Source organism: Parasphingorhabdus sp., from assembly GCF_048267785.1.
Classification (GTDB): Bacteria; Pseudomonadota; Alphaproteobacteria; order Sphingomonadales; family Sphingomonadaceae; genus Parasphingorhabdus.
In genome coordinates, this window is sequence record NZ_JBLWWU010000012.1 from 1 (window position 1) to 57671 (window position 57671).

Here is a 57671-nt window from a genome sequence, read left to right on the forward strand (position 1 = left end):
AGCAACGCGAGCTCTCCAGAGCCATCAAACGCGCCCGCCATCTCGGCCTCCTGCCTTATCTCGTGAAATAGGAGCGAAACAATGGATATTATTTTGCTTGAACGCGTAGAGAAACTGGGAAGCATTGGCGATATCGTCACCGTCAAAAACGGCTATGCTCGCAATTTCCTGTTGCCCAACAAGAAGGCCCTTCGCGCCAATGAGGCGAACAAGAAGGTCTTCGAAGCCAATCGCCAGCAGATCGAAGCGGACAATGAAGCGAAACGCAAGGAAGCCGAAGCGGCTTCGGGCAGCATCGAAGGCAAGCAGATCGTCCTGATCCGTGCCTCGTCTGCCAGCGGCCAGCTTTATGGTTCAGTTTCTGTACGCGATATCGTTGAAGCCCTGAGCGCTGACGGGGCCCATGTTGAAAAGAGCATGGTCATCCTCGAAAAGCCGATCAAGACACTCGGTGTATTCGACGTCCGCATTCGCCTTCATCCTGAAGTCAATGTAACGATTCAGGCCAATGTGGCCCGTTCCGACGACGAAGCTGACATGCAGAAAGACGGCGTCGACGTCATCGCGCAGATGTTCGAAGAAGAACAAGCCGAACTTGCTGCCGCAGCACTTTCACCCGAAAGCGAAGACGAAGGCGAAGATACCGACGGCACAGCTGATGAAGCTGATGCAGAAGTTTCTGAAACAACAGAACAGGACGATAGCGAAACCAAGGAATAGTCCTATTCTGATTATGATATTGAAAGCCCGGGTCCGGAACGTCGCAAGACGATTCACCAGACCCGGGCTTTTTCTTTGGAGGCTGGATTGAACAACGACTGGCAGTCCCTCTTTGCAAAAGATGCGTCTCTTTTTCCGCATCTCGCCGATCTGGCAAAGGATCAGGTCCTGCTATCGACAATGAGCGAGACGCTCTTTCACCAGGCCAGCTTCCTCGATCAGCGCATATTTACTCCCGATCTTCCCCGGCAAATTGTGGCTTGGGCAGATATTGACTCCATCTCTTTGCCAGATTCCCCCAAACCCCAGTATATTTTCCATATCGGCCACGTGGGTTCGACCCTGATTTCCCGGCTGCTGGGAGAACTGGATAATATATTCGCCCTGCGTGAACCGGCGATATTGCGACAGCTGGCCGACGTTCATGTGAACCAACCCGCCGAAGTCGGCTGGGCATCCGATGAGCAAGCCGAACGACTCGTACAGGTCGAGAAATGGTTGTCCCGCGTATTTCATGCCGGGCAGCGGACGATGATCAAGGCGAGCAGTTTTGTAAGCCCGCTTGCCCACCCCTTGTTGGCCGAAAATGGTACTGCGCTTTTTCTGTTCGCCTCCCTTGATCGTTACCTTCAAACCATATTGGCGGGCGATGCATCAAAGCAGGAAGCATCGGCTCTGGCGGATCTCAGGCTTCGCCGCTTGGCCCGGCATTGCGGCCAGGCACTGGGTAAAAAAGAGGATCTATCACTCGCCCAAACCGCCGCACTGGGCTGGCTGTGCGAGATGGCAACGCTTTGCGATGCCAAGTCCCAATGCACGGATGCTGCCATTAAATGGATGGATTTTGATGATTTCTTGCGAGAACCCACCTCTCAATTACAGGTTGCAGCGGATCATTTTGGCCAGAATTTATCGCCAGACCATGCTCAAAGCCTGATTTCAGGCCCGATCATGTCCAGCTATTCCAAGGCCCCCGAATTTGATTATAGTCCATCGCTCCGGGAGCAACTGTTGGCAGAAGCGGCGCAAATTCATGCTGACGATATAAAACAGACACTGCTATGGGTGGATCAATTGGCGCGGCGCTTTCCAATAATCGCCGCCGCGATAGCAACAGCGGAAACGAGACGATAATGTTCAAGCAACTTAGCGTACTGGATCAGTCACAGGTCAACGAACTCAAAAAAATTGCCGACAGCGCCCAATTCGTCGATGGCAAAATCAGCAATCCGTACAGCAAGGTGAAGAATAATCTGCAACTGCATGATGTCGAAGGCTACAAGAAGTCGTCGAAAATTTTGCTAGATGCGTTGATGGCCAATCGCGAATTTGTCGATTTTGCATTTCCCGAGAAAGTCGCGCCGCCGCTGATCACGCGATACAAACCGGGCATGAATTATGGATTGCATGCAGATAGTGCGATTATTCCCCTGCCCGACGGACCAATCCGGTCGGACATCAGCTGCACGATTTTTTTAAGCGACGTGAATGACTGCAAGGGCGGAGCCCTGCACGTTACACAGGGCGAAGCCGGTATGCGGTTCAAGGGGATACCGGGATCCGCCATTGTCTATCCGTCATCCACATTGCACGAAGTCGAGCCGGTTACCCAGGGCGAGCGCATGGTGGCCATCACCTTCATCCAGAGCAAGCTGCCCGACGTGACACAGCGCAATCTGCTTTACGAACTGAACGAAGTCGCCGCGCTGGAAGGCCTCAATATGGCGCACGAAAATTATACCCGCCTGCAGGCGGTGCAATATAATCTGATGCGGCGATGGATGCGCTGACCAGCGCTTTCGCTCAATAGCCCATCAGGCTCATGACTTCCTCGCGGCTGCGGGCATCATCCAGAAAACATCCGAGCAGACGGCTGGTCGTCATCTTGACACCGGGCGTCCGTACGCCACGCGCGGTCATGCAACTGTGGCTGGCCTCGATCACAACCGCAACGCCCTGCGGTTTGAGATATTCCCATATGCATTCCGCAACTTCGGCGGTCAGGCGTTCCTGCACCTGCAACCGGCGCGCAAAGCCATGGAGAACCCGGGCGAGCTTGGATATGCCAACGACCCTGTCGGTCGGCATATAGGCGATGCTCGCCTTGCCGATAATCGGCGCCATATGATGTTCGCAATGGGAATGGAACGGAATGTCTTTGAGCAGCACCAGCTCGTCATAGCCACCGACTTCCTCAAAGGTACGCGCGAGGTGCATGGCCGGATTTTCGGTATAGCCTTCGCAATATTCCTTCCACGCCCGTGCCACACGCTTGGGCGTGTCGATCAGCCCTTCCCGCTCCGGATCATCACCAGCCCAGCGCAAAAGGGTCCGCACCGCATCCTGCACCTCTTCGGGTACAGGGATTTTCCGGTCTTCGCGCTCTGCAAGCGCGTCTTCAATAGAAAGGGAATGGTCAGCCAAAACAGGTCCTTCGGTTCATCAGATGCAATGCCGACGAACTACGCCAGCAACGTGTCGCGCGCAAGTGCACCTTGGGCCATCATATGGCGAAAAAGGAAGGTGGTGCGCCCAGGAAGATTCGAACTCCCGACCCCTTGATTCGTAGTCAAGTACTCTATCCAGCTGAGCTATGGGCGCTAACCAGACGGTGCAGATAGGGGGTGAATCCCCTGCTGGCAAGCCATAAATGCTATTTTTCCGATAGTGCCGCCTGTGCCGCTGCCAGACGCGCGATTGGCACCCGATATGGCGACGCGCTGACATAGTCGAGACCGGTTTTCTCGCAGAAGGCAATCGAAGACGGATCACCGCCATGTTCGCCGCAAATCCCCAGCTTGATGCCGGGCCGAGTCGCCCTGCCCCGCTGTGCCGCGATCTCGATAAGCTGACCGACTCCTTCGACATCGAGGCTGACAAACGGATCGCGCGGAAAAATACCCTTGTCTACATATTGGGTCAGGAAACGACCGGCATCGTCACGAGAGACGCCCAAAGTGGTCTGGGTGAGATCATTGGTGCCAAAGCTGAAAAACTCGCCATGTTCGGCAATCGCGCCGGCCATCAGCGCAGCACGTGGCAGTTCGATCATCGTGCCGACGAGATATTCAATCTCCCGACCTTTCTCGGCGAACACTTCCTTCGCCATCCGGTTGACCACATCCTTCATCAATTCGAGCTCCCGCGCGGTGGCGACAAGCGGGATCATGACTTCGGGGATAGGGGCCTCGCCGCTGGCTTCAGCGACTTCACAGGCCGCTTCAAAAATCGCCCGTGCCTGCATTTCGTAGATTTCGGGATAGGTGACGCCAAGACGGCAGCCGCGATGGCCGAGCATCGGATTGAATTCGTGCAGTTCATTGGCCCGTTGTTTCAGCACTTCCACCCCGACATTGGCGGCTTTTGCGACTTCCTCAAATTCCGACTGCTGATGCGGCAAAAATTCGTGAAGCGGCGGATCGAGCAAACGAATGGTTACCGGCAGCCCGACCATGACTTCAAATATCTGCCGAAAGTCATCGCGCTGTTCGGGCAGAAGCTTCGCCAGAGCCTCGCGCCTGCCGGCTTCGTCGGACGCCAATATCATCTGGCGAACCGCGGTAATCCGGTTGGCGTCAAAAAACATATGCTCGGTCCGGCACAGGCCGATGCCCTCGGCACCGAAATCACGCGCAACCTGACAATCGAGCGGGGTTTCCGCATTTGTGCGCACGCCCAACCGGCGGACCTTGTCGGCCCAGGTCATCAGGACGCCGAAATCGCCAACCAGTTCGGGCTGGATCGTGGCCACACGCCCGGCCATCACCTGGCCATTGCTGCCATCGATGGTCAGCATATCGCCTTCCTTGAGATCACGATCGCCGACCTTCATTACCTTCGTTTCATTGTTGATCGAAATCGTGCCCGCCCCGGAAACACAGGGTCTTCCCATGCCTCTGGCGACGACAGCGGCGTGTGACGTCATGCCGCCACGCGCCGTCAAGATGCCCTTGGCGGCATGCATGCCGTGAATATCCTCTGGCGAGGTTTCGACCCGGACGAGGATGACGTCATCACCCATTTCGGTGCGGCGTTCGGCGGTGTCGCTGTCAAAGACGATGAAACCGCTGGCGGCACCGGGCGATGCCGGCAGACCGGTCGTCAGCACGTCGCGCTCGGCTTCGGGATCGAGAGTCGGGTGGAGCAGCTGGTCAAGCGCCATCGGATCGACCCGCGACACCGCCTCTTCCTCGGAAATCAGGCCGTCATGGGCCATGTCGACCGCGATTTTCAGCGCCGCCTTGGCGGTCCGCTTGCCCGAGCGGGTCTGCAGCATCCAGAGTTTGCCGCGCTCTACGGTAAATTCAATATCCTGCATATCGCGATAATGCCGTTCGAGCAGATCGAACACGTCGGTCAACTCCTTGTAGGTCTCCGGCATGGCCTCTTCCATCGACAAAGGCTTGGCATTGGCCAGTTCGCGCGCCACTTTGCTGAGATATTGCGGCGTCCGGATACCGGCGACGACATCCTCGCCCTGCGCGTTGATCAGCCATTCGCCATAATAGGCGCTTTCACCGGTCGCAGGGTTGCGGGTGAAGGCAACGCCGGTGGCGCTGGTTTCGCCCATATTGCCAAAAACCATCGCCTGGACATTGACGGCCGTGCCCCATTCCGAGGGAATATTGTTGAGCCGGCGGTAAACCTTGGCGCGGTCGGCCTGCCAGCTACCAAATACGGCGCTTACCGCGCCCCACAGCTGATCATTGACGTCTTGCGGAAACGGCTTGCCCCATTGTTCCTCGACCAGCGACTTATACTCGCCAACCAGCGCTTTCCAATGTTTAGACTCCATCTCGGTATCGGTGAAAAAGCCGTTGTCTTCTTTAAGAATTTCTAGCGCTTCTTCAAAAGCACCATGATCCAGTTCGAGCACCACGTCAGAGTACATCTGGATGAACCGGCGATAGCTGTCCCAGGCGAACCGTTCATCACCGGAGGCTTTCGCCAGACCTTCGACCGTCGCGTCGTTGAGGCCAAGATTGAGCACCGTGTCCATCATCCCCGGCATCGAGGCGCGGGCGCCGGAACGCACGGAAACCAGCAGCGGATCGACGGCATCGCCGAATTTCTTGCCGGTAACGGATTCGATATGGGCGACACCCTGCGCGACCTCGGCGGTCAGGCTGTCGGGATAAACACCACCATCGGCATAATATTTGGTGCACATTTCGGTGGAGATCGTAAAACCCGGAGGGACCGGCAATCCAATATTCGCCATTTCCGCGAGATTGGCACCTTTGCCACCTAGCAGGTTGCGGGCCTCTGTGGAGTCACCGGGCGCGCCGTCTGCGTCCATTCCGCCACCGAAACGATATACATATTGGGTCATTCTACTGCCTTATCACTATCAAACCCCCTCCTGTTCAAAGGAGGAGAAGCTGTGGTTTGTGCGGCAGCCGGCGCCGTGCCGGCTTCCACATTTACGGGTGGGGACTGGCTCCACCCGGCCCTCCCCTAGAGGAGACGGGCCTATCGATCAATTCGGGCTGCCGCAAAATCCGCGGGCAAACTTTACACACTTTACACTGTTATGAATTGATTATCCGCTAGCCTTCAATCTTCGAGAAATCGGCCACCTGATGCACCGCGTCACGGAAGCGGCCAAGCAGGGAAAGCCGGGCTTCACGCTTGCTCTGGTCTTCATCGTTCACGGTCACATCCTCAAAAAACTGGTCAATCGGTCCGCGCAAGGCCGCCAGCGCGGTCATTGCCTTTTCAAACTCTTCCGCCGCGATCGCAGCGGTCACGTCCGGCTGTGCCGCGTCGAGCGCGTCGATCAGCGCCTTTTCCGCTTTTTCCGGCGTGTAGGAAAGGGGTTTTGCATCCCCCTCTCCGTTCGTCTCGAGCGAAGTCGAGAGACCCTGCGCACTATCATCCGTGTCTCGACTACGCTCGACACGAACGGCACCAGCGCCTTCCTTCTTCAAAATATTCGAAGCCCGCTTGTACCCGGCGAGCAGGTTCACGCCATCCGTAGTTTCCACAAATGCCTGCAAGGCCTTCACCCGGGCGAGCAGGCGCACCAGATCGTCTTCACCGCCCAGCGCGAACACTGCATCGATCAGGTCATGACGAACGCCTGCTTCGCGTTGCTGGACTTTGAGACGGTCAGTTATAAAATCTCGAATATCGTGCATGAAAACACGTGACCATTGTTGCTTTAATTCTCCTCGGGTTGTCTCAACAGGTGGCGGCTCCGTGCGCTCGTCCTCGATCTCTTGCTCATGGTACAAATGCCTAGCCTCCGCCAACCATTCCGGCAGCTTTCCTCGTAAGCCATTTTGAGTAACCAAAGAGAGAACACCCAAAGCTGCTCTGCGAAGAGCAAAAGGGTCTTTCGACCCGGATGGCTTCAGATCTTTCATGAAAAAACCGGCTATGCTATCCAGCTTATCCGCCAAGCTCACATACACAGTCACCGGATCGGTGGGCACATCGTCGCCCTGCCCGACCGGCTTGTAATGATCTCTGATTGCGTGTGAGACTTCTACCGGAAGCCCTTCTTTCTCTGCATAATAGCCACCCATCAAGCCTTGCAGCTCGGGGAACTCGCCGACCATTTCGGTGACGAGATCGGCTTTGCAGAGACGTGCGGCCTGCTTGGTCTGTTCCGGGTTGGCATGGAGTAACCCGGTCCCTTCTAAAGACGCCAACCACTCAGCCAGCTTGGCCACACGCTCTACCTTGTCGGCAACCGTCCCCAGTTTCTCGTGGAACACAATGTTGCTCAATTTCTTTGCATGATCCTCCAACCTGATCTTCTGGTCAAGTTCCCAGAAGAATTTGGCGTCGGAGAGCCGTGCAGCGAGGACTTTTTCATTCCCCGCGACAATTGCCTTGCCGCCATCGCTGGCGTCGATATTGGCCGTGCAGACAAAATTCGGGGCCAAGGCGCCCTTTTTGTCGCGGCAAATGAAATATTTCTGGTTCACCCGGGCGGTTAGCTGGATTACCTCTTCGGGGACATCGAGGAACGCGGGATCAAAACGGCCGAGCAATGGCACCGGCCATTCGGTCAGGCCGGCGTTCTCGATTACCAGGCCTTCGTCTTCGACCAGATCCAGTCCGGCGTCCGATGCCGCCTTGGCGGCCCCATCGCGGATGATATCCTGGCGCTCTTCATGATCGACGACCACATGGCAGGCGCGCAATTTGTCAACATAATCACCGGCGTTTCCGATGGTGATGCGCCCGGGCTCCGTTCGTGTCGAGCGTAGTCGAGACATGTTGGGATCGTTCTCTGCCGCCGGTCTCTCGACTTCGCTCGAGACGAACGGAGCTTTTGCATGATGGAATCTATGTCCGACAGTATCATAGCCTGACGTCATGCCATCAATTTCGCATGGCACAAGGTCGTCGCCGAATATCGCCACAATGCCGCTTAGCGGGCGCACCCAGCGCAGGCTCTCGGTCGACAGGCTGGCTTCGCCCCAGCGCATCGATTTGGGCCACGGAAAGGCCTTGATCATCGCGGGAATCGCTTCCGCCAGCACATCTTTGGTGTCGCGGCCCGGCTTGTTGATTACCGCAAAAAAGGTCGGGCGGCCCTTGACGTCACGCACTTCCAACTGGTCCCGGGTGACGTCATTTTTGCGGCAGAAACCGTCAACCGCCTGATCGGGCGCGCTTTCAGGCGGGCCCTTGGCTTCCTCGCTGACCGCTTGGGTTTGCGCAGGCAGGTCCGTTGCGATCAGCGCGAGACGCCGTGGCGTCGAATAGACAGTGACGCCACCAGCGTTCAGGCCGGCTTCGGTCATCTGTTCGGTGAACAGCCGCTGCAGATCGGTGCGGGCTTTCGCCTGCATGCGGGCAGGAATTTCTTCTGACAGGAGTTCCAGGAGAAAGTCGGTCATCTACTTCCTCCCCGAAACTCGTCATCCTGAACTTGTTTCAGGATCCCTAGAGATGGCGCGCGTGCCGCACGAGGTCCTGCAACAGGTTCAGGATGACGATATTGATGGATCATCACGCCGCCCACCCGTTTTTTTCCATATGCGCTTCGCAGCTGCCCTTCGCGAGATCACGGACCCGGCCCATGTAGCTGGCGCGTTCCTGGACGCTGATGACGCCACGCGCCTGCAGCAGGTTGAATACGTGACTCGCCTTGATCGCCTGCTCATAAGCCGGAATCGGGAGCTTTGCCTCGAGGCAGTTCTCGCATTCGCCGACCGCCTTGTTGAACAGGTCGAACAGGGTCTCGGTATTGGCGATTTCGAAATTCCATTCCGACATCTGCTTCTCATTATCCAGGAAGATATCGCCGTAACTCACTCCATTACCGTTGAAATCCAGGTCATAGACGCTGTCGACATTTTGGATATACATGGCCAGCCGTTCAAGACCATAGGTCAGCTCGCCGGCGACCGGCTTGCAGTCAAAGCCGCCCATTTGCTGGAAATAGGTGAACTGGGTGACTTCCATACCGTCGCACCAGACTTCCCAGCCGAGTCCCCAGGCGCCGAGCGTCGGGCTTTCCCAGTCATCCTCGACGAAGCGGATATCGTGCAGCATCGGATCGATACCGATCGCGACCAGACTGTCGAGATAGAGCTGCTGGATGTCCGGCGGCGATGGTTTGAGCACCACCTGATATTGATAATAATGCTGGAGCCGGTTCGGGTTGTCGCCATAGCGGCCATCGGTCGGGCGACGGCAGGCCTGAACAAAGGCGGCGTTCCACGGATCAGGCCCCAAAGCCCGCAGGGTGGTCGCGGGATGGAAGGTTCCGGCACCCATTTCCATGTCATAGGGCTGCAATATCACGCAGCCTTTGTCACTCCAGTAATTGTGGAGCTTCAGGATAATCTGCTGGAAGCTGAGAGGCTTCGTATCGGACAATTTCAGAGCTTTCTTCGCGAATGCAATATTTACGCGCTGCTTTGGCGAAGGCGGGCAGCAGGGTCAAGGGAGGAATGGCCGCACTGCAACCTTATTCGTCATGCCGAACTTGTTTCAGCACCCCGTTACATGTTTTTGCCCGGCCCGGAGGCCTGAAACAAGTTCAGGATGACGGGGTCATTCCGCCGCCACCAATTCTTCTGCTGCCTCTACCGTAACCGACACCGCATTCAGCACCGCATTGCCCGAAAGAGGATCAAAACTCTCCGTATCGGTCAGATCGTTGATGGAAACCCCCGGCTTTTCGCCCGCCACCGACAGCCCGACGCCCTTGCGTCCGTGACCGAAGCCATGGGGGATCGATACCACTCCGGGCATGACGTCATCGCTCACTTCGACCGAAATATCGACGCTGTTCACCCGGCTGGTCACTGTCGCCATGGCACCATCGGAGAGGCCGCGCGCTGCTGCATCATCGGGATGGATCATCAAGGTGCAACGATCCGGCCCCTTGAACAGGCGCTTGCTATTGTGCAGCCAGCTGTTGTTCTGGCGCACGTGACGGCGGCCGATCAGGCGCAGACTGTCCGGTTGCTCATTATCGAGAGAAACCGCGAAGCGCTGCAGTTCGGCGAGAAAATCGGGATGGGCGCAAAGGATCATCTTGTCCCCGGTGCGGAGCCTTTCCGCCATGCACGGCCGCAGCGGTCCGAGATCAATGCCATTGGGCGCTGCCTCCACTTCCGCCAGCGTCAGTCCGGCGGGGGAGCTTTGTAACATGCCGTCGAGCACATCGCGCGGTTCGCGGATATTGGGGACATCCTGACCGTCCTGCGCCAGGATTTCCCGCGTCAGTTCCGCGATAATCTCCCAGTCGGTCTTCTCGCCATCCTGCAGCTCGATAATCGCCGGCGAGTAGCTGGCATAGTTGCGGATCGCCAGCGGCCCGAAGAAGAACGGATAGTGATCCTTCTCCAGCGGTCCGCAGGGCGGCAGTATATAGTCGGCATGGCGGCTGGTCGCGGTGACATACATGTCGAACGAGACCATCAGGTCGAGTCTCTCCAGCGCCCGGTCCAGTTTGGCGCCGTCGGGAGCCGACAGCACCGGATTGCCGGTCACCACGAACAAAGAGCGAATGCGCTCGTCATCATCGCGGAGCATTTCATCGGCAAAGGTCACCATCGGTAGTTCGCTCATCACCGACGCCATGGTGCCGCGCACGGTCTCGGCGGTCCGCACCGATCCCCTGCCCACCAGATTGATCGTGTCGAGCGCCGGTTCCGGCACCATCGTTCCGCCGACCCGGTCGAGATTGCCGGAGGCGATATTGATCACCTGGATCAGCCACTGGTTGAGCGTGCCAAATTCACAGACCGAGACACCCATTCGGCCATAGATGGCAGCGGGCTGGTCCGCGGCAAGTTGAGCGGCCATATCCTGCATGTCCTCCACAGAAATGCCGCAATGGGCCGCAAGCTGGTCCATGTCGAAGCCCGCAATGGCCGGCTCGATGGCGCTCCAACTGTGATCGAGAATATCATCCATCCTGGAAATATCGACCAGCCCGACATCAAAAATGCTTTTCAATATCCCGATCAGGAGCGCGGTGTCGGTCCCCGGCTTCACGAAATGATGCGCGTCCGTCAGCTTGGCGGTCTCGGTCCGGCGCGGGTCAACGACGACCAGCTTGCCGTCGCGGGCCTGCATTTCCTTCACGCGCTTTTTGAAGTCCGGCACGGTCCAGATGCTGCCATTGGACGCCGCCGGATTGCCGCCGATGATCAGCAGATACTGGCTGCGGTCGATATCCGGCACCGCGGCGAGGCTGACATGGCCATACATATGATATTGCACGACATGATGCGGGATCTGGTCGAGCGTCGAGGCGGAGTAGATATTCTTCAGCCCGATCGCCTTGCGCAGGGTGCTGATCTGGGTCGCGATACCATAGTCATGGGCGGCGGGATTGCCCATATACATGGCGGGCTTGGCGCCCTGCCCCTTGAGCGCCGTCAGCTTGGCAGCAATTTCGGAAAAAGCCTGATCCCAGCCGATTTCCTGCCACTCGCCGTCGACTTTTTTCACCGGCTGGTGCAGGCGGTCGGGATCATCCTGCAAATCGGCGATCGCCGTCGCCTTCGGACAGATATGCCCCCGGCTCAGCACATGATCCGGATTGCCCCTGATCGAGACTATCTTGCGCCCCTCAACTTCGACCAATAGGCCGCAATTGGCTTCGCAGATATGACAGGTACGGGCGTGGATCGTGCTCATCGGAACCTCCTTGATTTAATCATTCGGTTAACAGATTGCTCCGCCGTTAGCCAGCGCATGCGGACCGCCGCTCAAATTTTGCTGGGCATTTGCGGCCAATTGTTCAATGAAGCCGGTTTCCACCTATTGTCGGAGCAAATATCCATGACGCGTCGCTGGCTTAATTACGCTTTTCTCCTTCCCCTCTGCCTGTCCTTTACCGCTTGCCAGACGCCGAACAGCGAACCCACCCGTGCCGGCGGCGACGCCGTTGCCAATGTTGCCGAAACGGTCGCCACACCGGCGGTGATGCCCGATGATCCCGATCCCGCGCTGTGGGTGATCAAGGATGAAGATACGACCATCTATCTATTTGGAACCATCCATATCCTGCAGCCTGGACTGACATGGTTCGATGAGGCGGTGAAGGAAAGTTTCGACGCGTCCGACGAACTGGTTGTCGAAATGATCAAGCCGGATCCTGCGGCCATGGCAAAAATCGTTAGTGAACTGGCAATCGACAAGACCGGCATATCGCTCCGCGACAAACTCGCGCCAGAAGACCGCGCCGATTATGAAGCCACACTGACCAGCCTCGGGCTCCCGGTCGCTGCATTCGATCCGCTCGACCCCTGGTTCGCAAGCGTCAATCTGTCGCTAATCCCCCTGATGCGTAACGGATATGATGCAGACCAAGGTGTCGAAGATGAACTGCTGGCGCATGCCAAGGCCCGGGCGATCAAAATCACCGGACTCGAAACACCGGAGCAGCAGTTGGGCTTTTTCGACAATCTGCCGGAAGAGGTGCAAATTCGTTTTCTCAACTTCACCGTCGATACGGTTGACGAGGCCGCCGATGGCATGGAACAGATGGTCGCGGAATGGGCCAACGCCAATATCGACGCGCTCGGCGAATTGATGAACGCCGGGCTCGAGGACAAGATTCTCTACGAAACGCTGCTCGTCAATCGCAACGCCAGCTGGGCAGAATGGGTCGATCAGCGGATGGAACAGCCAGGAACCGTATTTCTGGCGGTCGGCGCCGGACATCTCGCCGGAGACAGCAGCCTGCAAGCATTGCTCGCCAAAAAAGGGTTTGTTGCAGAACGGATCGAATATTGATTATTTCGTCTCCGGCTTTTCTTTTGCCGACAAGCACACCACATAGACAATATGCTTATCATTAGATTCATCCTGACGCTGATCGCATCGTTGATGCTCACCGCGTGCAACGCTACGCCTGATCCTGTTACGCTCAACACAGTCAAGACCGGCACGCCCGCATTGTGGAAAGTCAGTGGCACAAAGCCTGAACAAAAGGGCGTCGCCTACATGTTCGGCACCATCCACATCCTTCCCGACGATGTGCAATGGCGCACACCGGTCCTGGAAGCTGCGATTGCGGAGTCTGACACTCTGGTCATCGAAGTGCTGGGACTGGACGATACCCGGAATGCAGCGAAGATATTTTCCCGACTGGCGATTTCCCCCGGTCAGGAGAAACTGGACACGCGAATCAAGCCGTCGCTGAAGGAGGATCTCGACCGAATTATCGACTCTGCCAATATTCCCGAACGCGCGCTCAATCGCATGGAAACGTGGGCCGCCGCACTTTCTCTGGCTTCGGCGCAGACCAAGAGCCTGGGGCTGAATTCCAGCGGCGGAGTCGAGAAGAAACTCACCGCCCAATTTGAAAAAACCGGCAAGCCGATCGAGTCCCTGGAAACCATAGAATTGCAACTCGGCTATTTCGACAAGCTTCCCGAGGCGCAACAGCGCCAGATGCTGACCACCGTGGTTGAAGATTCAAGTGATGCCCAGCAGGCGTTTGAAGAATTGTTCAACGCCTGGATGACGGGCAACATCGATGATATCGTGACGCTTTCCGACGGGGGAATATTGTCCGACCCCAAGACTCGCGAATATCTGCTGGTGGCGCGCAATCTCAATTGGGCGGAACAGCTGGACAAGCGTCTGCAAAAACCGGGAATATCGCTGGTAGCGGTCGGTGCGGCTCATCTCGTCGGGCCGGATGCGGTTCAGGAAACCCTTGTAAAACGCGGATATAAAATCGAAAAAATACAATAAACGGGGCACCACATGACATTTATATTTGATCGCGAAACTGCGCTCATCGCGCAGGGTGACGGACAGTTTACGATCGAGGCAAGCGACATATATCGCAATCCAACCGGCATGGCTTTTGGTGGATGGGTTGCAGCGATTGCTGCACGCGCCGTAGAAGATCATCCCGAACGTCGTGGTCCGCTGGTTTCCCAGCAGATAATATATATGACCGGCGTCGGATCGGGCGAGGTGCAGCTGTCGGTCAAATTATTGCGCGCTGGCTCCTCGACCCAGTTCTGGCGCGTGGAATTGTCGCAAAATGGTGCATTGACAAACGCCGCCGATATCGTGACAAGCACCCGCCGTCCGACAGACATCGACTATCAGATCGTAATTCCAACCGCAAAATCACCGGAAGAATCCATCTTGGTGCCATCGGTCAACCCAATGGCGCCTGCATGGGCTGTCCATTATGATCAACGAATCGCAAAAGGCATCCCTTTCGCGGTCAATGAATCCCCTGATGCGATGGTGTGGATCAAGGAAACGGACGGCCGTCCCGTGGACCGCGTCAGTCTCTTTTCGATACTCGACACGCCGATGCCCCGGACATTTTTTGTTACCGAACAATTCCGCCCCGGTTCGACCGTTTCGATGGCCACCTATATATATGCGAGCGATGATGATCTCGCGGCAGCCGGAAATGATTTCATGTTGCTGCAGGTCACTGGCGCAACGGTCCGCAACAGCGCGACCGATGGTCGGGTCGAAATCTGGTCACAAAGCGGCACATTGCTCGCGACAAGCTCCCAGATCGGCTTTTTTCGCTAGAGCGTCGCCAGCCACGCAAATCCCTTGCTTTTGCGAGATTCCGACCTTATAGCGCCCTCTTTCCGACCATGAGCACCCTGGAGGCGTGGCGGAAATTTTAACAAAACCTAATTTTGGAGCAACATTATGAGTGATCAGCTGACTATTTCAGCCGAGCCACGCGAACGGGCTGGCAAGGGAGCCTCCCGTGCATTGCGTCGCGAAGGCCGTGTCCCCGCCGTTATTTATGGCGACAAGAAAGAAGCCATTGCAATCCACGTCGAAGAACGTGCTTTGAACAAACTTCTCGGCACCGGCCATTTCATGAACTCGCTGGTTCAGGTAGAAGTCGACGGGAAGAAAACCCGGACTCTGCCAAAAGATGTTGCTTTTGATCCGGTCACCGACCGTCCGCTCCATGTTGACTTCTTCCGCCTTGCGAAGGGCGCGAAGGTACAGGTCAACATTCCTGTTGTCTTCATCAACGAAGAAGCTTCGCCTGGCCTGAAACGCGGCGGCGTCATGAATGTTGTCCGTCACGAGCTCGACTTGATGTGCGATGCAGACCAGATTCCTGACCAGATCGAAATCGACGTGACCGGTCTGGAAATTGGCGATTCGATCCATATTTCCCATGTCACCCTGCCCGACGGCGCGGAAAGCGCGATCACAGATCGTGACTTCACCATTGCTGGCGTAACCGCTCCGTCCGCTCTGAAATCCTCTGACGACGAAGCCGATGAGGGCGAAGAAAGCACCGAAGAAGCTGAAGGCGAAGAAGCTGAGGGCGAAGAAGGCGGTTCCGAAGACTAGACCTTCGGTTACAAAACAATGTAACGGGAAACCGTCCATGCCGATCAAACAGGGCATGGGCGGTTTTTTGCCTTTGGAACAGCTCGGAACGAGCGGAGAGCGCGTAAATAAATGCAACTATGGGTCGGTCTTGGCAATCCGGGCGCGCAATATGCGATGCACCGGCACAATGTCGGCTTCATGGTGATCGACGCGCTTGAAGAAGTGCATGGTTTTCCCGCCCCCAAACAGAAGTTCAAGGGCTGGACGATGGAAGCGCGGCTCGGCGGCGAGAAACTGGTCCTGCTCAAGCCGGCGACCTTCATGAATGAAAGCGGGCAAAGCGTGCGCGCGGCGATGGATTTCTACAAATTGCAGCCTGAGGATGTCACCGTTTTCTACGACGAGCTTGATCTCGAACCGTTCAAGATCAAGGTCAAACGCGGTGGCGGTGCGGCTGGTCACAATGGCATCAGATCGATGATCGCCCATATCGGACCGGACTTCCGCCGGGTGCGTATCGGCATCGGCCATCCCGGCACCAAGTCAAGGGTCACCGGCCATGTGCTGGGCAATTATGCCAAGTCGGAAATTGAAGATCTGGCGGACATGCTCGGCGTGATTGCATCGGAAGCGGACTGGCTGGCCAAGGGCGACGACCCGCGGTTCATGAGCGAAGTCGCGATGCGGATGCAGGAATAGCGGGCATTTTGAATATATCATCACCCTGAACTTGATTCAGGGTCCAGAGCGTATATGCGCAAGTTTCGGACGATTTGGCACTGGTTGCTGAATCAGGTTCAGCATGACGGAGTGAATAAATGGGTTTCAAATGCGGTATCGTTGGTCTTCCCAACGTCGGAAAATCAACGCTTTTCAATGCACTGACCGAGACACAGGCAGCGCAGGCGGCGAACTATCCGTTTTGCACGATCGAGCCGAATGTCGGCCAGGTCGCGGTGCCCGATCCGCGGCTGCAGCAGATTGCCAAAATCGCCAGCAGCGCCAAGATCATCGAAACACAGCTCGCTTTTGTCGACATCGCCGGCCTGGTCAAGGGCGCGTCACAGGGCGAAGGGCTGGGCAACCAGTTTCTCGGCAATATCCGGGAAGTCGACGCGATTGTTCACGTTCTCCGCTGTTTCGAGGATGATGATATTCAGCATGTCTCGAACAAGATCGATCCAATTTCGGATGCGGAAGTGGTCGAGACCGAACTGCTGCTCTCCGATCTGGAAAGCCTCGAAAAGCGGGTTCCCGCCTTCCAGAAGAAAGCAACCAGCGGCGACAAGGAAGCGAAGATTGCCGCCAGGGTGCTGGGGCAGGCACTCGAACTGTTGCGCGAAGGCAAGCCAGCGCGGCTGACCGAGCCGGACGGCGACGAGGAACAGCGGATTTTTGATCAATCGCAACTGTTGACCGCGAAGCCGGTGCTTTATGTCTGCAATGTCGCCGAGGAAGATGCCCGGAATGGCAATGCGCTGAGCGCGGCTGTCTACGAAAAGGCCAAGGCCGAAGGCGCGGAAGCCGTGATCGTTTCTGCCGCCATCGAATCCGAACTGGTTGGCATGGAGCCCGAAGAACGCGACGAATATCTGGCTGAACTGGGACTGGACGAATCCGGCCTCGCCCGGGTCATTCGTGCTGGCTATCAGCTGCTCGACCTGCAGACCTTCTTCACCGTCGGTCCCAAGGAAGCGCGCGCATGGACCGTCCACAAGGGAGCGAAAGCACCCGAGGCCGCTGGCGAGATCCACAGCGACTTCGAGCGCGGCTTCATTCGCGCCGAAACCATTGCCTTTGATGACTATGTCGAACTCGGCGGCGAAAGCGCGGCGCGCGAAGCCGGCAAGCTTCGTCAGGAGGGCAAGGAATATGTCGCGAAAGACGGAGATATTTTCAATTTCAAATTCAATGTCTGAATTGTCATACTAGCCCGCCAGGACGTGAGCCTATGGGAGCAAAGCGCATGATTCGATCGATTTTTTCGCTGATATTGGCCAGTTTTCTGCTGGCTGGTGTGCCTGTGTATGCCGCGGTCACACCCGTGCAGGACGATATCGAATCCGAAAAAGCCGAGATACGCGATCCGGTCACGATATTGATCTCGATCGACGGGTTCCGGCCCGACTATCTCGACCGCGGGGTCACGCCCAATCTGTCCGCTCTGGCGGCAACCGGTATCTATGGTCCGATGCGCCCGTCCTTCCCGAGCAAGACCTTCCCCAATCACTGGACTCTGGTCACCGGCAAAACACCTGATCATCACGGCATTGTCGGCAACACGATGGAAGACCCCGCGCGACCCGGCGAAGTCTTCAAAATGGCGACGCAGGATCCCTTCTGGTGGAATCAGGCCGAACCGATCTGGATCACGGCTGAAAAACAGGGCATCCGCTCTGCGACCATGTTCTGGCCCGGATCGGAAGTCGATTTCAACGGCTTGCGTCCCGCCGATTGGTGGCCGTTCAACCAGAAACTGTCCAATGACCGCCGGATCAATGCTGTGGTCGACTGGATGCGGCGACCCACCGCTATCCGGCCCCGGCTGATCACGCTCTATTTCGATACCGTCGATACCGCAGGTCATTATTTCGGACCCGCACCGGGCGAAAAACTGCACGCCGCGATCGCGGACGTCGACAGCGAAATCGGCCGGCTGAAGCAGCAACTAGGCAGCATGGGGCAGCCTGCTAATTTCGTCATCGTATCGGATCACGGCATGACCGAGACCTCGCCTGAGCGGATCATCCATCTCGACCAGATCATGCCGCGCGACCAATATCATCTGGTCGAAGGCGGCAATTACGTCGGAATCGAACCACTCGAAGACAATCGCGACGCGGTACGCGCGGCCTTTATCCGCCCGCACCAACATATGGAATGCTGGGACCGCGAGAATATTCCGGCGCATTTTGCCTATGGCAAAAATCCACGGGTGCCTTCGATCTTCTGTCTGGTCGAAAGTGGCTGGGTCGGATTGCAGGACGTCCCGGAATGGATGACGGGGATCGGCGGCGGCCACGGCTATGATCATCGGGATGCCGACATGATGGCCTTTTTCCTGGCAAATGGTCCGGCTATTGAAGCCGACGGTCAGCTGCCGCTGTTCGACAATGTCGACATTTACTCTCTGGTCGCCAGACTGGCCGGCATTGCGCCGCAGCCCTCCGATGGCGATCTCGCGCCGTTTGAATCGTCACTGCTTCCCTAAAGGTAAATCTCCGCCATGCTCTATTACGAAGATATCGAGATCGGCGTCGTACAGTCCTTTGGCGAATATCCGGTCACCCGCGAAGAAGTCATAGAATTTGCCACCAAATATGACCCGCAACCGTTTCACCTGGACGACGAAGCGGCAGCGAAGACCCATTTCGGCAAATTGTCCGCCAGCGGCTGGCACACCGGCTCGATGGCGATGCGGATGATCGTGGACAATTTTAAAAAACATGAGCAGGCAGGACTGGGCTCGCCCGGCATTGATAATCTGCGCTGGATCAAGCCGGTCTTCCCCGGCGATATACTGCGCTGCGAAAGCGAGATAATCAGCAAACGCCGTTCGGAGAGCCGACCGGAAATGGGCATTACAATCGGCCGCCTGACCGTTTTCAATCAGGATGATGAGCCGGTCATGACGATGGAAAGCACCGGACTGATTGCCGTGCGCGGGGACTAGCGTTCCGGCGCTACTCCGTCACTTCCTTCCGAACAGCTTCTCGACATCTTCCAGCGCGAGCTTGACCCATGTCGGGCGGCCGTGGTTGCACTGGCCGCTATGCGGCGTCACTTCCATTTCGCGGAGCAATGCGTTCATTTCCGCAACATTGAGCACGCGCCCTGCCCTTACCGAGCCATGGCATGCCATGGTAGAAGCGACATGGTCGATCCGTTCCTTCAGGCTTAACGCCTGATCAAAAGCGCCCAGTTCGTCGGCCAGATCCGTGACCAGAGACGTCACATCGCCCGAGCCGAGCATTGCGGGCGTCGCGCGCACCAGCATGGCGGTCGGACCGAAGCGTTCCATTTCCAGCCCGAATTCCGACAATTCCGCCGCGCGCGCTTCCAGCCTGTCGCAGGCATTTTCATCCAGTTCGACGACTTCCGCCATCAGCAGCGCTTGCGAAGCGACGGTGCCGCCTTCGACCGCCTTGCGCATCCGCTCCAGCACAAGCCGCTCGTGCGCCGCATGCTGGTCGACAATCACCAGACCATCGTCGGCTTCTGCGACAATATAGGTTTTTGCCACCTGTCCGCGCGCGATACCCAAGGGATGACGTGCGGCGTCAGGCACCGGCGCGGAAGCCTCCTCCGCCTTGCCCATGAGCGGCGCAATTTCTTCGCGCGAATCAAAGCCCGAAAAACGGCTCACTCCTTCGTGCATCTGCGCGGCAGGATAAGGCTGTTGCGCTACGTTGACCCTGCCCCGATCAGTGAAAATGCTCGACTGCGGATCAGGAGCCGCCGGCTCCCTCTGCCAGTTTGACAACGCTGATTCCGCCGGTCTCTGGACCGCGCGAAATCCGCCCTCGTCAAGCGCCTTTCGCAAGCCGCTGACGATCATGCCGCGAATCATCGCCGGCTCGCGAAAGCGCACTTCGGTCTTTGCCGGATGGACGTTCACATCGACCAGTTCCGGCGGCATTTCGATGAACAGGGCCACAACCGGATGACGGTCCCGGGCGAGCATTTCCGCGTAAGCGCCGCGCACTGCTCCGACCAGCAACCGGTCCTTGACCGGGCGGCCGTTGACGAACAGGAACTGGTGATCGGCGACGCCGCGATTATAGGTTGGCAGTCCGGCGACACCGGTCAGGTGAATCTCCTCGCGTTGCAGATCAACGCCGACGCTGTTGGCGCGCAGATCGCGGCTGGTCAGCGCGGCCACCCGTTCGGGGCCGGTTTCCCCAGCCTGGACCGCAATCGCCTTGCGCCCCTGATGCTCCAGCGTAAAACCGATATCGGGCCGCGCCATGGCCAGTCGCCGGACGATATCGGTACAGGCGGCATATTCGCTTCGGGCCGTGCGGAGAAATTTGCGTCGCGCCGGCACTTTCCCGAACAGCTGTTCAACCCGGACTTTTGTTCCGGGCGGAATCGCAGTCGGCCCTTCGCGAACCAGTTCGCCATGATCGATGACGCGGGACCAGCCATCTTCGCCGGCCATACGGCTTTCTATCGTCATCCGTGCCACGCTGGCAATCGACGGCAGCGCCTCACCACGAAATCCCATGGTGGTCACCAGTTCAATCGCTTCATCCGGTAATTTCGATGTGGCATGGCGTTCGAGAGCGAGAGAAATATCATCGCGGCTCATGCCACAACCATTGTCAGAAACCTCGACCAGATCCAGTCCACCCTGTTCAAGACGAATATTGATCTGGCTTGCCCCGGCATCGATCGCATTTTCGACCAACTCCTTCAGCGCGCTGGCCGGACGCTCGACAACCTCACCGGCAGCGATCCGATTTATCAGGCTATTTGGAAGTCTTCTTATTGACATAATCGCGTTCCTAGCCCAAGCGACCTTACCAAGCGACCCCTGATTTTCTGGACGAATATCATGGTTAATTTCATGACCCGTCCAGCTTAACCAGTGCGTTGACCATTTGGTGCAGCCTGGCCTGCGAAGATAAGAAATTACGGACAAAAATATGTTTGAAAATCTGTTCAAATTCCGTTCGCAAGATTTGGCGATCGACCTCGGCACCGCGAATACGGTGGTCTATGCACGCGGCCAGGGTATCGTTCTTAATGAACCGTCGGTTGTAGCGATCGAAACCGTCAACGGTGTGAAGAAAGTCAAAGCGGTCGGTAATGACGCGAAGATGATGATGGGCAAAACGCCCGACAGCATTGAAGCCATTCGCCCGTTACGCGATGGTGTGATCGCGGATATTGATGTTGCTGAACAGATGATCAAGCATTTCATCCAGAAAGTGAATGGCAAGAGCAAGCTGTTCAGCTATCCCGAAATCGTGATCTGTGTGCCCAGCGGCTCGACCTCGGTCGAGCGCCGCGCCATTCGCGATGCCGCTTCCAACGCCGGCGCGCGACAGGTTTTCCTGATCGAAGAACCTATGGCAGCAGCCATTGGTGCCGACATGCCCGTCACCGAACCCATCGGATCGATGGTGGTGGACGTAGGCGGCGGCACGACCGAAGTTGCCGTGCTCTCGCTGCGCGGTCTGGCTTACACCACATCCGTCCGCACCGGCGGCGACAAGATGGACGAGGCGATTGTCTCTTATGTTCGCCGTCATCATAATCTGCTGATCGGCGAAACAACCGCCGAGCGGATCAAGAAAGATTTTGGCGTGGCACAGGCTCCGGCTGATGGTGTCGGTCATACTATCCATATCAAGGGCCGCGATCTGGTGAACGGCGTGCCGAAAGAAATTTCGATCAACCAGGGCCAGATTGCAGAAGCGCTTAGCGAACCTATCGGTACGATTATCGAAGGTGTTCGCATCGCGCTGGAAAATACGGCACCGGAACTGGCCGCCGATATTGTCGATCAGGGTATTGTCCTGACCGGCGGTGGCGCCCTGATTAGCGGCCTCGACGCTGCGCTGAGCGACGAAACAGGCTTGCCGGTAACGGTCGCCGAGGATCCACTCGCCTGCGTCGCTATCGGCACCGGACGGGCGATGGAAGACCCGATGTTCCGGGGCGTCCTGACCACAGCCTGAGATCGAAACGAAGATGAACCAACGATTGGAAATGAAAGGATAAACCAATATGGCGCCGCCAATCAATCGGCGTCCAGGATTTTCCAAGCGGGCGCAATATAGCATTTTCGCTAGCTATTTACTGGGCATTTTGGGAGCGATCTTGGGTCTGCTCCTCTTGCTCATCTCGTTCATCGATCCTCGCGGTTTTTCAGCTCTCCGCACAATTGGCGCAGAAACTATCGCACCGGTCAGCAAAACGCTTTCCGATATCGGTGGTGCCACGGGCAACGCCGAGGGCGAAATTTCTGCCTATTTTAACGCAGCATCGAAAAATGCCGCCATGCGACGGGAACTGGAACAGAATCGTATGGAAATCCTGGAAGCCCGAGCCCTGAAGCAGGAAAATGAACGGCTCAAACGGCTGCTGAAGCTAGACGAGGACGTGCCCGATTCCATTGCCATGGCACGTCTGATCAGCTCGACCGCTTCCAGTTCGCGCCGTATTGCGACATTGGGTGTCGGCAGTAACAGCGGACTGGAGCCCGGTCAGCCCGTACGCTCGCCGGAAGGACTGGTTGGGCGAATATTGGAAACTGGACCGACCACCGCACGCGTGCTGCTGGTATCGGACGGAAAAAATGTCACGCCGGTCCAGCGGGCCAGCGACAGCCTTCCCGCCTTTGCCACAGGACGCGGCGACGGTACGGTCGATATTCAGCCGATCAATATCGGTAGCAATCCGTTCAAGGGCGGCGATCTGTTGATTACGTCAGGCAGCGGTGGACTCTACAGTCCGGGCATTCCCGTCGCGGTCGTCATTCGCAAAACCGAGACCGGCGCCATTGGCCGGGTTCTGGCCAATCCTGCGAAGGTGAGCCACGCCATTGTTCAACCCATTTTCCAGGCCGAAACGATGCGACAGATCGGCAAAGATTCGTCCGTTGATGCAGAAGAGGAAACCGGCGAATAGTGCCCCCGTCCCGCCATTCCAATATCGGCAGGCAACCTTCCCAGCTGCGAATCAGGCTGGTACCGCCGATTACCGTTATTCTCGGTTCGATGGTTACCGCGCTTCCGATCATCACCGATTACCCGATTTTACCGCCAATGGGATTGCTTATTCTGCTCGCATGGCGCCTGATCCGTCCGGGATACTGGACGGTCTGGGCAGGATTCCCGCTGGGTTTGATCGATGATATATTCAGCGGGCAGCCTTTTGGCAGCGCTGCCTTTCTCTGGTCGGTCGTTTTCATCCTGCTCGAGGCCATTGATCGGAAGGCGGTCAACCGGGACTATTGGCAGGATTGGCTTATCGCCTCCATCGCCACTGTTTTTGTGTTATTGGGCGGTATGTTGATCGTTGATTTGCAATCGCACATGCTGCGACTGGACTTGCTGGTACCGCAGATTCTGCTGTCGATACTGCTCTATCCTTTTATTGTCCGACTGATTGGTGCCCTTGACCGTTGGCGGGTAGCATCATGAAAACGCCCAAGACCATCAGCAGCGCAATGCAGACGCTTACCTTCTCGCGGAGGGCAACGGTCATCGGTGGGTTACAGATCGGTATCGGCGTTCTGCTGGCGGGCCGGATGGCCTATATATCGGTTGCCGAGAATGAACGGTACAAGCTGCTGTCCGAAAGCAACAGGGTCAACCTCACGCTTGTCCCTCCCCGGCGTGGCTGGCTGGTCGACCGCAGCGGGAAGCCGATTGCCAACAATAAGACCGATTTTCGCGTCGATATCATTCCCGACCGGTTGCGGGACAAGAAAAAGACCGTGGCGACCTTGGCCGAATTGCTTGCCCTTGACCCGGAAGAACTAGAGCGGATCAACCGCGAACTGGAACAAGCAAGCAGTTTCCAACCGGTGCAGGTCGCGACGGGACTGGACTGGGAACAATATGCGGCCGTCAGCGTGCGGTTGCCTGACCTTCCGGGCGTTTCACCGCGTCAGGGCTTCTCGCGCAACTATCCGAGCGGACCAGCCATCGGTCATCTTGTCGGCTATGTCGGAACGGCATCGGCGGAAGATTATAAGGAAAATCCGGACCCGATATTGATCACGCCTGGCTACAAGATCGGGAAGGACGGTCTGGAAAAAATCTTCGAGGACCGCCTGCAGGGCAAGCCTGGCGCAAAGCGCGTCGAAGTAACCGCGCGCGGCAAGATTGTCAGGGAATTGAGCACCCGTCCCGATATTCCGGGCAAAGCTTTGCAACTGACACTGGATATCGATCTGCAGGAATATGCGGCCCGCCGACTGGGTGAACAATCGGGATCGGTGGTTGTTCTGGATTGCCTTAGCGGCGACATATTGACGATGACCTCGATGCCGTCCTTTGATCCGAACAGCTTCTCCGACGGTATCGGCGTTACCGAATATGGCATGCTGCGGGAAGATGATCATGTCCCGCTGCTCGACAAATCGCTCAAAAGCCTTTTCCCGCCAGGATCGACCGTAAAGCCGATGGTCGCGCTCTCCTTCCTTGAAGCCGGTTTAAGCCCCGATGAAAGCGTCAATTGCAACGGTGGTTTGCAAGTCGGCAACCGGCGTTTCCGCTGCTGGAAGCGTGGTGGCCACGGGCGAGTCGATATGGCCAAGGGCATCTACCAGAGCTGCGACGTCTATTTTTATCATTTCGCCCAGAAAATCGGTATCAATCCGATAGCCCTCATGGCCAATCGCTTGGGACTGGGCCAGAAATATCCACTCCCTGTGCTCAGCCAGTTTTACGGAACGGTTCCCGATCCCGCATGGCTGCGCAAGAAATATGACCGGGAATGGCAGGCCTATGATACCGTCAATACAACCATTGGTCAGGGCTTCATGCTGGTCAATCCGACCCAGCTTGCGGTCATGGCGGCGCGGATTGCGACCGGCAAGAATATCATGCCGCGTCTGATCCTGAACAAGAAAAAGGTACCGACAGACACATTGAACATCGATCCGGAGCATCTTCTTTATGTCCAGAAAGCGATGAGCGATGTGGTCAATGGACCGGGCACAGCCGGACGGGCGCGATTACCGATCGAAAATGTGAAGATGGCCGGAAAGACCGGTACGGCGCAGGTCGTCAATCTTGATTTTGGTCGCGGTGGCAGTGATGTGGCCTGGAAATATCGCGATCACGGTCTGTTTATCTGCTTTGCCCCCTATGACAATCCGCGCTATGCTGCGGCAGTCGTGATCGAACATGGCGGTGGATCCGGTGCCGCCTATCCTGTGGCACGCGATGTCCTCACCTACCTATATGATCGCGATAAAGCGATGGATGTTCTCACCGGTCTCGAGAAATCCTGGGGCGGCACGATCCAGGAACGAATGGATGCGAAGATGGCAGCCTATCGTGCCAAGAAGAATCTTGAGAAGGCTATGGCCGAAAAATCGGACCCGACCAAGCCCGAAGCCGGCGCCGGAGAATAGAAATTGAGTGATTTCATTCCAGCGCCGATTGCGCAGCTACCTTGGAAAACCATCCTGCTTCTGTTCGTCATGGCCAGCTTCGGCTTCATCGTCCTTTATTCGGCCGCAGGAGGCAGCCTGACGCCCTGGGCGGGCCTTCACATGGGCCGGTTCGTGATCTTCCTGGCGATGGCGGTGGTGATGTCGCGCTTCAACGAATCCTTCTGGAAGACAATGGCCTTCCCGGCTTATATTGTCATCGTCATCATGTTGCTCGGCGTGGAGCTGATCGGAGCGGTTGGCGGCGGCAGCCAGAGATGGCTCAACCTCGGTTTCATCAGGCTGCAGCCATCGGAAATAATGAAGGTCGCAATCATATTGGCGGTCGCCCGATTCTATGATCTGCTTCCCCCCAGCCAGATACGGACCTGGGGTGCCATCTGGCCGTTATTTGCCCTGCTGGCGCTCCCCTGTGCACTGATACTGCTCCAGCCCGATCTCGGCACTACAATAACCGTGTTTGCCGGTGCGCTGACGGTCGCGTTTCTGGCCGGACTACCGCTGCGGCTATTCATCGGTGGTGCCGCTGCAATCGCTATCCTGGCACCAATTGCCTATTTTTTCGGACTGGAAGAATATCAGCAACGCCGGGTCACCACTTTTCTCAATCCGGAAAATGATCCGCTGGGATCAGGATATCATATCAGCCAGTCGAAGATCGCGATCGGATCCGGTGGCCTGTTCGGCAAAGGATTTTTGAACGGCACCCAAAGCCATCTTGATTATCTGCCCGAAGGCCACACCGATTTCGTCTTTGCGACCATGGCCGAGGAATGGGGCCTGTTCGGGGGTATAGTGATCCTGTTCTGCTTCTTCCTGCTGTTTCGCTGGGGGCTGGGCGTCGCTATGAAAGCGAAGACCCGCTTCTCCCAGCTGACGGCGGCTGGACTGACAGTGACGATTTTCTTCTATGTTGCGATCAATCTGATGATGGTGATGGGCCTGGCGCCGGTCGTCGGCATTCCCCTGCCTTTTCTCAGTCATGGCGGTTCATCGATGATGACGATCATGATCTGCGTCGGCATATTGATGTCGATCGACCGCCATCCCGGTCGCGAACGGGGCGCGTTTGGATGATTTTTCACACCAATATGTTGCGTTCGTAGAATCCGACCCTATATACGCCTTCTAGTGGACGCTTAGCTCAGTTGGTAGAGCAGCTGACTCTTAATCAGCGGGTCGTGGGTTCGAACCCCTCAGCGTCTACCATTTTTCCGTAAAAGAAACCCTCCACCGGATGGTTTCCGGATAAGTCCCGGATGCCAAGTCGTACCTGACATGTCCAGATCAGCGCTCGTAACCGCCTCTAGCGGAGCTGACTGTCTTTGCTTCCCCGCCGGTTAATCCCGACATTGGCCCGGTCCGCATCGCGAGCCGACTGGCATAGCACACAGGTCCGGATCCCCGGCAAAGCGCGGCGGCGGGCTTCCGGAATTTCTTCACCGCATTCTGCGCAATATTGCGCGGCTTCCCCCGACGGCATATCGGCTCTCGCGCGTTGCACCGCGTCGGCGATCGTATCGTCAATCTGATCCTGAACTGCGCCATCACGCGCCCAACCGCCTGCCATTGACAGCTCCCCATTCTTTGAATTTGCGATATCCTGGATATACGCAGCAAAGAATGGATTACAAGCCGAGCGCGCGGCACGCACCCATAGAAAAAGGCGGGCCTCTTTTCGAGGTCCCGCCTGATTTTTCCAGAACAAAGCGCGAAAAAATGAGGGGCGAAACTCTGCCCCCCGGCTTTATTTTTAGTTTACGGCGTCTTTCAAGCCCTTGCCGGCTTTGAATTTTGCTTGTGTCGATGCAGGGATCTGCATTGGTTCACCGGTACGTGGATTACGACCGGTAGAAGCTTTACGCTTTGAAGTTGAGAATGTACCGAAGCCAACAAGACGGACTTCGCCGCCGCTGGACAATGCACTGGTGATGGAATCAAACACGGCATCTACCGCTTTGCCGGCATCGCTCTTGCTGAGGCCGCTCTGGTCCGCAACGTTACTGATAAGATCCTGTTTATTCATTATGGGTATCCCCCCTTCTCTGGTGGCAATTCTATTGAATCGCAGCTTTGTCTGGCCGCAGTAATGCGAAATTATCCGGGTGAGTCAAAGTAAAACCGCTGTTTTCTGCGCCAGACCCCCATTTTTTGCGACAAAACAAGCCAAATGACCGGTTCGGTTGCAAAGCGCCGGTCATTCTGAAGAGTTTCCCGCTGAATTTGGCCGCTATTTCCCAACAGCGACTCGGTCATCAGAATCGCTTAATGCCGCGCTGAGGACCCTGCATCGTCGGTTACCGGTGCCGTGGCGTGACTGGCCAGTTCATCGGCATCACTCCATTCAATCGGCTCCACCTTCTCGGCAAGCGCTTCGGCGAGCACTTCGTCGACATGTTTCAGGGGAATGATCTTCAGCTGCGACGTGATATTGTCCGGTATCTCGACCAGATCCTTTTCATTGTCGGCCGGGATCAGCACGGTGGTGATGCCACCCCGCAATGCCGCCAGCAGTTTTTCCTTCAGGCCACCAATCGGCAATATCCGACCGCGCAGGGTCACCTCGCCGGTCATCGCAACATCACGGCGCACGGGAATTCCCGTCAACGTGGAAACGATCGCCGTGACGATCCCGACTCCCGCAGACGGACCGTCTTTCGGCACCGCACCTTCGGGTAGATGGATGTGGATATCCTTGCGGCTGAAGAAACTCGGCTTGATTCCGTAGGATGGTGCACGCGCCTTCACGAAGGAGAGAGCGGTCTGGATCGATTCATTCATCACGTCGCCCAGCGTACCGGTGGTCTTGATCTGCCCCTTTCCGGACACGGTGACGGATTCAATCGTCAGCAGTTCACCGCCGACTTCGGTCCAGGCAAGGCCGGTAACGGCGCCAACCTGATTTTCTTCCTCACCCACACCATGGCGATATTTTCTGACGCCGGCATATTCAGCAAGATTGTCCGGCGTGATCTCCACGCTTTCATATTCCCCTTCCAATATGCGGCGAAGCGCCTTGCGCGCCAGCTTGGCAATTTCACGCTCCAATGTCCGGACACCGGCTTCGCGGGTATAATAGCGGATCAGATCGCGGAGGGCATCTTCGCGCAGGACGAACTCGCCCTTTTTCAGACCATGCGCCTCGATCTGCTTTTCGAGCAGATGGCGTTTGGCAATCTCGACCTTTTCATCTTCGGTATAGCCTTCCAGACGGATGATCTCCATCCGGTCGAGCAAGGGCTGTGGCAGATTGAGCGAGTTCGCGGTTGTCACGAACATCACGTCCGACAGATCAATGTCGACCTCAAGATAATGATCCTGGAATTTGTCATTCTGTTCCGGGTCAAGCACTTCGAGCAGCGCCGATGCCGGGTCGCCGCGGAAATCCTGTCCCAATTTGTCGATCTCATCAAGCAGGAACAAGGGATTGGACGTGCCGGCCTTCTTCAGATTGGAGACAATCTTGCCCGGCAAGGACCCAATATAGGTCCGGCGATGACCGCGGATTTCCGCTTCGTCACGCACGCCGCCGAGGGACTGACGAACAAATTCACGACCGGTCGCCCGCGCAATCGAGCGTCCAAGCGACGTCTTTCCGACGCCCGGAGGACCCACGAGGCAAAGGATCGGACCTTTCAGCTTGTTCGTGCGGGTCTGCACCGCAAGATATTCCAGAATGCGTTCCTTGACCTTTTCGAGCGCGAAATGGTCATCATCCAGCACCTTTTCAGCCTGTTTCAGATCTTTCTTGAGACGCGATTTCTTGCCCCATGGCAAGCCGAGCAGCACGTCGAGATAGTTCCGCGTGACCGTTGCCTCTGCGGACATCGGCTGCATGCCCTTAAGCTTTTTCAGCTCAGCGCCTGCCTTGGCTTTTGCTTCCTTGGAAAGCTTCATTTCCTTGATTTTCTTGCCAAGCTCGGCGAGTTCATCGCCTTCGCCATCTTCGCCGTCACCCAGTTCCTTCTGGATCGCCTTCATCTGCTCGTTGAGATAATATTCGCGCTGGGTCTTTTCCATCTGGCGCTTCACCCGACCGCGGATTTTCTTCTCGACCTGCAACACGCCCAGTTCGCCTTCCATGAAGGCAAAAACCATTTCGAGCCGTTTGACGGGATCGCTCTCCATCAACAGGCTCTGCTTGTCAGAAACCTTCACATTGATATTGGCAGCCACCGCATCGGCAAGGCGGGCAGCATCGTCGATCTCACCCAGTTGGACCACCGTTTCAGCGGGCATTTTCTTGTTGAGCTTGGAATAATTTTCAAACTGGTCGACCACCGAGCGCATCAGAGCAGATGCTTGCGCACCTTCGGCGACCTGCTCTTCGAGCAATTCCACTTCGGCCAATACATAGCCGTCGGACTTTTCATCGAGAGACAGATGCCTTGCGCGCTGTTTACCTTCAACCAGAACGCGGACGGTGCCGTCGGGCAGTTTCAACAGTTGCAGCACCGTTGCCACGACACCAAGATCATAGAGTTGATCGCGCACAGGATCATCCTCTGCCGGATCAAGCTGCGCGACAAGGAAGATTTCCTTGTCCGCATCCATCGCTTTTTCCAGTGCGACGACCGATTTGTCACGACCGACAAACAGCGGCACGATCATATTCGGAAACACCACAATGTCGCGTAGTGGCAACAGCGGCAGGGCCTTGGATTCAGGCGTAGGATTTACTTCAGACTCGGACATTTTTACTCCAACATGTTGCGCTGCAACAGCGCTTCTGTTCACTATATGGTGCCTGCTGGAGACACTTCAAGCGGAATGCGCTGGAATGGATCACCGGCCTAAAACGGCAGTTTAAAACCTGGGGGTAACTGCATACCGCTGGTCATTTTTCCCATTTCCTCGCTGCTTACCGTATCAGCGCGATTACGGGCATCGTTGAATGCGGCAGCGACGAGGTCCTCAAGCATCTGCTTTTCTTCGACCTTCATCAGACTGTCATCTATTGCCACCGAAAGGACTCTGCCTTTGGCGGTTGCCTTGACCTTTACCAGCCCGCCCCCGGCCTGCCCTTCAACTTCAAGGCTATCGAGCTTCTTTTGCGCCTCTTCCATCTGGGTCTGGACCTGTTGCGCCGCTTCCTGCGCGGCTTTCATCATTTCTTCCATCGATTTCATCGCTATGCGCTCCTTGATTCTTGTGGGCGAGGATCTTCATCCTCCAGCAAAATGGCATCGGGAAAGGCTTCAAACGCAGCCTTCACCATCGGGGCGTCCAATATCGCCTGACGCTCCGCGTTTCTGATCTGCTCTTCCTGTTCGACAAGGCTCGGCTGCGCCTCGCCCTGCCCTTCGGTGAACTTCCAGTCCTGTCCCGTTTCCTGACGCAGCGCATCGGTGATCTTTCGGATATCGGCATCGGCAATCGCACGGACCGGCTGATAAACGACATTAGGTGGATCAAGCGATATCAGACGCATGTCGGCAATCAATATGCTCTCCAGGACAGCGGAAACCCGACCAACCGCTTTGACGACGTCGGAAAACTGGTCGGGAAGCGCACTGGCTCGGGGTTCTTGAGAGGAAACCGGTGCTGAAACAGCAGTTGGAGCAGGGTTTATCTGCGCGACAGGCGCGGCCATCGGCGGAGGCGGTACTGCCTGTGGGGCTTGCGGTGCGCTGGCAGTCGCCGTCGCCCCCTGCTCCAGCATTTTCGCGAGCTTCCCCGGATCCGGCATATCGGCGGCACAGAGCACCCGGAGTAGCGCCATTTCACAGGCTTCCCGCGGCAGGTGCGCTTGTTGGACTTCCTGATAGCCTTTGAGCAAGAGTTGCCAAAGCCGATGCAAAACCGGATAGGAAAGCTGCTCTGCCCAATCGGAAAACTGTTGTTTGGCGCTGTTTGACAGAGTCGGATCGCTGGCACGACCGACCTTGAACAAAGTGACCTGATGCGACAATGAAAGCAGCCCGTTGATAAGCGACAACGGCTCCACACCGATTCTATATTGTTCGGCAATAGCGTCCAGAAGCTCCGCAGAATCGCCTTCCAGCAATTTTGCAAAAAGCCGGCGGACTGCACCGCGATCAGACAGGCCAAGCATATCCCTGATCTGCGCTGCCTTGACCTCGCCGTCGCCATCCATATCGGCATGGGCAATCGCCTGGTCGAGAATTGAAAGACCGTCGCGAACGGACCCCTCTGCGGCCTGAGCGATCAAATCGAGCGCTTCCTGCTCAGCGGTCACCCCTTCCTTGCCAACAATCATCCCGAAATGTGCCGAGAGTTGATCGGCGCTGATCCGTTTCAGGTCAAAACGCTGACAGCGAGACAGAACGGTGATCGGTACCTTGTGGACTTCGGTGGTCGCGAAAATAAACTTCACATGCGCTGGTGGCTCTTCAAGCGTCTTGAGCAACGCATTGAAGGCATTTTTCGACAACATGTGTACTTCGTCGATGATGTAGATTTTATAGCGCGCCGAAACCGATGAATAGCGCACCGCTTCGATAATTTCGCGGACGTCATCGACGCCGGTATGGCTGGCGGCATCCATTTCGATCACATCGATAAAGCTGCCCTCGGCAATGCTGCGGCACGGTTCGCACTGCCCGCAAGGATCGATCGTCGGTCCGCCCTGCCCGTCTTCGCCAATGCAGTTTAGGGCCTTGGCAATCAGCCTGGCGGTTGATGTCTTGCCCACACCCCGGACGCCGGTCATCAGGAATGCGTGGGCAAGGCGATCCCGCTTGATCGCATTGCCGAGCGTCTGGACCATCGCGTCCTGCCCGATCAGTTCGGAAAATTTCGATGGACGGTATTTGCGCGCCAATACGCGATAGGGCTGCGCCGCACCGGGCGCCAATTGGTCCGGGGCCTCGACGCCGCCAGCAGCAAATATATCTTGTGAATCGGACATGCAGGATGAGTTTAGGCGAGAGCCATCGGCTTGTCGAAGGCTATTAAGCCTCATTTTCAAGTCTGACCGAAAATAGGGAAAAAATTCACCGAACCGCTGATTTTTGATGGGTTTAAAGTTTTCGGCGACCATCAGTTCATCGGGGCGCATTAAAGTAGGAGCCGGGCGACCCGCAGAAAAATCGTTACGGCTGCTTCCTTCCGGACCTGACCGGGTTGGCGACGACTGCGTCCACCCGACTCCCGCTGCGCATATGGTGGCAGTCCAGTAAAAATGCAAGCCGTTAGATAACCACCGGCTGATCCCTAGAGAACCTGCATATTACGACTTTCCTGAGGGATATGAACGGTCAGGCCATCGAGGTCCGGCGTCAGAATAATCTGGCAGGCGAGACGGCTGGTTCGACGCGCACCCGCGGCGAGATCCAGCATATCCTCTTCCATCTCGGTCGCGGCAGGCAATTTGTCAAAATCTGTAGCCTTGACAATCACATGGCAGGTCGAGCAGGCCATTTGCCCTTCACAAGTTCCTTCAAGCGGCTGATCATGAATTTGCGCAACGGTGAGCAGATTATCGCCTTCGGATGCTTCGGCCGAAACGATTTTACCATCCGACCCGACAAAATGGACCATGATTTTTTTCACGATAGCTGTTTCTCCGCCGCTTCATTGATCAGGTGCGCTGCCTGTTCGACCTCTTCTACACTGTTGTAGCGCCCAAAACCCAGACGAATAGAGGATTTGATCTGAACCGGTGTCAGGCCGAGTGCCGCCAACACATGGCTCGGGCGTCCCGAGCCGCTGGCACAGGCTGATCCGGCAGAAAAAGCCACACCACGCACATCCGACATCAGGCGACCGACATCCAGTCCGTCGCGGCGGATATTGAGATTGCCAGGATAGCGCTGATCGAGCGATCCGTTCACCGTCCAGTCGCCAAACAGACGATGGGCTGTTTCGGCGAGAGTGATGATATGGGCCATATCCGCCACCCGGCGTTCTTCACAAATTTTTGCAGCTGCTCCGAGTCCGATGCACAATGCAGGAGACAGCGTACCCGATCGAATGCCCTGCTCCTGTCCGCCACCATGAATTAGTGGTGGCACGTCAATGTCGTCCCGAACCCAGAGCGCGCCAATGCCTTTCGGGCCGTAAATCTTATGTCCCGAAAGAGCGATCATATCCGGCTGTTCGGGTACGTCTATCCGTCCAAACCCCTGCACCGCATCACAAAGCATCAGCGCGCCAGAGCGATGCGCCCGTTCCGCAATTTTTCCGACCGGCTGAATGACACCAATCTCGTTATTGACCAACATCGCTCCAACAAGCGCGGTTTTCGGGCTGAGATATGCTTCCATATCTTCCATTTTAACCAGCCCTTGCGGATCCACAGGCAGCAGTGTCGTTTCGTAACCTTGGCGACCATACCACAATGCGGTGTCGCGCACTGCTGCATGTTCGGTATCAACAACGGCAATCTTCTCCCGTCCCTGCCCGAACATCGATTTTACCGCACCGAGAGCCATATTGATCGCTTCGGTCGCGCTGCCGGTAAAAATCACCCGTCCTCCACCGGGCAGCATGGCGGCAACCTGCTCACGCGCCACTTCCACCGCAGCAGCAGCCTGACGCCCCATTACATGGGAACTGTGCGGATTGCCGAAATTCTCTTTCAGCCATGGCAACATTGCATCAAGGGCCTCGGGAGCGAGCGGCGTGGTTGCCTGATTGTCCAGATAGATGATGCTCATTGATCCAGCTCAGCTTCGTCTGGATTCCGCGAATATCGACTTCCATTTGTCGATGAAGGCATAGATATGCGTCCGACTCGTATCCCGCCCGATACTGACACGGATCACCTCTTTTGCAATTTGCGGATCTATGCCCATCGCGTCGAGCACATGACTCGTCTTGAGCGTTCCCGAGGAACAGGCGCTTCCGGCGGAAACAGAAAATCCGGCCATATCAAACTTGATCAACTGCGTATTCGCGGCAACACCGGGCATGTGGTAACTGGCAATCGTGGCGATCCGCGGGGCTTTTTCCGCGATCACCGCGCCACCTTCTTTCCGGATCGCATCATCCAGATGCTGTCGCAATTCCATCGCGCGCCCGGCCCAGTTTGCAGGAGCTTCCAACGCGGCGGTCATACCCATGATATAGGGCAGATTCTGGGTCCCTGACCGATAGCCCTGCTCTTGCCCACCGACAGCCTGCAGCAGCCTGAGGTCCTTGACCAGAAGCGCGCCAACCCCGGGAGGTCCGCCGAATTTATGCCCCGCAACGACGATCAGATCGGCGTCCGGCAGCGGCATTTTACTGATCGATTGGGAACAATCGGCGAGCAGATAGCTGCCCCGGTCGTGCACGACTTTCGCCAGCGCATTCAGGTCCTGAATCACGCCCGTTTCATTGTTGACCGATTGTATCGCCACGAGTGCCGGAGTCTCAACCCCTTTCAGCAGATGATTGAGGTTCATCGGTACAACCATACCGTTCATATCGACCGGTATCGACTTTGCATTTTGCCCGAACCTCAGCACCACGTCATGCTCTACCGGCGAAATAAACTGGCTGGCTGGCTTGGACTTCGTCAGCGCAAGCTGGATCGCCTCGCTCGCCCCGCTGGTAAAAATGACATCGCCATCCCAATCCAGTGCCGCCTTGAATCTGCGCCGGGCGTTTTCCAGCATCGATTGGGCGGCGCGACCGTCGCCATGCGGTGAAGATGGATTTGCCCAATGTTCGAAACCTTCCGCGCAAGCCTTTTTAGCTACATCCAGCATCGGCGCTGTAGCGGCATAATCAAGATATATGCGTTTGGATTCGGTCACGATATTGGCAAAAACTCTCTGGCTTGCGGGATTGAGTTGCGGATTTGTTCACTCTCCCTATATAGACGCTGCATCCAGCGCAAAAGCTATTCTGACTTCTTGCGCAACGGAAACGACAATCTAGACCAAAGAATCGAAAATTCATGCCTGACGTAATTTTTACCGGACCCGAAGGCCGCCTCGAAGGCCGCTTTAGCCCTGGACCACGTGACCGTGCACCGGTTGCAATGATCTTGCATCCCCACCCGCAAGCTGGTGGCACCATGAATGATCGGATCACCCAGGCGATGTACAAGACATTCGTCAAACGCGGTTTCGCGACTCTGCGGTTCAATTTCCGCGGCGTTGGCCGGTCGCAGGGCACCTTTGACAACGGCATTGGCGAATTGTCGGATGCCGCGTCGGCTCTCGACTGGGTGCAAAGTTTCCACCCCGAAGCACAGACGACCTGGATTGCCGGCTACAGCTTTGGCGCGTGGATCGGGATGCAATTGCTGATGCGACGTCCCGAAATTCGCGGTTTCATTTCCGTGTCCCCACCTGCGAATATGTATGATTTCAACTTTCTGGCCCCTTGCCCGTCTTCGGGTATCATCATTCAGGGTGTAAACGACGAAGTGGTCACACCCAGTGCGGTCCAGAAACTGGTCGATAAGCTGCGAACGCAAAAACATATCACGATCCATCACGACGAAATTCCGCGCGCCAACCATTTTTACGAAAATGAAATGGATTTGCTGATGGGTTCAGTCGACAATTATCTCGATATGCGGCTCGCACCCGACTCGCCGATCAAATAAGGCAATGCCTAGTCGACGGCGTGCGTCGACACCGGCAGATTGCGTTCCGGCGTCGGCACCATCATGATGGCCACATTAGCGAACATGACGATGGCAGCGACGAGCATCAGCCAGCCTTGACGTTTGTTGACGCCCTTGCGCAGGACAAACACACCTCCGGCAAAAAGCGCGGTTCCGGCCAGCATCAATACCGATAATATCAAATCAGACATGACGAGGTTTTAAGGCTGCTTCGTCAGACAGGCAATCTATTGTTTGGATGACAATGGGCACCGACAGCCCGAACTTTCCATTCTCGATCTGATTACGATTCCGTCCGTCCTCAAACGGGATTGTCTTTTTGTTCATCATTCACTAGAACATATTAAGAACATACGGGCAAGATGACCGAATAATGGAAACCGTTACGTGAATCCAGAACCTCTCCTGCTAATCATCGCTCCCATAGCGGACGGGGGTGACTGGCAGGATTTGCTTCAATCAAAAGCAGCAGGTGAGCAAATATCGATCAATAGCGCCAAATTTGATCAACTGGAAATGCTCGAAATCATTGTAGATGGCATGCCGTTCCTGCTCTCTCGCTCTACCGCGTCGGAAACCCGCCAACGATGCGCGCCGGAAAGGTTCGAACGATTATTTGCGGATCTGCCATCCCCGAACGATTCGGCTATCGGAATCGCCCCCGGAGATATTCTGAGCAACGCCATGCATCTGCCGGAAATTAATCGACGGATGCTCATGCTTGGCAAATGGATCGGAATAAACCTCAATGCAACCTCGGCAGCATGGGTGCCATCATCCACACTCTCCGGTTTTTCCTATTTTGTGGAAACGGTGAGCGAATATCTGGCGGGCGGGCCATTGCCGATCTTGTTCCAGATTGCTTTTTCGGAAGTCGGCAATGGCTATTTTGAAACCCGGGGACTGGACTATTTTTCCGGACAGGAAATCCGGCTGTCCGCACCTCCAGATTATAGCGTGTCCGGTGTAGCAAAACGGATGGTCCGCATCATCGATGATATTGCCAGCCACGGCAAAATAGAGGTCCCTTCGCAGGCGCGAGGCATGATCGCGGGCGAAATATTGATATTTTCACCCAGTGATGATCATGCACGTGTCGACATCACAATCGAAAACCGCTCGGACAAGTCCCATCAGGTACCGACATAATCCGATAGACTAAGCGGCCGTCGGGGCCGCTTGCCGGACATTCTGGTCTACATGGTCAGCAAATTGCTCAAAATTGTCGACGAACAATTTGACCAGCTTTTGCGCCGTTTCATCATAAGCACTTGGATCGGACCAGGTCGAACGGGGATTGAGGATCGCGCTGTCAACACCTGGAACCGACACCGGCACTTCGAAGCCGAAATTGTCATCAATCCGGAACTCACCGTCGTTCAGACTGCCGTCCAGCGCTGCGTTCAGCAACGCCCGGGTTGCCTTGATCGGCATCCGGTTGCCTTCGCCATATTTCCCGCCAGTCCAGCCCGTGTTCACCAGCCAGCACCGCACGCCGCCCTTGGCGATCCGCTCTTTGAGGAGATTGCCGTAAACCGACGGATGCCGCGGCATGAATGGCGCGCCAAAACAGGTAGAGAAGGTTGCTTCCGGCTCGGTCACACCGATTTCCGTGCCGGCTACCTTGGCGGTATAGCCGGAGAGGAAATGATACATGGCCTGTTCCGGTGTCAGCCGGGAGATGGGAGGCAAAACACCGAACGCGTCAGCGGTCAGCATGATGACGTTTTTGGGCACCGGCCCCATATTCTTTTCGGATGCGTTGGGGATGAAATCGATCGGATAGGCTCCGCGGGTATTTTCCGCCTTACTGCTATCGTCGAGGTCCAACTCGCGGCTATCCGGATCCATCACGACATTTTCAAGGACGGTGCCAAAACGGCGCGTCGTTGCGTAAATTTCCGGTTCGGCTTCTTCGGAAAGACGGATCATCTTGGCGTAACAGCCACCTTCGAAATTGAACACCGCGGTATCGGACCAGCCATGCTCATCATCGCCAATCAAAACGCGGCTTGCGTCTGCCGACAAGGTCGTCTTGCCGGTTCCCGACAGGCCGAAGAAAATCGCTGTATCACCCTCGGGACCGATATTGGCCGAGCAATGCATCGGCATCACCGAATCGAGCGGCAGCAGATAATTGAGCAAGCCGAACACGGATTTCTTCATTTCACCTGCATAAGCCGTTCCGCCGATCAATATCAGCTTCTCCGTCAGGTTCACCGCAATTACGGTTTCACTGCGCGTGCCATGGCGTTCGGGATCAGCTTTGAAGCTGGGCAGATCGATGATTGTATATTCCGGTACAAAGGACGCAAGCTCATCGGCATCAGGCCTTACGAGCATCGTCCGGATGAACAGATTGTGCCAGGCCAGTTCGTTGATAACACGGACATTGACCCGGTGCTCCGGTTGCGAACCGCCGAATAAATCCTGAACGAACAACGTATCTTTCTCGGCGAGAGCAGCGATGAAATCTTCCTTCAGCGCAGCAAAATGCTCCGGGGTCATCGCAACATTGGTTTTGCCCCACCAGACACTATTTTCGGTTTCGGCATCACGGACCATGAACTTGTCATTGGCGGAACGACCGGTGTGTTTACCGGTTTCCACAACCAGAGGTCCGTCTTTGGCCAAATGTCCTTCACCGCGAGAAACGGCGGCTTCAACCAGTGCGGGTGCGCCAAGATTCCAGTGCTGCTTAGCCGCACTTGCGAAACCTTGATCATTTAATGAAACAGTCGAAACTTTAGGCATTGGTAATAATCCTCTATGGCTTGAAACAGGATGAGGTCGCAACGATCAGTTGAATTTGAACTGGCGCTTACTGGACCAAGTCGAGTTGGTCAAATTTCTTGCTGCAGGTGTTCGCAAAAATATGAATGCGCTGACCAGATCACAGAAGTCCAGGCGGCTGAACGGTTGCGGACGACTTGTCTTGAAACATATTATCCCATCCACTAGGTCTTAAACCAAGCCCGCGCGGCAAAGGAACGCAAATTATGGCAGCCAATATTGCCCTTGTTGACGACGACCGCAATATCCTGACTTCCGTGTCGATCGCGATGCAGGCAGAAGGTTTTGTCACGCGTGTTTACTCAGATAGTGAAGCCGCGCTCCACGCGATTCTGGAGAATCCCCCTGACCTTGCTGTATTCGACATAAAAATGCCGAAAATGGATGGCCTGGAACTGCTGAGAAGAGTTCGTGAAAAATCAAATTTGCCGGTTATTTTCCTGACATCGAAGGACGAAGAACTCGATGAAGCGCTGGGTCTGGCGATGGGGGCGGATGACTATATCAAAAAGCCGTTTTCACAACGGTTGCTGATTGCCAGGGTCAAATCGATTCTACGACGCACCGAGTTCATCAAATCACTGGATGACGGCGAGGATGACGAATCCGCTGAACCCCTTGTCCGAGGTGATCTGGAAATGGATCCGGCGCGCCATCTGGTAAAATGGAAGGGTAGCAATGTGACCCTGACCGTAACTGAATTCATGATTCTCGAAACATTGGCGCATCGGCCAGGAGTCGTGAAAAGCCGCAACCAGTTGATGGATGCAGCTTATCAGGATGACGTCTATGTCGACGATCGCACCATCGACAGCCATATCAAGCGATTGCGGAGAAAATTCCGCGAAGTTGATAGTGAATTTGACGCAATAGACACGCTATATGGAGCCGGATATCGCTACACGGACTAATCGTGGGACCGATAGTGAAAGTGGCCTGTCACTCCGTTGGTCGGCGCGACTTTCCCTTACAACCCGCATATTGGTCGTCAATGTTCTGGCGATTGCACTGCTGGCCGGCAGTCTGTTCTATCTCAACAATTATCGCGACCGGCTGACCGAGGAGCGTCTGGATCAGGCGAGATTGCAGCTCACAATCATTGCAGATGCATTGTCCTCGGGAGAGGCTCAGCACCGGGAGGCACTTGTCCGCCAGTTTTCCAGCCATTTGAACGCACGCCTGCGCCTCTATGCTCCTGACGGCACCAAAACCCTGGACAGTTTTTCGCTAGCCAAGCCGACTTACCAATTTATCGACCCAGACACCGAACCATTCCGCAAGGATGTGGCTCGCTTGTTGGACAGAACCATCGAAAGTCTGGTTTTCAGCGCGCAGATTCCCGATTTCAGCGAACCGGCCAACGATGTCACAAGCGCATGGCCGGAGCTTGTGGCAGCCCAAAACACGATGCAGGCGGTCAGCACAGTCAGCTTTGCACCGGACCGTACGCCGGTCATTGCAGCCGGAATACCCCTTTCCGACGGAACCGGCTCGATTCTGCTGACCGCCAACGCGCGAGATATTACGCGGATAGTGAGAGCGGAACGATCGAGCGTTCTGCTGGTGATACTGGTCGTCGCGACGGTCTCTATACTCCTGTCGCTCTTTCTTGCCCGCACCATCGTCAGACCTATCCGAAAACTGGCCCGGGCGGCGGTTCGGGTTCGCATGGGGCGATCAGACGAAATCACGATTCCCCGCATGCCGGGCCGTCGCGATGAAATTGGGCAATTGAGCCGCGCGCTTTCCGACATGAGTGCAGCCTTGCGTCATCGCATCGATGCCACCGAAGCATTTGCCGCTGACGTCAGTCATGAAATCAAGAACCCCCTCGCCTCGCTTCGATCGGCACTGGAAGGGCTGGAACGGGTAGATGACCCGGACCTGCGAAAACAGCTTCTCGATGTGACACACGATGATGTTCGCCGCATTGACCGGCTGATCAGCGATATTTCCGATGCTTCGCGGGTCGATGCAGAGCTCGCCAGAGCCAAATTTGAACCAATTGACATCGGCCAGATGCTAGAGCAGTTGCTGGCTGCCCGGGAACAAAGAACCTCAAATCTCGGGGTTCATATTGCTTTTGCACGCCCCGGCAAAGATGTTGCGAAAGTGATGGGCGACGGCGACCGCCTTGAACGTGTGTTCAGCAATCTCCTCGACAACGCGGTTTCCTTCTCACCCGAAGGTGGTCTCGTAGAGATTTTGGCAACACCGGACGGTGATGAAATTGTGATCCACGTCGCGGACCAGGGGCCAGGCGTGCCGCCGGATCAGAGAGAAGAAGTTTTTCAGCGCTTTCATTCCGACCGACCCGATGGTGAAGCTTTTGGAAAGCATAGCGGATTGGGACTGGCGATCGCGAAAACGATAATCGAAGGCCATCAGGGCAAAATTCATATCCTGGATAGGGCTAGTGGCGAATCAGGGGCCTGTTTCGAGATTCGCCTTCCGAAGGCTCCGGGATGACCAACGCGACGGGCATCGGCGATCCGTTGAAAATGCACGCAACAGCGGTCTCCATCGCCGGTGCGGGATTGATGCTTTGCGGAAAATCCGGGTCAGGCAAGTCCGATCTGGCATTGCGACTGATTGACCGGGGAGCGGCGTTGATCAGTGACGATTATGTGGACATCCGTCGGACTGGCGACAGATTATTCCTGAGCCCGCCATCCCGGCTCGCCGGCAAACTGGAGGTTCGCTCGCTCGGAATATTCGACCAAGACCATGTGTCCGATATTGCGTTGAAACTCATCGTCAAACTGGACGATAATCCAGACCGTTTTCCGATGGACAAACAGACCATGATTTTGCTGGGAATAACTATTCCATTCTGTACACTGAACGCCATGGAAAATAGCGCATCAATCAAGGCGGAACTGGCCTTGCAACGGATAGTACAAGAAGCAGGCAAGATATGACCGGCGATTGCCTCAAACGGGTCCTGTTGATCACCGGTGTTTCGGGCGCCGGAAAATCCACTGCGTTGAAAACAATGGAAGATATCGGTTGGGAAACGATCGATAATTTCCCCATTCGTCTGGTCGAAGGCCTGCTGCAAACACCGCCATCCAGTTCGCGGGGGGACAGTGATCCACCGCTGGCACTCGGCTTCGACAGCCGGACGAGAGGATTTGAACCCGACAAGCTGATCGACAGTATCAATCGCCTGCAACAAGAACCTGGCTATCTTATTTCGACGCTGTTTCTGGACTGTAATGGTGGAGAGTTGGAACGGCGCTATGGAGAAACCCGGCGGCGCCACCCACTGGCTCTGGATCGACCGGCCAAAGACGGCATCGCGCTTGAACGAACATTGCTTGCACCATTTCGTCGATGGGCTGATCACGTGATCGATACCAGTGATCTGACGGCCAATGACCTGCAGCGGCAAATCCGGCAACGATTTTCGCTCGACAAGAATGCATCAACAACGATTACGATAACCAGCTTCGGTTTTTCGAAGGGCCTGCCAAACAATATCGATCTGTTATTTGACGTCCGTTTCCTGGCCAATCCGTTCTGGGACCCGCAACTCAAGCAGATGACCGGCCTCGATCCGGAAGTGGCTGAATATATCAGCAAGGATTCTGCCTATGCTGAAGCGATCGAGAAGATCCTCGACATGCTCAAATTCCTGCTTCCGCGATATCAGGATGCTGGCAAGGCCTATGTTAACATCGGGATTGGTTGCACTGGCGGGCGTCACCGATCGGTACATGTTGCCGAACGTCTGAGCAAAGACTTGCACACAGCCGGATTTTCCCCCAGTGTCCGGCATCGCAATTTGGCATCACGGCCAACAGAAGCGCTGGAATCCATGCAGAGTTTGAACGGGAACAAAGGAATTTAATCACCATGATTGGATTGGTGCTCGTCACACACGGGCAGTTGGCAACGGAATTTGTCATCGCGATGGAACATGTGGTCGGCGCACAAAGGGCGATCGCGGCGGTTGGCATCGGTGCCCGGGATGATATGGAAGAACGCCGCAAGGAAATAGCGGATTGCATCGCGAAAGTAGATTCCGGCGAGGGCGTCATAATTTTGACCGACCTGTTTGGTGGAACGCCATCCAATCTCGCCATTTCCCTGATGGAAAAAGGCAAGGTCGAAGTCATTGCCGGCGTCAATCTGCCGATGCTCATCCGTCTTGATGGTGCACGCAAATCAATGAAAATTTCTGATGCCATCGCGGCGGCCAAGGAAGCAGGACAAAAATATATCAGTGTCGCTTCGGAAATTTTGGGAAATGATGCGTGAGCGAGTTTCGCAAAGTTGTCCAGGTCACCAATGGGCGTGGTTTGCATGCCAGGGCGAGCGCCAAATTCGTGACCTATGTCAGCAAATTGCCCGACGATCTGACGGTTAAGGTGGCGAAAGACGGCACCGAAGTGACCGGGACGTCGATCATGGGGTTGATGATGCTCGGTGCGGCCAAAGGGGACAATATCGAGATTATCGTTTCGGGCACCCAGGCAGAGAGTGCGCTCGAAAAACTGGCGGGCTTGGTCGTCGATGGCTTCGGCGAAGACTGACCCCATGCGCCACCAGATTACCGGTTTTTCCAATCCGACGATCAAGCGGCTGAAGAGCTTGCGCGAGAAGAAACACCGCAAACGTGAAGGGCTGTTTCTTGCAGAGGGCCTCCGGATATTGACGGAGGCGCTGGACAGCGGCAGAACCCCGAAAATACTGGTGGTTGTCGAGGGCACCGAACTACATCCTCTCGCCCGGAAAATAGAAGAGGCAACTGTGGCTGCCGGTGGCGACGTCATCGAAACCAGCGAAGCCATCATCGCCAAACTGTCCGGAAAGTCCAATCCCCAGTCGATCATCGGTATTTACCCCGATCATCCTGTTGCGCTGGAAGACCTGGATCGAGCCGCTTCCAATATCTGGCTGGTGGCGCAAGCGTTGCGTGATCCTGGCAATCTCGGTACCATCTTGCGGACCGGTGATGCGGTTGGTGCCGGCGGACTGATCCTGATCGACGACTGTGTCGATCCCTTCTCGGTCGAAGCGGTGCGCGCCAGCATGGGGGCGATTTTCACCCAGCAGATCGCGCAGGCGCGCTGGCCGGAATTTCTGTCCTGGCTGCGCAGCGGTCCGGGCGAACTGGTCGGAACCAGCCTCAACACCGAAAATGATTATCAGTCGGTACATTACAAGCAACCGACCTTCCTGCTGATCGGCAACGAAGCGCAGGGGCTGCCGGAAGAATATGAAGCGGCTTGCGACACGCTCGTCAAAATGCCGATGATGGGCAAGGCCGACAGCCTGAACGCCGCCGTTGCCGCATCGGTCATGGCCTATGAGGTGCTAAATCAGGGCCGAAAGAGATAAATAGCCTTCCCCTCACAGCTATGTTACATTTCAAGGCGGAGGGGAAAAAATATGAAAAATATAATATTGCTTTCATCGCTCGCCGTATTGACGCTTTCGGCCTGTGACGAGCCTGCAGCAGAACCGGTAGTCGAGGAAAAACTGGGTGACTATAGTGCCATCGGCACCGAACCGGGCTGGCGGGTCGACATCAAGGACGATAATATCGCCTTGACCACCCAGAGCGGCAATGACTTCACGCTTCCGGTCCAGCGCATGAAGAAAACCGACAGCGGATGGGAAGTCAAAGGCTTTTCCGACAGTCACAATATCAATATCTATATCACCAGCGGCGAAACATGCAGCGATGGCATGAGCGATCGCAGCTATGCCGACACGGTGAAGATAGAGGCCAGCGAGAATGGCACATTGAACGGTTGTGGAGGCACCATTACCGAAGCAGCGGATGGACCGCCCTAAGGTCTATTCCGCCGCTTTTTCGCCGATCTCACGGTCATCTTCGATCAGCTTTTCGACCACCGCATCGCTGTAGCGCGGCAGCGCTTCGATCTCGGGCACGGGTTCGAGATCTTTCTTGCCGGTCTCGATCTGCAATTCGGCGAATTTGCGCCCCGTTGCCATGACATTGCGCTCAAAGCTGCCGACGAATTTATTATAATTGCCGACCGCGCTGCCGAGACCTGATCCCATGCGTTTGAGATGTTCGCCGGCGACCGCAAGCCGGTCATACATTTCTTTGCCCAATTGCCCGATTTGCTTGGCTTCGGCGGCCATTTTTTCCTGCCGCCAGACACCGGCGACGGTGCGCGCGATCGCCACCAAATTGGTCGGCGTCGCCAGCAGCACCTTCTTTTCAAAAGCATGATCCCACAGGGTCGGCTCATGCTCAAGCGCAGCGGCGAGAAAATGCTCTCCCGGTACGAACATAATAACATAATCCGGTGCATCCTCAAACTGGTCCCAATAGGCTTTCTTCGAGAGGCCATCGATATGCGCCTTCATGCTGTTGCAGTGCCGCGCCATCGCAAAGGTGCGGGCATCTTCGTCTTCTGCCTCAAATGCGTCCTGATAATCATTGAGCGACACCTTGGCATCAATCACCAGCTTGCGCCCGCCCGGCACATTGATCACCGCATCGGGACGCAGCCGACCTTCATCGGTGTCGATGCTATGCTCTGTGACAAAATCGGTATGTTCGGATAGCCCGCAGGTTTCGAGGACATTCTTAAGCTGTTGCTCTCCCCATCGACCACGCGATTTTGGAGCGTTACGGAGACTATTGACGAGGCGCGCGGCTTCCTGCTGCACCCTGTCCTGCCCCAGCCTAACCTGTTCGATTGTCGCGGTAATTCCGGCATAGGATTCGGTCCGTTCCTTCTCGATCTTGGTGATTGAGGCCTCGTAGGTTGCCAGACGGTCATGAACCGGCTGCAGCAACTTGGCGATCTTCTCTCCGCCCTTTTCATTCGCCTGGTCAAAGCGCTGGTCGGCCCGCTCAAGAAACTGTCGCTGGGCGGTTTCCAGCATTTTCGCGCCGATTTCGGAAAATTGCGCCGATAAGGTCTCTTTCGCTTCGATCAGCTGCTGCACTTGCTTTTCGTGATTGCGGGCGTCAGCCTGCAAAGCGGCCAGTTCGGTTCTCGCTGCATCCCGCTCGTCGCGAACGCCATCGAGCGTTATGCGCAAAGCATCCGTCGCCTGAGCAGCCTCTTTGGCTGTCTGAACCGCCTCTCTGGTCGCTTGCGCTGCATCCTTGGCGGGTTTTCCGCCGATATACCAGCCCAGCATCAAGCCGCCCAAGAGGGCGATGACGATGGTGATTATGACAAAAATCGGATCCAAATCGGTTCACTTTCAAACAAGAACGAAAAGAGAACCTAGGAGCGTTTTCTGCAATAGGCAATAGGTGCCATGTGAACTTGCGCGCCTTCCGTTCCCCAACGGTTCAGGATCCATAGCGCGACGACGCCAGTAGTCTTGATCGGACATTGCATCCTGAACCAAGTTCAGGATGAAGAAATTACGGCGTTTTAGGGAAATGGGGAGTGGAAGTGGCGAAGAAACTAAGCCGCGATTCCATGCTCTTTCCGCTGCTTCGCAAGCTTCTTTAGCACCATTTGGCGCTTCAGCCGTGACAGATGATCGATAAACAATATGCCTTCGAGATGGTCCATCTCATGTTGCAGACAGGTGGCGAGCAGGCCTTCGATCTGCTCTTCATATTGCTTGCCATCTTCATCCTGCCAGCGAGCGGTAATCACGGCAGGTCGCTCGACGTCGGCATATTGGTCGGGCACCGAAAGGCAGCCTTCCTGATAGACGTTCAGTTCCTCTGAGGGATTCAGAATCTCGGGATTGATGAACACCCGCGGATCGTTGATCACGCCATGGTCGTGATCGCAAGTCTCGCCATGCTCGTGATCGTGCGGTGCCGGTTCCTGCAGATCGATCACCAGCACGCGCTTGGGTATGCCGACCTGAATAGCGGCCAACCCAATGCCGGGCGCATCATACATGGTCTCGAACATGTCCTTGACGAGCGTCTTGAGCGCTTCGTCAAATTCGGTCACCGGTTCTGAAACAGTTTTCAGTCGGGGATCGGGAACTTCGATGATTGGTAAAATAGCCATAGCCCAAATTTAGGGATTCAGGCGGGATTCGTCAAGCAGCGGTGGAGGCAAAGAAAAAGCGTGCGGTTCAAAATAGAACCGCACGCTTTTTTAGTTAAAGTCGACGAGCCGCCCTAAAAGCGGGTGCGCACCGTGAGGCCATAGGTCCGTGGTTCCGCAAGGAAAGCCGAATAAGTCTGCTGGGATGCAACAAACGGCGTATTGAACGCAACCTGCGAATAATTGATGTTGAACAGATTCTGTGCCCAACCTTCGATCGCCCATTTGTCATCAGGACCGCGGATACCGATACGCGCATTCACCAGCGTATAGCCGTCCTGTTCCTTGCCATAGAGCAAGTCCGAACCGGTGTTATAGTCACTGGTCGTACGCGCGTTGACATAGAACAGACCGGTCAGCCCGCTATTCCCGATTGGTGGCGTGTACGACAGCGATGCCGTCGCCGTGAGCTCGGGAGCGTTCGACAGGTTGTCGCCCGGAAGCAGACGCAACGCCGGATCAAGCGGAGTACCGGTATCCCGACCAACCAAGTTATTTTCATAGCTGGTATCTGTATATGTCAGGCCCATCGAGACGTTGACATGTCTGATCGGGTTAATTGATGCTTCCAGTTCGACACCCTGTGCAACAACGCCATATTTGACATTGTCCGCACTACAAGCACCGGTTGTCGCATCACCATCGATATCCGCACCGCCGAGATCATCGCTGCAGGCGTTGATATTCTGAACGAGAAAAACGGAGCCGTTGAACGTATTGAGCTGGAAATTGTCAAACTGCTGACGGAACGCAGCAACACTCAGCGAGAATTCCCGGGTCGAGTATTTCGCGCCAATTTCAAATGCGTCGACCGTCTCCTGGTCGAATTGCAGATTGGCGGTATCACCGGTCAATGCCGGATTGCCCAGCGTCGAACTCGTCAGAGCAGACCGGTCAAGGTTGAAACCGCCAGCCTTGTAACCGCGCGAGTAACTACCATAAAGCATCAGATCGTCGGTTGGCTTGTAGGACAGGATAGCGGTACCGGTAAATTCGCTCTCGCTCCGGCTGTCGGCCAGAGTGACCCCGTCCAGTTCGGCGGTTGAATTGCCCTGGCACGACAGTCCGATAATGCCCGCAGCCAAAGGAGCGACCCCGGAGCTGAGCAGCGGCGTGAAAAGGCCGCGCTGGATGGGGCACATTGTATTGTCGTTGGAAAAGGCAGCATTGAAATCCTTGGTTTCATTGGTGTAGCGAAGCCCTACCGTGAAATCGAGATTGTCGGTTATGTGGAAAATATTGTGGGTGAAAAACGCAAAATTTTCACTCTTCTGATTATATACGTCGAGTATCGTACCCTTGTCGTTGATCTGGGCCAGATTATCCAGACCGGCAAAAATCAAAGGCGTCGCCGCACCAAAGGCGCCAGCACCACCATTTGCCGCTTGTAGTACCGCTCTGCCGCCAGCGCTCAGACAACCCGAACTGCTCGGATCAGCCAGAGCCGGATTTATGGCGTTGACCACGCGGCAGGGTGCGAATGCACCATATTGCGAACCGAAACGAAGGTTATCCCGCGTTTCGAGTTTCTCATTTGCGTAGAAACCGCCGATCAACCAGTCCAGCTTGTCATCAAAGGCAGAACCTTGCAGCCGCAGTTCCTGTGTGAAGGTCTTGAATTCCCGCGAACCGGCATTTTCATTCGGTGCGCGATAGAGAATGTCGACTTGCGTATAGTCGGTGTCAGAAGCCTGAAAGTTTGAATATTCGCGATATCCGGTAATCGACGTCAGATTCAGATTACCCAGCTCTGCGTTGATCTCAACCGAAGCACCAAAATCCTCAGTCTCACCAGCGTACGAACGACCGGGCGTCACATAAATGTCGCGGTTAAACGTGCTCTGGGTAAGGGCATTGCTGTTTTGCCCTAATGCCAGCAGCACCGGAATGATTGGATTGGCCGCATCGGTAAGGGCAGGTGCACCGGGTTGCGGAAGCGCGAAGGAATCAAGCCCCGGGCTCACCCGCGCCTGCTGAGCAAATTCCGGCTGCACAAAGGTCGCGGCACAGCAAGACTCGTCTTTCTTGGAATAGTCACCCACAACGCGGATGCTCAGGCCGTCATTTGGTTCGAACAGCAATTGGCCGCGAACCAGATAGCGATCTTTATTGTTAATATCGGTACCGTTTACCACATCGTTATAAAAACCGTCACGCTTCAGATAGACACCATCAATACGCGCAGCAATCGTATCGCTCAGCGGACCGGTAACGCCCCCTTCGAGCCGAAACTGGTCATAATTGCCGTAAGAAACAGAGGCATGTCCTCCAAAATTAAATTCCGGGCCAGCCGTCGTAATGCTGATCATACCGGCAGAAGAGTTACGTCCGCCCAATGTTCCTTGCGGACCACGAAGAATCTCGACCCGGTCAATCGGCCCAAGTTCGCTCAGCGCATTTCCGCTCCGAGAACGATAAACACCGTCGATAAATACCGCGACGGAACTTTCCAGCCCCGGGTTATCGCCAACGGTACCGATACCGCGGATACGGGCGGAACCATTGGCTTCATTTCCGGTCGACGATACGAGTAGTGAAGGTGCAAGCTGGTTCAACTCGCGGATGTCACTTGCGCCACTCTTCTGCAATTGTTCCGCATTGATCGCTGAAACGGCGATAGGCACATCAGACAAAACCTGCGCCCGGCCCTGTGCGGTCACGACGATAACGTTATCGTCAACGGTCCCGCCGTCGTTCTGATCAGCCTGGTCTGTCGCGTCTGATTGCGTCTGAGCATAAACGGGGGCGGTAGCGATTGCGGCAAGGGCAAAAGCGCACGCAGACAGATTCAAAGCTAATTTCATGGCATTCTCTCCTAAAAACTTCTTTTATTATGCTCCATTATGATAGCTTGACAATCGGCATTTGGAAGCCAAATCGAGTGACTAGATACCGGTTTTCCGCCGACTGTGTCTTTATTGTCATCCTTGTAAATAAGGCCGGCTTTTGTAAATTGCCGGAATGCTGCAGCAAATTTATGGGACCGGCGTCTGTTTTGCCGGTGACAGCCGCAGCCACCCCGCGCTAAGCGATGGATATCTTTGCCGTTTTGATATTCTGAACTACCGCACCCCATGCGGTTGAAATTAGCCGGGGCTTCGAATGCCCGGGGGGCCGCCCAACGGCATATAGAATGAGTCAATCGCTATTTATCGGGCGTCGAGAGCGGAGCGCCTGCGCCAAAGTGCCCTCATCCAGATAGTCCAGCTCACCGCCGACGGGGATCCCGTGAGATAGCTGGCTAAGCCGCAGCGGATAATTTTCCAACCGTTCGGCAATATAATGTGCGGTCGTCTGGCCCTCCAATGTGGCATTCATCGCCAGCACGACTTCATCAATCCCGCCCTGCTCGATCCGCTTGATCAGCTTGTCGATCGCAATGTCTTCAGGGCGAACTCCGTCCAGCGCCGACAAGCGCCCGCCCAGCACATGGAATTTGCCGGGAAAAAGGCGGGATTTGTCGAGGGCCCAAAGATCGGATACTTCCTCTACCACACAAAGCGATTTTTCATCGCGTCGGGGATCGCCACAAATCTGGCAGGGATCCTGGGTATCGACATTGCCGCAGATGCCACAGGTCACGAGCCGCTCATCCACTTGTGCCATCGCTGCCAATATCGGCTTCATTGCTGTTTCCGGACGTTTCAGCAAATATAGCACCGCCCGCCGCGCCGAACGCGGACCGAGCCCGGGAAGCTTGGCGAGGGCCTGAACCAGATTTTCGATCTCTTGCGATGCCATGATTTGACCTTTAGGGACATATTCCGTCACCTGCCAAGAACTTAGCTATAGTTTGGCCACACACAAGCGAGATTTTATGCGTCTAGCCTTTATGGGAACCCCGGATTTTGCCGTTCCTGCGCTGCAAGCCCTGCACGATGCCGGACATGAAATTGTTGCGGTCTACTCGCAGCCACCGCGCCGTGCTGGTCGCGGGAAGCAGCTTAGCCCCTCGCCTGTCCAGAAACTGGCGGAGAATATGGGGCTGCCGGTAAGGACTCCGGTCTCGTTCAAAGACGAAGCGGAACAGGCCGCCTTTGCCGCACTCGATCTCGATGTAGCGATCGTCGCCGCTTACGGCCTGATCCTGCCACAGGCGATTCTCGACGCACCGAAGACGGGATGCCTCAATATTCATGGCTCGCTGCTCCCCCGCTGGCGCGGCGCGGCACCGGTGCAACGCGCCATTCTAGCGGGAGATGCAGAGACCGGCATCACCATCATGCAGATGGAGGCGGGGCTCGACACCGGACCGATGCTGCTCAAGGCAGCAACAGCGATCGACGGCAAAACCGCTGGCGAACTGACTGACGAACTGGCTCGGACCGGTGCCGCGCTCATGGTGCAATATCTCGCATCACCAACGGAACATCCGCCGGAAATGCAAGATGACGCGCTTGCCACTTATGCGAAGAAGATCGAGAAACAGGACGCGCGGCTTGATTTCAGCCAGCCTGCCGAACAGGTCGAACGCCAGATACGCGCCTATAATCCTCAACCGGGTGCGTTCTTCGAATATCAGGGCAACCGGTATCGTATTCTCGAAGCACAGGTCTGCGAAACGGCAGGACCGGCTGGCACAATATTGGACGATCAACTTCTGATCGGCTGTGGAACCGGCTCCATCCAACCAGAAGTCATTCAAAAAGCCGGCAAGCCAGCCATGGATCTTAAATCCTTCCTCAACGGTACAAAAATCCCGGCAGGGACGATATTGCAATGACCCGCTTTGCCCTCACCCTGGAATATGATGGCCGTCCGTTCATGGGCTGGCAGCATCAGGATCACGGACCCAGTGTTCAGCAAGCGGTGGAACAGGCTGTCCACAAGATCACCGGCCAGGACGTTCGTGTTTTTGCGGCGGGCAGAACCGATGCCGGCGTCCACGCGCTGGCGATGCGCGCCCATTTCGATCTTGATACCAAACTGACGCCTTTCCGCTTGCGCGAAGGCATCAATGCCGGACTACGGCCCCATCCGGTTGCGGTGCTCGCCTGCGATATTGTCGACGAGGAATGGCACGCGCGCTTCGCCTGCGAGGGCCGGCGCTACCTCTACAAGATCACCAATAGGCGCGCGCCGTTAACCTTTGATCGCGGGCTGAGTTGGCAGGTCGCCCCGGTTCTCGACGCCGAAGCTATGCATAATGCGGCGCAGGTCTTGATCGGACAGCATGATTTCACCACTTTCCGTTCGGCCCATTGTCAGGCGCAAAGCCCGGTCAAGACGCTCGACAGCATTTCGGTCAGCCGCTTTGGCGATGAGATCGAAGTCGAGGTCTCTGCCCGTTCCTTCCTCCATCATCAGGTTCGCTCGATTGTCGGCTGCCTCAAACTGGTCGGCACCGGTACATGGAGCAAAGCGGACTTGAAAAACGCGCTCGTAGCAAAGGATCGCAACGCGCTCGGCTTCAACGCCCCGCCGGATGGTCTCTATTTTGTCGAGGCTCTCTACCCGGCTGAGTCAGAGGCCGAATAGGCGCTGCAGGCTCTTGTCGAGCATAAGCAGTTGCCACAATAAGCGACTGTTATCGGACCGTCCGGCGATATGATCGTCCGCCACCTTGCGCAGAGATTTACTGTCAAACCAGCCGGTGCGCGCCAGGGCTCCGCCGCTTGTGATATCCCTCGCCTGATCGGCCAGCGGTCCGCGGAACCATTGCGCGATCGGCGTGACAAAACCCATTTTCGGCCGGTAGAGAATATCATTCGGCAGATATTGCTCCATCGACTTTTTCAGGAGATATTTGCCCTGCCCCCTGTGCACCCGCAAATTGGTCGGCAGTTTCGCGGCGAATTCCATCAGCTTGTAATCAAGCAAAGGCTCGCGCGCTTCCAGTCCCACTGCCATGCTGGTCCGGTCGACCTTGGTCAATATATCGCCGGGCAGCCACATTTTCATATCGGCATATTGCGCCTGGTCGAGACCATTTTGCGCCGGCGCATTTTCCATCAGGTCGATCATCCGCTGTTCGGCGTGATAATCGCCCAGATCGCGCCGCATCGCTTCGGAATAGATTGCCCGGCGGCCCCGGGGCGTTGTCACGCCGACCGCTTCGGCATAGCCTTCAGGCCCGGTCCTCGCGAGTGACAGCAAAGTGGATTTGGCCCGAAACGGACGCGGGGCCCAGTCGGCCTTGGGGTAGACGGAACCCAGCCAGCCGAATGCAGGTCCGCGCAAAGATTGCGGCAACAGCCCCCTCACCCGCTCTTCACCGTGGTGGAAGACATGACGGCGATAGCCCGCCATCGCCTCGTCCGCACCGTCTCCCGACAGTGCTACGGTCACGGTCTTGCGGGCCAGTTCGGCCACCCGGTAAGTCGGCAAGGCGGAGGCATCGGCAAAGGGTTCGTCAAAATGATCGGCCAGCGTATCGATCAGACCGAAATCGTCAGCGGCGACAATATGTTCACGATGGTCGGTCTGGAACCGTTCCGCAATCTGCCGGGCATAAGCGGTCTCGTCGAGCGACTGCTGGTCAAAGCCGATCGAGCAGGTCTTGACGGCCTGCCGGCTATTCTCGGCCATCAGGGCAACCACAGCGCTGCTGTCGACCCCGCCAGAGAGAAAAGCGCCGAGCGGCACGTCAGAGATCATCCGCGAGCCCACCGCCTGTTTCAGCAGCTCGACCAGTTCTTCTTCCAGAACCTTGGCCGACCCCTTGCTCCGCTGGCTGAAATCCATATCCCAATATTGGACCGATGCAGGTTCTGGCTTGCCCTGCTCGAGCAACAGATAGTGACCGGCCGCGAGCTTCTTTACGCCCTTCAGCAGCGACGTCTGATCCGGTACATAGCCAAAGGCGAGATAGTCATCGACCGCCGTGATATCTGGTTCCCGGCGCAGCAGCGGATTGGCGAGCAAGGCTTTCAGTTCCGACCCGAATAATATGCTGCCGTCTGACACCCGCGCGTAAAAAAGCGGTTTCACACCCAACCGGTCGCGAGCGAGAAACAATTGCCGGGTGCGCTGGTCATAGATTGCGAAGGCGAACATGCCGTTCAGCCGTTTGAGACATTCTACGCCCCATTGCCGCCAGGCAAAAAGAATGACTTCGCTGTCGCTGCTGGTCTGGAACTGATGGCCAAGCCGTTCAAGTTCGGCGCGCACTTCACGGAAATTATAGATCTCGCCGTTGAAACTCAGCACCTGCGCCTCGTCGGGCGTCAGCATTGGCTGCGCGCCGCCTTCCAGATCGATGATCGAAAGCCGGCGATGGCCAAGCCCGACACCAGGCGCTGTCCAGATGCCCGAACCATCCGGGCCGCGATGGCCGAGACTGTCGGTCATCTTGCGCAGACGATCAGGATCGACCGGCTTGGCCGTTTCTAGATGAAAAATTCCTGCAATTCCGCACATATTGTGCGCCCTAGCGCAGCCCCGCCATCTCGTCAGCCACTTTATCGACCGGCCCCAGATCAGCAAGAAAAGCATCGATCGGGATGCGCGGTGACGCTTCGCGGTTTGTTTCCGACGAAACGAGTATCGCCACCGCCTGTCGGGAGCCGCCGAGAATATTGCTCTTCAGCGTTTCCAGCTTCACCGCCGAAGCGCTACCCGTCAACTTGCCGCCGATCCGGTAAAAGGAAACCACATCGCGCACCACGGGTCCGGGCGCGATCAATTCGACAGCAGTAGCACCCGCTGGCGCATCGAGATCACGATTCCACGACCAGCGCGTATTCGGGACCAGAGCGCCCTGCCCATAGCCGACAATCTCTCGCCCTTCTTCCTGACGGTCGTAGACCGCGATCGACAGATCCACTTCCATGCCGGTCGAACGGTTGCGGTAGCGACCGAGCAGCTGATGGCTGGATCCGTCAAAGCGCGGTCGCCATGGGTAAAGCGGTTGATAGTCAACGATCTCCCAACCGGTGACTTCGGGCAGAGCAATTTTATCGGGGACCGGCGATTCCTCCGCCGCGAGTACCGACGTCCAAAGCACAGGGATGAGAACCAGAGCGGCCATTGCGCCGATTGCCTTCACCGGGTTTTGCCCGGATGCCCGTGGAGGCCGGCTTTTGCTCAACGCATCGCCATCGATCATCGGATCGTCGATCCTGCGATCAAAAAACGGCCAGCCAATGGCCATCACCAGGATCAGAACAAAGGCAAAAAAGAACCAGCCGTAAAAAATATGATCGAAGCCGGCAGCGAAATCGAGCGTCGTATGGTGCGCAATATACATCGTACCGAAAGCACGGATGCCGTTGGCGATCACCGGGACGATTACCGCAGCGGTCATGAACAAGATCCGGCGCTTCCAGCTCAGAAAGCAGACATTGCTGACCAGCGCGCCATAAGCGAGCATCGCGATCAGAAACTTGATTCCGGAGCAGGCTTCGGCCACTTCAAAATAGCCGGTGGGCGTCGAAATGAAGACACCGTCGATGAAGGCCGGGATATTCGCCCAGCCCAGAAAGACCATCGACAATTTGGCGGTCACCATTTGCAGAAATGGTACAAATTCCTCTCCGAACGGTACCAGGAAAAAGCTGAAGCACAGCGGGAAGACCAACCCCCGCGCAACCGTCGGACCAAGCAGCGTCACAACCGCGCCCTGCAGCATCATCAACAGACCGAGTTGCCGCGCGAAGGCGACGCCGGCGGCTTCTCCAAGCAACCAGCCCAGCGAGGCAATCCCCGTCAACAAAAGTCCCGGCAACCAGATTTCCGGCGTAATTTTCGCCAGTTCCTGCTGCCGCTGTTGTACCAGATAATAGAGGATCGGCACGATCAACAAGCAGTGGTTATAGGTAGAGATCGTCCACCATATCCGCACCATATCCACGCCGTCTCGCCAGAAAATCGCAAGAATCGCCAATGTGGCAATCGCCAGCAATTTCAGATGCTTTGTCCATGCAGAAGCGGATGTCGAAGGTTTCGGCGTAGCTTCCATCTGGTCAGCAGTGGCGCTCGTCATGCTACCGCCTCCGCAATCGCCGGATTCTGGAAACCGCACAAACCGGGCAAATCAGCGAGCTGAGTTTCCCATGAATAATGCGAATGGATCAATATTCCGGCTTGCTCGCCGAGCTCTCTGGCCCGTTCGGGGTCGCCCAACAATTCGCACACCAGCCGCGCTTCTTCCGCGACAGATTGGGCAATCAGGAAATGCTCGCCGTCGTTCGCTTCGATGCCCTCGGCAGCGCATGTCGATGCGACCACCGGCTTGGCCATCGCCATCGCCTCGAGCACCTTGTTCTGAATCCCTCTGGCAATCCGCAGCGGCGCCACAACAACATCGGCAGCCATGATCCAGCTACGAATATCGTCCACCGCGCCCGTCACGATCGTGCCGTTCTTTCCGTCGAGTTGCGTCACCTTGTCCGAAGGTGCCCGCCCGACAATCGCAAACCGTGCATCGGGGAAATGTGCGAGAATGTCGGGCATGACCTCGGTGTTGAAACTCTGCACCGCCTGAACATTCGGTTGATAATCCATCTGGCCGGTGAACAGGATTAACGGACCGCCATGTTTAGCAACTTCTGATTCAACATCCCGCGAACCATAAAATTCCAGATCGATCCCGTTGCCGACGGCCTTCACCTGCTCGTCCGATAACCCCGAACGCTGACGGAACAAAAGCGCCTCGGCTTGGCTGACAAACAGGCTATGGTCGGCACGCTCGGCGACCGTCTTCTCGAAGGCCCGCAGCATATGCCCTTCCCGGCGGTTGATCCAGGCCATCGGTCCCGACCCTTCGTCCGCATAGCTTTCAAATTTCGCGCTATCGACATCGGCAAAATCCATCACCACACGGCCGCGATAATCCGCCGGTATAAACTGCGCCATTTGTCCGGAGAATATGAAGATACAATCGACCGGGCGGGTGGCAATCACATCCGCGACATAAGTATCGATTTCACCGCTCTCGAAAGATGCCAGCGACACCGGTTTTCCGTAAGCCAAGGCTTCGATCCCTGCCCGCCATTTGGGTTTGTTGCGCACGACGATTTTGCACGATGCGAGTTCCGCCTTGCGAGCCCAGCCGGTCTGCTTTTCATTCTCGTCATCTGCGAAACAGGCGACATGTACCGGCGCGCAATCCATCAGCTTTTGCAAAAAATGATGCGAGCGAATCTTGTCGCCACGGTTTGGCGGCCAAGGGACGCGATGCGCCAGAAACAGGATGTCGCCCATCAGCCGAGGCCCTTGGCAATCATCGGTCCGACAAGATTGGCAACCGGCAAGGGAAGACGCTGCCACAGCGCGATCTTCGCCTTATATTTGGGGCTCAGCGGATTGACATCGCGAGCCTCTTCACCATCGGCAGTGCGTATCGCATAGGACAGCGGTTCCGGTTCAAAACCCCAGTTTTTCTTGAACGAAAAAGCGCCAGTGCCATATTTGGACCGGCCAAAATCAAACTTGTCACATCCGCGTTCGCGGGCATGATTCATCAAGCCATAATACATGATGTCATTGGCCCTGAAGCGGCGCGCATCCCATGTCCCGCCACCCCAATAAGGCATGACGGTCTGCTGGTGATAAAGACTCAAAACACTGGCTACCGGTTTGTTGTCGTGCAGCACTGTCAATATGTCAGCATCCTCACCAAATCCGTCGAGAACTCCGTCAAACAGAGCTTGGGGGAAAACCGGTGTTCCAAGATTGCGGACGCTTTCGGCATAGACGGCATAATGGTCTGTCCGATCCCGTTGCCCGGTCCCTATGCGCACGGTCAGATCATTCTTTATGCCCTTGCGGATTT

At 56.2% G+C, this 57671-nt stretch carries 52 protein-coding genes, 2 tRNA genes, 1 other RNA gene and 1 pseudogene (1 of these 56 running past the window's edge); 30 read left to right on the forward strand and 26 right to left on the reverse strand.

Features of this window, described 5'->3' with window-relative positions:
- The 4 genes and pseudogenes from ACN0VD_RS10895 to ACN0VD_RS10910 form a co-directional block, all read left to right on the forward strand.
- Positions 1 to 71: pseudogene (locus ACN0VD_RS10895) on the forward strand (30S ribosomal protein S18); the annotation flags it as partial.
- Positions 72 to 81: 10 nt separating this feature from the next.
- Positions 82 to 720, forward strand: a complete 639-nt coding sequence (gene rplI / locus ACN0VD_RS10900; RefSeq protein ID WP_417594127.1) for a 50S ribosomal protein L9 — start codon at positions 82 to 84, stop codon at positions 718 to 720.
- Positions 721 to 807: 87 nt separating this feature from the next.
- On the forward strand, positions 808 to 1854 hold the full coding sequence (locus tag ACN0VD_RS10905) for a hypothetical protein (RefSeq protein WP_417594129.1): 1047 nt from the start codon (positions 808 to 810) through the stop codon (positions 1852 to 1854).
- Entirely contained in the window at positions 1854 to 2510 is a 657-nt protein-coding gene (locus tag ACN0VD_RS10910) for a Fe2+-dependent dioxygenase (protein WP_417594131.1), read from the forward strand. Before ACN0VD_RS10905 ends, ACN0VD_RS10910 begins: the two co-directional genes overlap by 1 nt.
- A 13-nt stretch (positions 2511 to 2523) precedes the next feature.
- On the opposite strand, the gene folE is transcribed toward ACN0VD_RS10910, so the two are convergent.
- The 6 genes from folE to ACN0VD_RS10940 all read right to left on the reverse strand — a co-directional run bounded on the left by folE (position 2524) and on the right by ACN0VD_RS10940 (position 11838).
- On the reverse strand, positions 2524 to 3144 hold the full coding sequence (gene folE / locus ACN0VD_RS10915) for a GTP cyclohydrolase I FolE (RefSeq protein ID WP_417594133.1): 621 nt from the start codon (positions 3142 to 3144) through the stop codon (positions 2524 to 2526).
- Positions 3145 to 3244: 100 nt separating this feature from the next.
- Positions 3245 to 3321 (reverse strand) — tRNA-Arg (locus ACN0VD_RS10920).
- A 52-nt stretch (positions 3322 to 3373) separates the two neighbouring features.
- A complete protein-coding gene (gene ppdK, locus ACN0VD_RS10925) occupies positions 3374 to 6052 on the reverse strand; it encodes a pyruvate, phosphate dikinase (protein WP_417594135.1) in 2679 nt (892 codons plus the stop codon).
- A 217-nt stretch (positions 6053 to 6269) separates the two neighbouring features.
- A complete protein-coding gene (gene glyS, locus ACN0VD_RS10930; protein ID WP_417594137.1) occupies positions 6270 to 8576 on the reverse strand; it encodes a glycine--tRNA ligase subunit beta in 2307 nt (768 codons plus the stop codon).
- A 112-nt stretch (positions 8577 to 8688) separates the two neighbouring features.
- Positions 8689 to 9561 (reverse strand): glycine--tRNA ligase subunit alpha, encoded by an 873-nt coding sequence (locus ACN0VD_RS10935; RefSeq protein WP_417594139.1) that lies wholly within the window; start codon positions 9559 to 9561, stop codon positions 8689 to 8691.
- Positions 9562 to 9738: 177 nt separating this feature from the next.
- Positions 9739 to 11838: a molybdopterin oxidoreductase family protein gene (locus ACN0VD_RS10940; RefSeq protein ID WP_417594141.1), complete on the reverse strand. Its 2100-nt coding sequence runs from the start codon at positions 11836 to 11838 to the stop codon at positions 9739 to 9741.
- A gap of 144 nt (positions 11839 to 11982) precedes the next feature.
- Between ACN0VD_RS10940 and ACN0VD_RS10945 the strand changes: the two genes are divergently transcribed.
- The 8 genes from ACN0VD_RS10945 (at position 11983) to ACN0VD_RS10980 (ending at position 19162) form a co-directional block, all read left to right on the forward strand.
- Complete coding sequence (locus ACN0VD_RS10945; protein WP_417594143.1) at positions 11983 to 12939, forward strand: TraB/GumN family protein; 957 nt, start codon at positions 11983 to 11985, stop codon at positions 12937 to 12939.
- Positions 12940 to 12990: 51 nt separating this feature from the next.
- Complete coding sequence (locus ACN0VD_RS10950) at positions 12991 to 13905, forward strand: TraB/GumN family protein (protein WP_417594145.1); 915 nt, start codon at positions 12991 to 12993, stop codon at positions 13903 to 13905.
- Between the two features lie 12 nt (positions 13906 to 13917).
- Positions 13918 to 14715 (forward strand): acyl-CoA thioesterase, encoded by a 798-nt coding sequence (locus ACN0VD_RS10955; RefSeq protein ID WP_417594147.1) that lies wholly within the window; start codon positions 13918 to 13920, stop codon positions 14713 to 14715.
- A 126-nt stretch (positions 14716 to 14841) separates the two neighbouring features.
- Positions 14842 to 15507, forward strand: a complete 666-nt coding sequence (locus tag ACN0VD_RS10960; RefSeq protein ID WP_417594149.1) for a 50S ribosomal protein L25/general stress protein Ctc — start codon at positions 14842 to 14844, stop codon at positions 15505 to 15507.
- A 111-nt stretch (positions 15508 to 15618) separates the two neighbouring features.
- Positions 15619 to 16188, forward strand: a complete 570-nt coding sequence (gene pth / locus ACN0VD_RS10965; RefSeq protein ID WP_417594151.1) for an aminoacyl-tRNA hydrolase — start codon at positions 15619 to 15621, stop codon at positions 16186 to 16188.
- A 119-nt stretch (positions 16189 to 16307) separates the two neighbouring features.
- Entirely contained in the window at positions 16308 to 17408 is a 1101-nt protein-coding gene (gene ychF / locus ACN0VD_RS10970; protein WP_417594153.1) for a redox-regulated ATPase YchF, read from the forward strand.
- 47 nt (positions 17409 to 17455) lie between these two features.
- Entirely contained in the window at positions 17456 to 18700 is a 1245-nt protein-coding gene (locus ACN0VD_RS10975) for an ectonucleotide pyrophosphatase/phosphodiesterase (RefSeq protein ID WP_417594155.1), read from the forward strand.
- Between the two features lie 15 nt (positions 18701 to 18715).
- Positions 18716 to 19162 carry a MaoC family dehydratase gene (locus ACN0VD_RS10980; RefSeq protein ID WP_417594157.1) on the forward strand — a complete coding sequence of 149 codons (447 nt, stop codon included), beginning with the start codon at positions 18716 to 18718 and terminating at the stop codon, positions 19160 to 19162.
- A gap of 18 nt (positions 19163 to 19180) precedes the next feature.
- Here ACN0VD_RS10980 and mutL read toward each other — a convergent pair whose 3' ends face one another.
- Complete coding sequence (gene mutL, locus ACN0VD_RS10985) at positions 19181 to 20986, reverse strand: DNA mismatch repair endonuclease MutL (RefSeq protein WP_417594159.1); 1806 nt, start codon at positions 20984 to 20986, stop codon at positions 19181 to 19183.
- Between the two features lie 151 nt (positions 20987 to 21137).
- Between mutL and ACN0VD_RS10990 the strand changes: the two genes are divergently transcribed.
- The 6 genes from ACN0VD_RS10990 to ACN0VD_RS11015 all read left to right on the forward strand — a co-directional run bounded on the left by ACN0VD_RS10990 (position 21138) and on the right by ACN0VD_RS11015 (position 26833).
- A complete protein-coding gene (locus ACN0VD_RS10990; RefSeq protein ID WP_417594161.1) occupies positions 21138 to 22175 on the forward strand; it encodes a rod shape-determining protein in 1038 nt (345 codons plus the stop codon).
- Between the two features lie 49 nt (positions 22176 to 22224).
- Positions 22225 to 23127 (forward strand): rod shape-determining protein MreC, encoded by a 903-nt coding sequence (gene mreC / locus ACN0VD_RS10995; RefSeq protein ID WP_417594163.1) that lies wholly within the window; start codon positions 22225 to 22227, stop codon positions 23125 to 23127.
- Complete coding sequence (mreD, locus tag ACN0VD_RS11000) at positions 23127 to 23642, forward strand: rod shape-determining protein MreD (protein WP_417594165.1); 516 nt, start codon at positions 23127 to 23129, stop codon at positions 23640 to 23642. The genes mreC and mreD overlap by 1 nt, the downstream gene beginning before the upstream one ends.
- The gene (gene mrdA, locus ACN0VD_RS11005; RefSeq protein WP_417594167.1) at positions 23639 to 25585 is read left to right on the forward strand and encodes a penicillin-binding protein 2; all 1947 of its coding nucleotides are present in this window, start codon (positions 23639 to 23641) and stop codon (positions 25583 to 25585) included. Before mreD ends, mrdA begins: the two co-directional genes overlap by 4 nt.
- Before the next feature lie 3 nt (positions 25586 to 25588).
- The gene (rodA, locus tag ACN0VD_RS11010; RefSeq protein WP_417594169.1) at positions 25589 to 26701 is read left to right on the forward strand and encodes a rod shape-determining protein RodA; all 1113 of its coding nucleotides are present in this window, start codon (positions 25589 to 25591) and stop codon (positions 26699 to 26701) included.
- Between the two features lie 56 nt (positions 26702 to 26757).
- A tRNA-Lys gene (locus ACN0VD_RS11015) sits at positions 26758 to 26833 on the forward strand.
- 97 nt (positions 26834 to 26930) lie between these two features.
- Here the strand turns inward: ACN0VD_RS11015 and ACN0VD_RS11020 are convergent.
- The 9 genes from ACN0VD_RS11020 to ACN0VD_RS11060 all read right to left on the reverse strand — a co-directional run bounded on the left by ACN0VD_RS11020 (position 26931) and on the right by ACN0VD_RS11060 (position 35328).
- Positions 26931 to 27194 (reverse strand): DksA/TraR family C4-type zinc finger protein, encoded by a 264-nt coding sequence (locus ACN0VD_RS11020; protein WP_417594171.1) that lies wholly within the window; start codon positions 27192 to 27194, stop codon positions 26931 to 26933.
- A 183-nt stretch (positions 27195 to 27377) separates the two neighbouring features.
- The gene (locus tag ACN0VD_RS11025; protein ID WP_417594173.1) at positions 27378 to 27650 is read right to left on the reverse strand and encodes an HU family DNA-binding protein; all 273 of its coding nucleotides are present in this window, start codon (positions 27648 to 27650) and stop codon (positions 27378 to 27380) included.
- Between the two features lie 239 nt (positions 27651 to 27889).
- The gene (lon, locus tag ACN0VD_RS11030) at positions 27890 to 30319 is read right to left on the reverse strand and encodes an endopeptidase La (protein ID WP_417594175.1); all 2430 of its coding nucleotides are present in this window, start codon (positions 30317 to 30319) and stop codon (positions 27890 to 27892) included.
- Positions 30320 to 30417: 98 nt separating this feature from the next.
- Entirely contained in the window at positions 30418 to 30753 is a 336-nt protein-coding gene (locus ACN0VD_RS11035) for a YbaB/EbfC family nucleoid-associated protein (protein WP_417594177.1), read from the reverse strand.
- Positions 30754 to 30755: 2 nt separating this feature from the next.
- Entirely contained in the window at positions 30756 to 32495 is a 1740-nt protein-coding gene (locus ACN0VD_RS11040; RefSeq protein ID WP_417594179.1) for a DNA polymerase III subunit gamma/tau, read from the reverse strand.
- 151 nt (positions 32496 to 32646) lie between these two features.
- Positions 32647 to 32741, reverse strand: an RNA gene (ffs, locus tag ACN0VD_RS11045) — signal recognition particle sRNA small type.
- A 59-nt stretch (positions 32742 to 32800) separates the two neighbouring features.
- Positions 32801 to 33127, reverse strand: a complete 327-nt coding sequence (locus ACN0VD_RS11050) for a 2Fe-2S iron-sulfur cluster-binding protein (RefSeq protein WP_417594309.1) — start codon at positions 33125 to 33127, stop codon at positions 32801 to 32803.
- Positions 33128 to 33135: 8 nt separating this feature from the next.
- A complete protein-coding gene (locus ACN0VD_RS11055) occupies positions 33136 to 34245 on the reverse strand; it encodes a cysteine desulfurase family protein (protein WP_417594181.1) in 1110 nt (369 codons plus the stop codon).
- A 9-nt stretch (positions 34246 to 34254) separates the two neighbouring features.
- Positions 34255 to 35328 carry a cysteine desulfurase family protein gene (locus ACN0VD_RS11060; RefSeq protein WP_417594183.1) on the reverse strand — a complete coding sequence of 358 codons (1074 nt, stop codon included), beginning with the start codon at positions 35326 to 35328 and terminating at the stop codon, positions 34255 to 34257.
- 143 nt (positions 35329 to 35471) lie between these two features.
- On the opposite strand from ACN0VD_RS11060, the gene ACN0VD_RS11065 reads away from it, so the two are divergent.
- Complete coding sequence (locus tag ACN0VD_RS11065) at positions 35472 to 36128, forward strand: alpha/beta hydrolase (protein ID WP_417594185.1); 657 nt, start codon at positions 35472 to 35474, stop codon at positions 36126 to 36128.
- An 8-nt stretch (positions 36129 to 36136) separates the two neighbouring features.
- Here the strand turns inward: ACN0VD_RS11065 and ACN0VD_RS11070 are convergent, their stop codons facing one another.
- Entirely contained in the window at positions 36137 to 36340 is a 204-nt protein-coding gene (locus ACN0VD_RS11070) for a hypothetical protein (protein WP_417594187.1), read from the reverse strand.
- Between the two features lie 196 nt (positions 36341 to 36536).
- Between ACN0VD_RS11070 and ACN0VD_RS11075 the strand changes: the two genes are divergently transcribed.
- Complete coding sequence (locus tag ACN0VD_RS11075; RefSeq protein ID WP_417594189.1) at positions 36537 to 37298, forward strand: hypothetical protein; 762 nt, start codon at positions 36537 to 36539, stop codon at positions 37296 to 37298.
- Positions 37299 to 37307: 9 nt separating this feature from the next.
- Here the strand turns inward: ACN0VD_RS11075 and ACN0VD_RS11080 are convergent, their stop codons facing one another.
- Positions 37308 to 38903: a phosphoenolpyruvate carboxykinase gene (locus tag ACN0VD_RS11080; RefSeq protein WP_417594191.1), complete on the reverse strand. Its 1596-nt coding sequence runs from the start codon at positions 38901 to 38903 to the stop codon at positions 37308 to 37310.
- 245 nt (positions 38904 to 39148) lie between these two features.
- Here ACN0VD_RS11080 and ACN0VD_RS11085 point away from each other — a divergent pair, with 245 nt between their 5' ends.
- The 8 genes from ACN0VD_RS11085 to ACN0VD_RS11120 are packed head-to-tail and all read left to right on the forward strand — an operon-like array spanning position 39149 to position 44747.
- A complete protein-coding gene (locus ACN0VD_RS11085) occupies positions 39149 to 39853 on the forward strand; it encodes a response regulator transcription factor (protein WP_417594193.1) in 705 nt (234 codons plus the stop codon).
- Entirely contained in the window at positions 39825 to 41411 is a 1587-nt protein-coding gene (locus tag ACN0VD_RS11090; protein WP_417594195.1) for an ATP-binding protein, read from the forward strand. The genes ACN0VD_RS11085 and ACN0VD_RS11090 overlap by 29 nt, the downstream gene beginning before the upstream one ends.
- Complete coding sequence (locus tag ACN0VD_RS11095; protein WP_417594197.1) at positions 41408 to 41863, forward strand: HPr kinase/phosphorylase; 456 nt, start codon at positions 41408 to 41410, stop codon at positions 41861 to 41863. The genes ACN0VD_RS11090 and ACN0VD_RS11095 overlap by 4 nt, the downstream gene beginning before the upstream one ends.
- A complete protein-coding gene (gene rapZ / locus ACN0VD_RS11100; protein WP_417594199.1) occupies positions 41860 to 42795 on the forward strand; it encodes an RNase adapter RapZ in 936 nt (311 codons plus the stop codon). The genes ACN0VD_RS11095 and rapZ overlap by 4 nt, the downstream gene beginning before the upstream one ends.
- Positions 42796 to 42800: 5 nt before the next feature.
- Positions 42801 to 43205: a PTS sugar transporter subunit IIA gene (locus tag ACN0VD_RS11105; protein WP_417594201.1), complete on the forward strand. Its 405-nt coding sequence runs from the start codon at positions 42801 to 42803 to the stop codon at positions 43203 to 43205.
- Complete coding sequence (locus ACN0VD_RS11110) at positions 43202 to 43480, forward strand: HPr family phosphocarrier protein (protein WP_417594203.1); 279 nt, start codon at positions 43202 to 43204, stop codon at positions 43478 to 43480. Before ACN0VD_RS11105 ends, ACN0VD_RS11110 begins: the two co-directional genes overlap by 4 nt.
- Positions 43481 to 43484: 4 nt before the next feature.
- Complete coding sequence (locus tag ACN0VD_RS11115; RefSeq protein ID WP_417594205.1) at positions 43485 to 44288, forward strand: TrmH family RNA methyltransferase; 804 nt, start codon at positions 43485 to 43487, stop codon at positions 44286 to 44288.
- Between the two features lie 51 nt (positions 44289 to 44339).
- Entirely contained in the window at positions 44340 to 44747 is a 408-nt protein-coding gene (locus tag ACN0VD_RS11120) for a COG3650 family protein (protein WP_417594207.1), read from the forward strand.
- A gap of 3 nt (positions 44748 to 44750) precedes the next feature.
- On the opposite strand, the gene rmuC is transcribed toward ACN0VD_RS11120, so the two are convergent.
- From rmuC to recR, 4 genes are all read right to left on the reverse strand, one after another.
- Positions 44751 to 46130: a DNA recombination protein RmuC gene (gene rmuC / locus ACN0VD_RS11125; protein ID WP_417594209.1), complete on the reverse strand. Its 1380-nt coding sequence runs from the start codon at positions 46128 to 46130 to the stop codon at positions 44751 to 44753.
- A gap of 221 nt (positions 46131 to 46351) precedes the next feature.
- Entirely contained in the window at positions 46352 to 46918 is a 567-nt protein-coding gene (gene def / locus ACN0VD_RS11130; protein WP_417594211.1) for a peptide deformylase, read from the reverse strand.
- 113 nt (positions 46919 to 47031) lie between these two features.
- Complete coding sequence (locus tag ACN0VD_RS11135) at positions 47032 to 49761, reverse strand: TonB-dependent receptor (RefSeq protein WP_417594213.1); 2730 nt, start codon at positions 49759 to 49761, stop codon at positions 47032 to 47034.
- Between the two features lie 334 nt (positions 49762 to 50095).
- Positions 50096 to 50698: a recombination mediator RecR gene (gene recR, locus ACN0VD_RS11140; protein WP_417594215.1), complete on the reverse strand. Its 603-nt coding sequence runs from the start codon at positions 50696 to 50698 to the stop codon at positions 50096 to 50098.
- A gap of 76 nt (positions 50699 to 50774) precedes the next feature.
- Here recR and fmt point away from each other — a divergent pair, with 76 nt between their 5' ends.
- Together fmt and truA are read left to right on the forward strand one after the other, a co-directional pair.
- A complete protein-coding gene (gene fmt, locus ACN0VD_RS11145; RefSeq protein WP_417594217.1) occupies positions 50775 to 51680 on the forward strand; it encodes a methionyl-tRNA formyltransferase in 906 nt (301 codons plus the stop codon).
- The gene (truA, locus tag ACN0VD_RS11150; protein ID WP_417594219.1) at positions 51677 to 52435 is read left to right on the forward strand and encodes a tRNA pseudouridine(38-40) synthase TruA; all 759 of its coding nucleotides are present in this window, start codon (positions 51677 to 51679) and stop codon (positions 52433 to 52435) included. Before fmt ends, truA begins: the two co-directional genes overlap by 4 nt.
- On the opposite strand, the gene ACN0VD_RS11155 is transcribed toward truA, so the two are convergent.
- The 4 genes in view from ACN0VD_RS11155 to ACN0VD_RS11170 are tightly spaced (at most 10 nt apart) and all read right to left on the reverse strand, a layout consistent with a single transcriptional unit that may run on beyond the window.
- Entirely contained in the window at positions 52421 to 54316 is a 1896-nt protein-coding gene (locus ACN0VD_RS11155) for an XrtA/PEP-CTERM system amidotransferase (protein WP_417594221.1), read from the reverse strand. The genes truA and ACN0VD_RS11155 overlap by 15 nt on opposite strands.
- Before the next feature lie 10 nt (positions 54317 to 54326).
- Complete coding sequence (gene xrtA, locus ACN0VD_RS11160; RefSeq protein WP_417594223.1) at positions 54327 to 55880, reverse strand: exosortase A; 1554 nt, start codon at positions 55878 to 55880, stop codon at positions 54327 to 54329.
- Positions 55877 to 57100, reverse strand: a complete 1224-nt coding sequence (locus tag ACN0VD_RS11165; RefSeq protein WP_417594225.1) for a TIGR03087 family PEP-CTERM/XrtA system glycosyltransferase — start codon at positions 57098 to 57100, stop codon at positions 55877 to 55879. The genes xrtA and ACN0VD_RS11165 overlap by 4 nt, the downstream gene beginning before the upstream one ends.
- Positions 57100 to 57671, reverse strand: partial view of a FemAB family XrtA/PEP-CTERM system-associated protein gene (locus ACN0VD_RS11170; RefSeq protein WP_417594227.1) — the 3' portion only. It continues 502 nt past the right edge of the window; the window shows 572 of its 1074 coding nt (coding positions 503–1074); its start codon lies off the right edge, out of view; its stop codon occupies positions 57100 to 57102. Before ACN0VD_RS11170 ends, ACN0VD_RS11165 begins: the two co-directional genes overlap by 1 nt.

What these genes read in the sequence shown, in the direction of transcription:
- ACN0VD_RS10945 (WP_417594143.1), top strand. Translation starts at nt 11,983, where the DNA reads ATGACGCGTCGCTGGCTTAATTACGCTTTTCTCCTTCCCCTCTGCCTG.
- ACN0VD_RS11085 (WP_417594193.1), top strand. Translation starts at nt 39,149, where the DNA reads ATGGCAGCCAATATTGCCCTTGTTGACGACGACCGCAATATCCTGACT.
- ppdK (WP_417594135.1), bottom strand. Translation starts at nt 6,052, where the DNA reads ATGACCCAATATGTATATCGTTTCGGTGGCGGAATGGACGCAGACGGC.
- ACN0VD_RS10910 (WP_417594131.1), top strand. Translation starts at nt 1,854, where the DNA reads ATGTTCAAGCAACTTAGCGTACTGGATCAGTCACAGGTCAACGAACTC.
- ACN0VD_RS11105 (WP_417594201.1), top strand. Translation starts at nt 42,801, where the DNA reads ATGATTGGATTGGTGCTCGTCACACACGGGCAGTTGGCAACGGAATTT.
- rapZ (WP_417594199.1), top strand. Translation starts at nt 41,860, where the DNA reads ATGACCGGCGATTGCCTCAAACGGGTCCTGTTGATCACCGGTGTTTCG.
- ACN0VD_RS11065 (WP_417594185.1), top strand. Translation starts at nt 35,472, where the DNA reads ATGCCTGACGTAATTTTTACCGGACCCGAAGGCCGCCTCGAAGGCCGC.
- fmt (WP_417594217.1), top strand. Translation starts at nt 50,775, where the DNA reads ATGCGTCTAGCCTTTATGGGAACCCCGGATTTTGCCGTTCCTGCGCTG.
- mutL (WP_417594159.1), bottom strand. Translation starts at nt 20,986, where the DNA reads ATGTCAATAAGAAGACTTCCAAATAGCCTGATAAATCGGATCGCTGCC.
- ACN0VD_RS11055 (WP_417594181.1), bottom strand. Translation starts at nt 34,245, where the DNA reads ATGAGCATCATCTATCTGGACAATCAGGCAACCACGCCGCTCGCTCCC.
- ACN0VD_RS11120 (WP_417594207.1), top strand. Translation starts at nt 44,340, where the DNA reads ATGAAAAATATAATATTGCTTTCATCGCTCGCCGTATTGACGCTTTCG.
- ACN0VD_RS10975 (WP_417594155.1), top strand. Translation starts at nt 17,456, where the DNA reads ATGATTCGATCGATTTTTTCGCTGATATTGGCCAGTTTTCTGCTGGCT.
- lon (WP_417594175.1), bottom strand. Translation starts at nt 30,319, where the DNA reads ATGTCCGAGTCTGAAGTAAATCCTACGCCTGAATCCAAGGCCCTGCCG.
- def (WP_417594211.1), bottom strand. Translation starts at nt 46,918, where the DNA reads ATGGCTATTTTACCAATCATCGAAGTTCCCGATCCCCGACTGAAAACT.
- recR (WP_417594215.1), bottom strand. Translation starts at nt 50,698, where the DNA reads ATGGCATCGCAAGAGATCGAAAATCTGGTTCAGGCCCTCGCCAAGCTT.
- ACN0VD_RS11090 (WP_417594195.1), top strand. Translation starts at nt 39,825, where the DNA reads ATGGAGCCGGATATCGCTACACGGACTAATCGTGGGACCGATAGTGAA.
- ACN0VD_RS10990 (WP_417594161.1), top strand. Translation starts at nt 21,138, where the DNA reads ATGTTTGAAAATCTGTTCAAATTCCGTTCGCAAGATTTGGCGATCGAC.
- ACN0VD_RS10940 (WP_417594141.1), bottom strand. Translation starts at nt 11,838, where the DNA reads ATGAGCACGATCCACGCCCGTACCTGTCATATCTGCGAAGCCAATTGC.
- truA (WP_417594219.1), top strand. Translation starts at nt 51,677, where the DNA reads ATGACCCGCTTTGCCCTCACCCTGGAATATGATGGCCGTCCGTTCATG.
- ACN0VD_RS11080 (WP_417594191.1), bottom strand. Translation starts at nt 38,903, where the DNA reads ATGCCTAAAGTTTCGACTGTTTCATTAAATGATCAAGGTTTCGCAAGT.
- ACN0VD_RS11155 (WP_417594221.1), bottom strand. Translation starts at nt 54,316, where the DNA reads ATGTGCGGAATTGCAGGAATTTTTCATCTAGAAACGGCCAAGCCGGTC.
- xrtA (WP_417594223.1), bottom strand. Translation starts at nt 55,880, where the DNA reads ATGACGAGCGCCACTGCTGACCAGATGGAAGCTACGCCGAAACCTTCG.
- ACN0VD_RS11165 (WP_417594225.1), bottom strand. Translation starts at nt 57,100, where the DNA reads ATGGGCGACATCCTGTTTCTGGCGCATCGCGTCCCTTGGCCGCCAAAC.
- ACN0VD_RS11070 (WP_417594187.1), bottom strand. Translation starts at nt 36,340, where the DNA reads ATGTCTGATTTGATATTATCGGTATTGATGCTGGCCGGAACCGCGCTT.
- glyS (WP_417594137.1), bottom strand. Translation starts at nt 8,576, where the DNA reads ATGACCGACTTTCTCCTGGAACTCCTGTCAGAAGAAATTCCTGCCCGC.
- ACN0VD_RS11035 (WP_417594177.1), bottom strand. Translation starts at nt 30,753, where the DNA reads ATGAAATCGATGGAAGAAATGATGAAAGCCGCGCAGGAAGCGGCGCAA.
- ACN0VD_RS10955 (WP_417594147.1), top strand. Translation starts at nt 13,918, where the DNA reads ATGACATTTATATTTGATCGCGAAACTGCGCTCATCGCGCAGGGTGAC.
- ACN0VD_RS11050 (WP_417594309.1), bottom strand. Translation starts at nt 33,127, where the DNA reads ATGGTCCATTTTGTCGGGTCGGATGGTAAAATCGTTTCGGCCGAAGCA.
- ACN0VD_RS11115 (WP_417594205.1), top strand. Translation starts at nt 43,485, where the DNA reads ATGCGCCACCAGATTACCGGTTTTTCCAATCCGACGATCAAGCGGCTG.
- ACN0VD_RS11020 (WP_417594171.1), bottom strand. Translation starts at nt 27,194, where the DNA reads ATGGCAGGCGGTTGGGCGCGTGATGGCGCAGTTCAGGATCAGATTGAC.
- ychF (WP_417594153.1), top strand. Translation starts at nt 16,308, where the DNA reads ATGGGTTTCAAATGCGGTATCGTTGGTCTTCCCAACGTCGGAAAATCA.
- pth (WP_417594151.1), top strand. Translation starts at nt 15,619, where the DNA reads ATGCAACTATGGGTCGGTCTTGGCAATCCGGGCGCGCAATATGCGATG.
- ACN0VD_RS10980 (WP_417594157.1), top strand. Translation starts at nt 18,716, where the DNA reads ATGCTCTATTACGAAGATATCGAGATCGGCGTCGTACAGTCCTTTGGC.
- ACN0VD_RS11095 (WP_417594197.1), top strand. Translation starts at nt 41,408, where the DNA reads ATGACCAACGCGACGGGCATCGGCGATCCGTTGAAAATGCACGCAACA.
- ACN0VD_RS11025 (WP_417594173.1), bottom strand. Translation starts at nt 27,650, where the DNA reads ATGAATAAACAGGATCTTATCAGTAACGTTGCGGACCAGAGCGGCCTC.
- mrdA (WP_417594167.1), top strand. Translation starts at nt 23,639, where the DNA reads ATGAAAACGCCCAAGACCATCAGCAGCGCAATGCAGACGCTTACCTTC.
- ACN0VD_RS11040 (WP_417594179.1), bottom strand. Translation starts at nt 32,495, where the DNA reads ATGTCCGATTCACAAGATATATTTGCTGCTGGCGGCGTCGAGGCCCCG.
- ACN0VD_RS10960 (WP_417594149.1), top strand. Translation starts at nt 14,842, where the DNA reads ATGAGTGATCAGCTGACTATTTCAGCCGAGCCACGCGAACGGGCTGGC.
- mreC (WP_417594163.1), top strand. Translation starts at nt 22,225, where the DNA reads ATGGCGCCGCCAATCAATCGGCGTCCAGGATTTTCCAAGCGGGCGCAA.
- rplI (WP_417594127.1), top strand. Translation starts at nt 82, where the DNA reads ATGGATATTATTTTGCTTGAACGCGTAGAGAAACTGGGAAGCATTGGC.
- ACN0VD_RS10950 (WP_417594145.1), top strand. Translation starts at nt 12,991, where the DNA reads ATGCTTATCATTAGATTCATCCTGACGCTGATCGCATCGTTGATGCTC.
- ACN0VD_RS11135 (WP_417594213.1), bottom strand. Translation starts at nt 49,761, where the DNA reads ATGAAATTAGCTTTGAATCTGTCTGCGTGCGCTTTTGCCCTTGCCGCA.